The following is a 57,671-nucleotide window of genomic DNA, read 5'->3' as shown; positions in this document are numbered from 1 at the left end:
AATGAGTAATATTGAATACATAGCAAAGCTATTTAAAGAACGTAATAACGTTAGCAAAATAGGTACAATTATAGGGGAAATAGTTGAAGTTATAGAAGAAAAGGACTATGTGAAAATTAGTATATTAAATGGTGCTATACAAAAAGACAAGTTTTACTCTTTAATTGAAAAATATAAAAAAGAAGATGTAGGAAAACAAGTAATAATTACTATGACAGAGAATAATCAAGAACTTATTGTGCTAGGTTATTTTAAAGAATTTTTACCACTAAAGGAGTGATTTGTATGTTTCCTAAAATAAATAATACTATTACAAACATAGAAAACAATAGTACTGTAACATTAGGTAAATGTTTTAAATTTGACTTTAAAAAAGGACAACATATCGTTATAGATGGTAAATTTGTAGAGTGTGATTTTAAAGAAAATATAAAACATTTTATACAAGTTATTTTAAGGACAAAAAAAGATACATTTAAAGTATATATGATAGATGAAGAAGAAGATTTTGGCTTATCAATACATAGTCATATAGGTAATAAAGTTTATCATAAAGGCTTTATACTATCGGAATGTAAAAGAGAAATAACAGAGCAACTTTTAAACCACCCTTTTATAAAAGATGTAGATAATTTTACATTTGATTTTGAAAATACACTTTTAACTATAAATTTTAATTGCTATTTGCAAAATAATGAAACTTTAAATATTAGTGAGGTGTTGGACATTGAACTTTGATAAAACCCCGAATGAAATATTAAATGAATTTTTACAAGAAATACCCGATAATTACGAAAAAAGAAAAGGGTATTTTCTTTGGGATATAATAAAAGCTATATCTATTAGAATGTGTAGTACACTTAAAAAACTTACATTTGTAGCTAGTAAACTAGATGTAAACAACCTAAAAGGAGTAGAACTTGAAAGATTTATAAAGCAAAGAACAGGTATAGAAAGGAAAAATGCTACATATTCTCAAGGTGTCATTACTGTAAAAGGTAATGGTACTGTTAATATTGGAGATTTATTTGAAACAGATGGACTTGTTCGTTTTGAGGCAATAGAACAAAAAAATATAATAGGCACAGGTACAGTTAATATAGAGTGTGTTACTGCTGGTAAAATAGGCAATGTGCCTATTAATAGTATAAAGAAAATGCCTGTTACTATAACTGGTATTAATAGTTGTAACAATGAATTACAAACTAATGGGGGTTATGATGAAGAAACTGATACAGATTTAAGGAATAGGTATTTTGAAAGACTTAGAGAACCTGCTACAAGTGGGAACATATATCACTATAAAAGGTGGTCTAAAGAAGTTGATGGCGTGGGAGATGCTAGAATAATACCCCTTTGGCAAGGTCATACTACCGTTAAAGTAATCATTATAGATAATGATAGGTTGCCAGCTGATGAAAGCCTTGTAGAAAATGTACAAGAATACATTGACCCCAACATTACAGGAGAAGGACGAGGGCAAGCACCTATTGGAGCATTTTGTACAGTAATTAGTGCTACCCCTAAAGGTATAAATATATCTGTTAAGGCTATTTTTAGCAAAAACTATGATAAAGAACAGTTAAAGAAAAAAGTTACTGAAAATATAGGCCTTTATTTAAAAGAAATAGCATTTAAAAAAGATTTTTTAAGCTATGCTATTGTTGGCTCAAAAATATTAGATATAGAAGGTGTGCTTGACTATTCTAATTTAACTGTAAATAACCAAACATCTAATATAGAATGCCAACAAGAAGAAGTTTTTGTATTAGAAGGGATAGAATTTATTGAATGATAAAGTTATTAATTTTATAAATAAAATATTTAGAAATGATGATATTGCAAACCATATTGCTAGAATAAGCCAAACAAAGCTTGAAAATATTGAAATAAACATAACTGATATACAAAGTAATATATTTTTAGACACATCTACTTGGGGTGTGGATATATTTGAAAAAGAGCTTGATATTGAATACACAGAAGATAAAACAATAGATGAGAGAAAGTCAATAATAAGTGCTAAATGGAGAGGAGCAGGTAAGCTAACATTAGAGCTTATACAAGATACTGTTAAGGCTTATACAGATAATGTTGTTAGTGTACGTTTTAATGGCACTATTATAATTGACTTTAGTGATAAAATAGGTGTACCTAATGATGTTGATAGTTTAATGAAAAGCATTGAAGACATTAAGCCTGCCCACTTGGGTGTTGATTACATTTTTAGGTATAGAACTTGGGGCGATTTAAAGCCTTTTATTTGGAAAACTATAAATAAATATAGTTGGAAAGACGCAAAGGAGAAAGAAACACTTAAGTAGAACAAAAAAAGAAATAAAGATTTATTTTGAATTATGGGAAGATAGCAAAAAAAGAAGAAGAAGGATATTTAGAAATTAAACAAGTATTAATGTAGTTTACTATATTAGTGCTTGTTTTTGTAAAGGAGTGATTTTTTTTAAATATTTTTGAAAGCAAAATAAAATATTTTATATCTTGCATAACAGGTATTTTATCGGCTATTTTGGGTGATTTTTGGTTTTTGTTTGTGTTTTTACTAGGACTTAACATAATAGATTATACAACAGGAATATTAAAAGCTAGATATTTAAAGATAGAAAGCTCAAGAAGAGCTATGAAAGGTTTTATTAAAAAGTTTTTAATATGGTGTTTGGTAGCTATGGGTTTTGGCCTTGGGATAGCCTTTGAAATGATAGGTGAGGTTATAGGAATTAATTTACATATAATGTTAGCAATAGGTTGGTTTATACTTGCCCATTGTATAATAAATGAATTTAGAAGTATTTTAGAAAATATAGTAGAGCTTGATAAAGGATATCTTGTGCCTAAATGGTTAATAAAAGGACTTGAGGTAACTAACAAAATAATGGATAAAAGGGTTAGTGATGTAGTTGATAATATAGACAATAATGATGATAAAGAAAAATAGTATGTATTTGAGTACTTTATTTTTTTGTTATTCTATGCTAGAATTATAAAAATAGAATGATTATTATATTTATACCCTATAACAATATGGTGGTCCTAATGGAGAATTAGGTGCAGCACTTCGTTACCTTAGCCAAAAATTTACTATGATAACACCTGAGGCTAAAGCTATATTAAATGATATAGGGACAGAAGAACTAGCACATTTAGAAATGATAGGTTCTATTGTACACCAACTTACAGATGATATATCGGAAGAAGAAATAAAAAAAGCTGGCTTAGGACCATACTATGTTGACCACGGTGTAGGTGTATATCCAGCAAATGCAGGAGGTATTCCATTTTCTGCTGATAGTATCCAATCAACAGGAAATCCTATAACAGATTTGTATGAAAACTTAGCAGCAGAGCAAAAAGCTAAGGCAACATATGAATATATATTAAATATGACAGACGACCCAGATGTAATTACACCTATTAAATTTTTAAGAGAAAGAGAAGTAGTGCATTTTCAACGTTTTGGTGAGGCTCTAAGGCTTGTGCAAGACTACTTAGATAGTAAAAGACAGTTTATAATAGAAAAGCCTAATTGTATGAAGCCGGGTTGTAATGGAAATAACAATTTAAGACCACAACCAAGAATGTAGTGTAAATAATAAAAAGACTTATTAGCTTTAAATGCGGGCTGATAAGTCTTTTATTGTACATAGGATGCTATGAATTATAGTTAATATAGAAATAAATGATAAAAAATGAAAACTAAATATATCCCAATATATATAAGTTAGTAATATATAGAAAAGTCAAATAATATATATTAAAACATTAAGGAAGTTATATATGTAAAGAGTGTCAAGATGATATTAACTTTTAATGTTATATAGATTTTTACTAAATATCTTATAGAAATTAAGAATTTTAGTATATTAAAAAATATTTCGGCAATTAGAATTAATTGACCTAAAAACTAATTTATGTTAGTATTAATGTATGCTAGTAAGTAAACAACTAAAAAGAACTTAATTAATTTAAGAAAAAATGTAAAAATAGTAGGAAAAAATCATCTTATACTTAAGAGAATTTATAAAAATGTAAAACATTGAGTTATATACTAATTATTTGAATAATAAAGTTAAATAAAATATAAAAGTTATAAAAATAATTAGAAATTTTTGTGATAAACATTATATAGTTTATTTTCAAATACAATAAGATTAGATATGGAATTTAGAAAATAAAAATTATTATGTGGAGGTATAAATGAAAATAAATGATTTACTAACAATCAAAGAAATAAAAAAGCTTGGTAAAGATAAATCCGATGAAAATATTAAAATATTATTAAAATATTTTAATCAAGAAATTTCAATAGAATTAAAAAGAGAAATAGTATCATCTATAGGAAGACAAATAAATAATGATATGATATATAGTTTTTTAAGAGAAAATGCTTTTAAAAATCATCCAATGGAAGTAGTATATCAGATGTATAGAACTTGTTTATATAAAGAGAAAATAGATGAACGTTTTAAAAAACTTGGTGTTGAAATTAAAGATTTTTATAAAAATGAAAATATATATAAAATGTATAAATATTATCAATACAAACAACTAAGGATAAAGCGAAATGTTAATAAGGAAAAGATAAATAGACCAACTATATTAATTGGTGATACAGAAAAAACTTTGACTAATCTTCCAGAAGAATCAATACAAATGATATTTACATCTCCACCATATTACAATGCAAGAGAGTATAGTGATTATCATTCATACAATGAGTATTTATTAAAAATTAAAAATGTATTTAAAGCTTGTAGTAGAGTTTTAGAAGATGGTAGATTTATGATTGTTAATATATCGCCAGTTATTACAAAAAGACCAGGTAGAGAATTTGAAAGCATAAGGTATCCTATTCATTATGATTATCATAAAATTCTTGAAGAAGCGGGTTTTTACTTTATAGATGAAATAATATGGATAAAGCCAGAGCCTAGTGTACCAAATAGAATTGGAGGTTACATGCAAACTAGAAAACCTTTGTCATATAAACCTAATTGCATAACTGAGAGTTTAATGGTTTATAGAAAAAATTGTGATTTTCTTTTAGATAAAAATATAAATGACTATGGCGATGATTATGATAAGTTTGAAGAAGATGAAATAGATACAACAAATTGTTGGTATATATCTCCGCGATCTGACAAAAATCATCCAGCAGTTTTTCCAGAAGAACTATGTCGTAGAGTACTTAAATATTATTCATATGAAAAAGATGTGATTATGGATCCTTTTGCTGGATCTGGAACATTAGGTAAAGTAGCAAAAGAAATGGGAAGAATCCCTGTTATGTGTGAAATAAATGAAAAATATATAGATTTAATTAAAAATGAGGAGAAAAATTATTATGATTACATTTCAGAATGAAGTTGTAGAAAAAACAGTTGATAGACTATTGAAAGGTGATGATTATAGAGAAGAAGTTGTTAATTCTATAAATGCCGTATTTTTTGATTTTACATTAGATTTCTTTAAAAAAATAGTTGAAGCTAAAATGAGTGATGAAACAATAACTTTAGAATGGTATAAAAAATATTTTATTAATGGTGATAGTTTTTCGCCTGAAGAAGCTGCAATATATGCTGGAATTAATAAGAAAACAATTAATAATATGTATGGGACAACAGCGAGAGAGGTGGTATTAAGTGTTGCTAATGATAATTTTGAATATTTAAGAAGTATAGTTGGACAACTTGAGAAAGATGCTTTAAATGAAATTGCAATTAATATAAAAATTTCTTATAAAAATATTACTGTTGACTTGACTTTAACTGAAAGTTTGTTGGTAATTAATGCATTAGCTACTAAAAAAATTCAGTTACGAGGTGGTGCTTGGAGTTCTATTGGTAAAAAAGTTGAAAAACCGTTATTGGATAGGTTATGTAATATTCTTGAGGTGCCAACTAATAATATTGATAACTCTAATTTTATACAAGATAAATCTAAAAAATTTGATAGAGAGGTTGATTATAGACTAATTAGTTCTTCAGGTAAAATTTATAGAATAGAAGTTAAGTTAATGGGCAAAGGAAATCCAGAAAGTGCAGATGCAACAATTGCAAGAGATAGTGATATATTTATTGCAGATACACTTAGTGAACAAAATTGTAACCAACTAGAATTCAGAGGTATAGAGTACTTAATATTAAAAGGAAATAAAAATATAATCGAGGATTTTAGAAATATTTTAGATAAATTAGATATACCGCATAAAAAATAAAAGTTTCATATAAAACACAATAAATATAATTTAAAAAAATATTTTACAAATGAGGTTTAAAATGAGCTGGAGTTATTATGAATTTAAAGCATTTTTTGAAATGTACATAAAATATCCTGATATAAGTGAGTATATTAAACAGTATTTAAATTTAAAAAACTATTATAAAGTATCAGAATTACCAGAGTTACTACAGAAATTTGAAGATTTTATTACTAATGAGGTTAAAAAATTTAATAAAGATGAATTATTTTATTTAAGCTGTATTATTAAAGAAATATGTTACTATGGAAGTTATACTCCTGAATACTATAAATATTATAATAAAGAAATAGAATATCGAATATATAGTTTAATAGATGTATGTACTAGCTTACAAAATATATTGATTAATTTAAAATATGAAAATTATGGATATTTATATATTGAATCTTTTATTAAAATTTTAGTTTATTTTGAAAAATATACAATTCTTTATAGTAATATCGAACTTTTTTTAAAACTAGAACAAGATATTAGTGTTAGTATTAATATTAATGATTTATTCAGTCCAGTAGATGATACTAAAATTTCTGGATTTGATAAATATTTGGATGAATATTATGATTATAGTGGAAAAATTAAATTAGAAGAAGAAACTATAAATGACGTTGAAACAAATATATTTTTAAAAAAAGTAAAAAATAAATGTCATATTTCCACAGAAGATATACTTGCACAAATTAACAATTACTTGTTACAAAATATAGGTTTCAATATTGATGATTTAGAGTTAATAAGTGCATATTTATTAGCAATATTTAAGTTAAATAATAAACCAGGAGAAGAGAAATTCAATTTATTTAGAATAGAAGTGCTTGATTATCAAGATATAAATAATTTTTTTAAAGATAAAAGTAAATATTTATCTGAAGATAAAATAACAAAAATAATTAATTTTTTTATGATGGATGATAAGGCTAATAATGGTAGTTATAAGAATATAAGAAATAATGAGCTTAATTGTATTATAGAGATTAAAAATAAAAGGTTTTTCGGAATATATAATTTTTTAAATAATGTATTAGTTTTTAAAGGTTTAGCATTCCATATTATCAATTATATAGAGGAAAATAGTAAATTAAGAATATATAAATTTGACAAATTTTTTGATAAAAAAGATGATAGGAAATTTTTTTCTGATATTCAAAAAAAATTAGCTACATTTATGAGTTACAAAATAGCGGATATTCTTAATGACAATGGATATATAGTTCCTAGGGTTATTTATAAGGAAGAAAATATTAATAAAGAAAAAGAATTTTGGGTTGAAATTGAAAAGATTGAGATACCAAAAGAGTATAGAACAAATAAAAAATCATTTATAGAATTTTCAGATATAGATGTTATTGCTTTAGATAAAGAAAATAAGGTATTGTTACATATAGAGGCCAAAGACTTAAAACCTACTATAGAATACAGTGAAATAGGCAAAAAAAACTATGAAAAGCAAAAAAATTTTATTGAAGTGAGGTATAAAACATTAAAAGATAATAAAGCAGCTATTTTAAAAGCCTTATTCAATATTGATGAAGATGACTACGATATAAAGAATATTTATATTACGAATAAAAGTAATAAGAAAAAGGTTAAAGATGAGTATAGTAATATGACAGTTATTAATTATGAACAATTTAAGCAAAATATAAAAAAATTAAGTAATTTATAATAATCATATAATATACTATAGCTTTTATAAAAATTTGAGTAAAATTTAAAAAATTTTAAGTCCTATATTGACAGAAGCCGACCACGGTGTAGGTGTATATCCAGCAAATGCAGGGGGTATTCCATTTTCTGCTGATAGTATCCAATCAACAGGAAATCCTATAACAGATTTGTATGAAAACTTAGCAGCAGAGCAAAAAGCTAAGGCAACATATGAATATATATTAAATATGACAGACGACCCAGATGTAATTACACCTATTAAATTTTTAAGAGAAAGAGAAGTAGTGCATTTTCAACGTTTTGGTGAGGCTCTAAGGCTTGTGCAAGACTACTTAGATAGTAAAAGACAGTTTATAATAGAAAAGCCTAATTGTATGAAACCACAACCAAGAAATTAAAAATAAAAAAATAAAAGCTATAAAATAGCTTTTATTTTTTTATTTTTAATTTAACTTCAGCAATAAATATTTTATTTTTATAATCTATTTTAAAGTTAAATTTCCCTTTATTTTTAGATAATACTTGAACTACATAACCAATACCAAGACCTTCTATTTCTGTATATCTTTTAGAAGATTCTAAGTAACCATTGTCTACTTTAGGTTTTTTGTTATATGTATTAGATATTTTAAGTATAAAGTTTTCATCTTTTTGTTCTGTAGATAAAGATATAGTCTTTTTACTATTTTCTGGGAGCTTTAAGCTAGCTTCTAAAGCATTTGTTAATAAAATAGACAATATTTGGTGTAAATCTTTTTCTTCAATGTCAATATTGTTGCCAAAATAATAATTTCCTTCAAAGTTAATTTGTTTAAAGTTACATATGTTATTAAATTCATAAAATAAAGAGTTTATTGTTTTAGAAGATGACACAGTATTGTTATCTTCATTAATTATAGTTTTTAACTTGTTATCTAGTTTTTTAATTTCTTCTAAAGAGTCTATCTTATTATCACTATTTATAAGCTCTTTTAAAGAAACAGATGATGTAGAATACAAGCTTAAAAATTCATTACTTTTTTCAGCAGCTACAAAATTTGAAACTTGCTGTAATATAGTAAAGTCTTGTTTTTTATTTCTTATTTCATTTTGTAACAGAGAAGACATTCTAACACCAAAGCGAAGAACTAAGAAGTATACAGCATATAAAACTAAACAAGTGTATACCTGCTCTACAGAAAACCATATAAGGTCTAAGTTAAAGTAGAAATTATAGCAGTTAAATAGTAGATATAAAGCTAACATAATATGTATAATCATAACATAATATACCTGACCTTTACATAAGAAAAAGGCAGATATTCTTTTAGAATTAAATGCTAGATAATATATACAAAATAAAGTAGCTAATATACCGTGTGCAAAACAGGTAATAAGCTGAGTATATTGGTCAACTTGAAAAAGCTGAAACATATTTTTCTCATAAAAAAGGGATAGCAAACCAGCAGCTAAACTTTTTGAAAAAACTATATGGAATGTTTGAAAAATACTTAAAAAAATGGCTTCTTCTAAGCGTATTTTTACAAGAAATATAAGAAGAACCATACTAACAATAAATAAAACTATATAAGAAGCAGGTTCATTAGCAACTGTTAAACTTTTAGCAGTAAATATAACAGAAGCCGTACAAGTTACAGGATATATTACTGGTAATAATATATTAAGTATTCTCCCTTTCCAACGTTTTAGTACAATTAATGAAAAAAATAAGTTGCCTATTAAAAGTAAAAAGAACCCTATTGGGTCTAAAAATGACGAAGCTTCTCGCATTTTTTATCACCATTCCTTATTATTTTTATTTTATACTAAATATGAAGTATAGTCGACATATAAATTATACACTATAATGTAATATTTTAAAAGGGAAAAATAAAAAAATTTTGTTTTTTGGAAATTAATGTGTATATTAATAATATATATAACAAAATTAAAAATTATAATAAATAATTGCAAATAATACTTATATATGTTAAAATTATGTTTAGAAAGAGGTGTTTTTATTGTATACATTAATAAGAAAAATATTTTTTAGTTTAATTGCATTTATAGTTACAGCAGGGTGTGTTAAGTTATTTCCAGTTGTTGCAAAAAATCCTACAACATTTGCTCAGCTAGAACAAAATAAAGAAAAAACATTAGAAAAATATAAAGACGTGTGGAATGATACTAACATAGTAGAGGTAGACACTATGTCGCCAGAGTATGCTTTAGGAGAAAAAATAGGAACACTTACTATACCTAAAATGGAAATATATGAGATGCCTATTTATTATGGTGCAGATGATATAAACAATAATTGGCAAATAACAGCTCCAGGGCGTTTTGGTAACTGGGGTATATTTGGAGAGAAAGCTATAACAGCTCTAGGTGGACATAACTATCAATTATTTTATGATTTACCTAAAATGGAAAAAGGAGATAAATTTATAGTAGATACCCCTTTTGATATATTTATATATGAGGTAACAGGAAAAGCTATATACGAATCTGGTGTACACGACTGGAGCGATTTAGCTTTTAATGGTAAAGAGCCATATTCTGTAGATTTATTAACTTGTTATCCTATAGAAAAGGTTGTTACAAATGATATGTACATAGTATATACAAAAATGGTTAGTGGTACTAAGTTTTTACAAGAAAGACCACCTCTTAAAAAGGGAGAAACGAGCGAACCAAGACCTATGACAGACCAGTGGCAAAAATAATCTAATTTAATATTTTAACTACTTAAAAATTTTTTATAAATACAATAATATATTAGAAATATAATTTATAAAAGATAATATTAAAGGAGATAACGCTATGGGATATCTATATATAATATTTCATATAGTAATATTAAATATTATAATATTTTTGTGTAGTTATCAATGCTTGGAATTTTCTAAAATATCAAAAAATATTATTTTTGGTGTAACAATACCAACAGAAAATTTATATGATGACTACATAAAAAATTTAATTATAGCATATAAAAATCTAGTAAAAAGATTTAGGAATATAATGCTTATAATAAATATAATTTGTATCGGGTATAATATATTAACTTTAAAAAATTTTAATATGATTAATATATTATTATTTATATTTACTATATATATTATTATAATATTATTTAATTATGTAATTATAAAATACAATAGACTTATTGCATTATATAAACAAAGTAATAATTTACAAATCTTAGATGATAGTATTATAGATGAAGATAAATACTGGAAATATGGTATAATGTATTATAACCCTAGCGATAAGCGTTTTTTTGTACCAAATAGAATAGGGTATAACTATGTTTTTAATCTTCCATATAAATTACAATATATTATTTATGGTATCATATTTATTATAATAATGGTACAACTGTTTTTACCATTTTTATTAAATTAAAAGTTGTAGACTTATGCTACAACTTTTTTACTATTCAAATTAATTTATTATTTATATTTTAACTAAAATTAGCTATCACATTATTTTATATATATCAAAAAGTTGGCTAACAACAAGCCAGTTTTGAGGGAAATATCTCATAATGTTCCAATAACTAATACCAGGAAAACCGTATTTAAAGGCAGTTGTAACTTTTGTATATATGCTCCTAGCATCTTCAAACCATACAATATGCTCTTTATTATCTTCATCATAATAATAAAAATAAGGGGCTTGTGATGTTTCATCAAACAATATTTCTGAGCCTTTTTCTCTAGCTATATTTATCGCCTCTACATTTCCAATACTCTTAGCTTTACTTATACCTTTTTCATATGGTAGAGTCCAATCGTATCCATAGTTTGGAATACCCATAAATATTTTGTTATTAGGTATAACTGTTATAGCATAGTCTAGCACATCTTTTACTTTATTTATAGGAGCAACAGCCATAGGTGGTCCGTAGGTATAACCCCATTCATATGTCATAAGCAAAACGGCATTAGCAATATTACCAATAGATTTATAGTCGTGAGCTTCATATAGTAGGCCAGGCTGTGTACTAGATGTTTTTGGAGCTAAAGAAACTATTACTGGGTATCCTTCTTTATTTAATTTTGTTGTTATATTGTCTATAAAAGCTACATAGGAATCTTTATCTTCTGGGAAAATATATTCAAAATCTATATCTAGTCCAAAATAACCTTTTTCTTTAATATTTTTTAAAATATTATCTATTAACACATTTTGGGAGTTAATATCATTTAATATCTTATTGGAAAGTTCATTACTAAATTTTCCCTCTTCTGTTAAAGTAGATATTAGCATAATTGGTTTAACGTTATAGCTTTTTATAATTTCTAAAACTTTTTCATCATCTGCATATACTAAATCTCCATTTTCTTTAAAGCCGTAAGTAAATATAGTTGCAAAGGTTAAATAAGGCAATGTATTTTTTAAAATATCTTCATCTATATTTGTGTATAGGTAGCCATTAGTAGCAATTTTTCCAAGTTTTTCAGTATATTGTGGAATAACAAGAGATTGCCCAATAACAAGGGTATCGTTTATACTAAATCCATTTTGGGTTGCTATAAATTCTGGCGTAGTGTTATATAAATTGGCAATAGATGTAAAGGTATCACCTTTTTTAACAACGTATATTATCATAAATAAACTCCTTAAATTAGTTTATTTATTATATGATTATACATAAAAAAAATATCCTAAAGTTTTAATTTTAGGATATTTTTTGTAAAATATTAATATATAGTCATATATCTTTCAAGCTCCCAATGGGAAACATAAGTTTTGTAAGCATTCCATTCAGCTTTTTTACAAGCTCTATAAGATTTATAACAGTGTTCACCTAAAACTTCTTTAACCATTGGGTCGTGTTTCATATAATATAAAGCTTCGTTTAAAGTTTCAGGTAAATTGTCTATACCTCTAGCTTCTCTTTCTTCTTTAGTCATTTCAAAAAGATTTTCATCTACACTATCAGGGCATTTTAAACCTCTTTTTATACCATCAAGGCCAGCAGCTAAGCAAAGTGCTAAGCAAAGGTAAGGGTTAGTAGTAGGGTCTGGGCTTCTAAGCTCTATTCTTGTTCCTACACCTCTACTAGCAGGTATTCTAATAATATCTGTTCTATTAGATGCACTCCAAGCTATATAGCAAGGGGCTTCATACCCTGGCACAAGTCTTTTATAAGAATTTACAAGAGGGTTTGTAATAGCTGTTATACCTTTAATATGCTCTAAAACACCAGCCATAAAGCTATAAGCATCTTTGCTAAGGCCTAGTTTATCCTCTGGGTCATAAAAAGCATTTTTACCGTCTTTAAACAAGCTCATATTAGTGTGCATACCAGAGCCTGCTATACCGTATATAGGTTTTGGCATAAATGTTGCGTGTAGGCCATATTTTTGTGCAACTGTTTTAACAACCATTCTAAATGTTGTAACATTGTCTGCAGTAGCTAAAGCATTATCATATTTAAAATCTATTTCGTGTTGCCCTGCTGCTACCTCGTGGTGAGATGCTTCTATTTCAAATCCCATTTCTTCTAAAGTTAAACAAATTTCTCTACGAGCATTAGAGCCACTATCAATAGGAGCTAGGTCAAAATATCCTGCTCTATCGTTTGTTTCTGTTGTAGGGTGGCCATTTTCATCTACTTTAAATAAGAAAAATTCAAGCTCATTACCTACGTTAAAGTCATATCCCATAGACTTAGCTTCTTCTAAAGTTTTTCTTAATATATATCTAGGGCAACCTTCAAAAGGAGTGCCATCTGGTCTATAAACATCACATATAAAGCGAGCAACTTTTCCCGTTTGAGGACGCCAAGGGAATATAACAAAAGTGTCTAAGTCTGGCTTAAGATACATATCAGATTCTTCTATCCTAGCAAAACCCTCTATTGACGAACCATCAAACATCATACCATCATTTAATATTTTATCTAGTTGAGATGCAGTAACAGCAATATTTTTAAATTTGCCTAAAACATCTGTAAATTGTAACCTAATAAACTTAACGTCATTTTCTTCAACAATTCTCTTAATATCCTCTTTGCTATATTTTGCCATAACAAGTCCTCCAAAATTTATAATAACCTATAATAATTACAATTTTTTAATACAAAGTATTAAAAAAAGCAAAAAAGGGCTCAAAACACCAAATGTTTTGAACGCCCTTGTTCTTTTCTAATAACAGTATATGAAATATTACAAAAAATGTCAATACTAAAATTAACAATTATGAAATTATCTTTGTACGCTTACAGATAAAATTTCGTATCCTTTTTGTTTTAGGTCGTTTATAATATCATCAGTTTCAAAAGAATCTAATTTTATAATAATTTCACTACCAAAAGATGTAGCAAAGTTTGAAATATTTTTAACATTAACATTATGATTAGCAATAATTTGGCTAATTTCTGCAAGCTCACCAACCTTGTCAGAAGCCTTTAAAGATAAACGAGTACCAGGAACTTTAACACCAAGTATGTCTATAAATGCTTTAAATATATCTACCCTTGTAACAATACCAACAAGATTATTATCATCATCTACAACAGGTAAAGAACCTATATGGTTTTCTTTCATAATAAGGGCAGCATCTTCTATAAGAGCATTTTGATTAACTTTAAAAACGCCAGTACGCATAATATCACATACTTTTGTTTTGCTAAGAAGATAGTTTATTTCATAAACGCTAAGAGATGTTGCTTTAGAGGGGTTTACCTCTGCTAAAAGTTTTTCTGTAAGAAGTCCTGTAAGTTTATTATTATCATCTACAACAGGTAGCTGAGAATGTCTAGATTCTGTTAATATTTGAAAGGCCTTAGAAACAGAATAATCAGGTTTAACAGATACTACATTTTTTGTCATTTTTTCGTATATAAACATATAGATACCTCCTATAATAAAATATTGTAAATTATTATACCATAATAACATACATTTTGAAATATAATAATAAAAAATATTTATAAATATTTGTAGGCTTTTCATATATGTATTAAAATAATTGGCATAAAAAATATTTTTGTGCATATATATTATAATAATATATTAATTATAGGGGGAACTTTATGATTTATTCAAGAAAATATAGTAGAAATTTTATACCATTAAAACAAGACGGCTCAAAGCATAATTTAGACTTTAGACCTGCCCTTGGTAGATGTGTAATAGAAATAAAAGATGGCAAAGGCAAGGTAAATATTTATGCACAAGGTATAAACCCAAAATACGACTACTATTTAGAATTTATAGGATTTGAAAAAGGTAATATAAAAAATGTATGTCTAGGCAAATTTAATGTAGATTCATATGGTAAAGGAGAGTTTTCTGCACAATTTGACCCAGATAATATGGAAAACAATAAAAGCAAGATAGAAGATTTTAATGTTGTATCTGTTATGGTTAAAGATAATAAAGATATTTCTTCAGCATTAGTTGGATATATTGGAAATGAGATAGACTGGAAAGAACAATATAAAGTAAATGCTATAATAAATATAGGTAAGGGTAATAGCTGTGTAGAAATGCCAGAAGATAATAATAGCAATAATAACCTTGGTAACAATAATAATCCTAACAACAATAATACTAGCAACACTAACAACAATAATATATCAGATATTGAACAAGGATTAATAGATAAAGAAGAAGGCCTTTTAGAGAGAGAACAAGGGCTTATTGATAGAGAAAAAGAGTTGATAGAAAGAGAAGAAAGCAAAACAAAAATACCTTTAGATGACTATGAAAAAAATCTTAAAGAAAAATTAGATGGTTTAGCAGAAAAGGAAAAAGGTTTAGCAGAAAAAGAACAAGGACTTTTAGAAAAAGAGAGAGCATTAAAACAAGGATTTTTACCAACAGATGATAAGGAGATAAGAGAAAAAGAGATAGCTCTTATAAAAAAAGAAATAGAGCTTATAAAAATAGAGCAAGAGCTTATTAATAGAGAAAGAATGCTTATAAGACAAAACCCTACATCAGAGAGAGAAAAAGGACTTATAGAAAAAGAAAAAGGCATATTAGAGAGAGAGCAAGGCCTTTTAGAGAGAGAAAAAGGTCTTATAGAAAAAGAAAAAGGTCTTTTAGATATAGAAAAGGGTATAAGAGAAAAAAATAAATATACTAAAAAAGAAATGGTAGATAATAGCACAAGTAAAAATCACGAAAATTTTAAAGATATGCTAGACAACCTTAGAAAAAGTATGATGAATATTCAAAATATGGACACAAAAATGAAAATTACTAATAGCCATATAGACTATATAAAAGATAGAAACATTACAATGAATCCTTTTTTAAAAAATGAAGATAATATAAGTTGGTATAGAATATCTCCATATGATTTAACAAGTATATCAAACAATAGTTGGAAATATGCTAACAACCCATTTGTATTTACATCGTATAAAAAATACAAACACCTTATGTTAGGTATTAATAATAAATCAGATAAAGAAACATATACTTTAGCAGTACCTTGTAGATACGAGCAAGACTTTTCTTTAAAAGATTTTAAAGAGTTTTTACCAGTAGATAATAATGTATCTTCCCAAAGCATAGATAATGGAGAGTATGGTTATAGAATAATGGAATTATAGTAAATACCACCTGTTTAGGCAGGTGGTATTTACTATACAATAATTACTGTTAAATGTTGAAATTTTTAATAAATATGCTATAATTTAATAAATGATAAAATATAATTTAAGGAGTAAAAATATGCGTTTAAGAAAAAAGCCTTGGGGCGATAACGAGCTAAATACAAATGATAGGTTTATTCATAAGCCAGAAGAAAACAAAGGTAAATGGAGAGAAGTTTTTGGTAATGACAACCCTATACATATAGAGATAGGAACAGGTAAAGGGCAGTTTTTAACTACTATGAGCCTTTTAAACCCTAATATAAACTATATAGCAATAGAAAGACAAACAAATGTTATAGTAAGTGCATTAAAAAAGGGGAGAGAAAAAGGTGTAGGAAAAAACATAGTGTTTTTTGTAGCAGATGTTAAGGAGCTACTTAACTATTTTGAGCCAGAAGAAATAGATAGAATATATATAAATTTTTGCGACCCTTGGCCAAACAAGAAAAAATGGGCTAAAAGAAGGCTTACTCATAAAAATTTCTTAAATTTATATGAAGCATTGTTTACAAATGGTGGAGAAGTATTTTTTAAAACAGATAACAGGCTTTTGTTTGAATTTTCTTTAAATGAATTTGCAGACAAGGGTTGGCGTTTACACAATATATCTTTAGATTTACATAATTCAGACTTTGAAGGTAATGTAAAAACAGAGTACGAAGAAAAATTTTCTGGTATAGGAATGCCTATATATAGATTAGAAGGATATTATAAAAAATAAATATTTAAAAACTATAAAAATACCCCTTGTTGTTAAATTATTATAACAATAAGAGGTATTTTGATTTATACCAATTAAGATATGACTTATATTTTTAAAGGAAAAATTATATACGGTTGTTTGTATTAATTTTTACGAATAAAAATATATAGGAATATCTGTTTTTGAATACAAAGTATTAAAAAAATTGATTTATACCAATTAAGATATGACTTATATTTTTAAAGGAAAAATTATATACGGTTGTTTGTATTAATTTTTACGAATAAAAATATATAGGAATATCTGTTTTTGAATACGAAGTATTAAAAAAATTGATTTATACCAATTAAGATATGACTTATATTTTTAAAGCTATTCAAACAATGCTTTAGAAAATTCTTTAGCATCAAAAGGCCTTAAATCATCTATGCCTTCGCCTACACCAATAAAACGAACAGGTATTTTAAGCTCATTTTTTATAGCTATAACCACGCCACCTTTAGCAGTACCGTCTAATTTTGTAAGGACAATACCTGTAATATCTGATACTTGGCTAAAAAGTTTTGCTTGTTGTAGAGCATTTTGACCTGTTGTAGCATCTAGCACAAGGAGTGTTTCTATTTGTGCATCTGGATTTTCTCTAGTTACAATTCTTGCTATTTTTTTAAGCTCTTCCATAAGATTTTTTTTGTTATGAAGCCTACCTGCCGTATCACATATTAAAAGGTCTGTTCCTCTTGCCTTTCCTGCTTGTATAGCATCAAAAACAACGGCTGCTGGGTCTGAGCCTTCTTGATGTTTTATTACGTCTATATTGCTTCTTTCACCCCATACTTGTAGTTGGTCTATAGCAGCTGCTCTAAAGGTATCAGCTGCTGCTAGTAAAACTTTTTTACCTTCTTTTTTATAGTTATTGGCAAGTTTACCTATTGTAGTTGTTTTTCCTACACCATTTACACCTATAACAAGTATAACACTAGGAGATTTTAAGCTAAATTCTTTTGTTTCTTCTTCTAAAATATCCGATATAACTCTTATTATGACATCTTTTATTTCTTTAACATCTTTTATTCTTTCAGTTTTTACTATTTCTCTAACTTTTTCTATTATATAAACAGAAGTTTCTACACCTATGTCGGACATAATAAGAGATTCTTCTAATTCTTCAAAAAGCTCTTCATCTATTTTTGTAAAGCTACTTAAAACCTGCTCTACACCATTTAATATGCTATCTCTTGTTTTAGATAGCCCCATTTTTATTTTTGTAAAAAAGCCTTTCTTTTTAGGTTCTTGTACGTCTTGTAATTGTTTATTATCATCAGTATTTTGTGGTGTTTCTTGTAAGTCTTGTAGGTGTTTATTATCATCAGTATTTTGTGAAATTTCTTGTAAGTCTTGTAGGTGTTTACTATCATCAGTATTTTGTGAAATTTCTTGTACTTCTTGTAGGTGTTTATTATCATCAGTATTTTGTGAAATTTCTTGTACTTCTTGTAGGTGTTTATTATCAGTATTTTGTGAAATTTCTTGTACTTCTTGTAGGTGTTTACTATCATCAGTATTTTGTGATATTTCTTGTAAGTCTTGTAGGTGTTTACTACCATCTATGTTTTGTTCTATTTCTTGTACTTCTTCATTTACATTTTCTTTAATTTGTTGTGTATCATTTTGTAATGTGTTAATATTTTCTTCTTGTTTTTCTTTTTTAAACCATTTAAAAAATCCCATTTTTACTCCCCTTTAAAAATTTTCATATTCTTTAGCATTTTTTAATTCTACGGATATAACTTTAGATACTCCCTGTTCTTCCATAGTTACACCATATAATATATCGGCTATTTCCATAGTACCTGTTTTATGTGTTATTAGTATAAACTGATTATCTAAAGAAAATTTTCTTAAAAAATTAGCATATTTTAAAACGTTAGCATCATCTAAGGCAGCTTCTGTTTCATCTAACACACAAAAAGGAGAAGGCTTCATTATAAGTATGGCAAATAATAATGACATAGCCGTAAGAGTTCTTTCTCCACCAGATAAAAGATTTAAGTTTTGTAGGTTTTTACCTGGTGGTTGTGCTACAATGTCTATGCCAGATGTTAATATACTATCTTCATCTGCAAGGACAAGCTCTGCTTTTCCACCACCAAATATGTCAGAAAAAACTTGGTTAAAATTTTTATTTATTAAAGAAAATTGTTTTTTAAATTGCTCTTCCATTTCTGTAATTAATGTAGCTATTATATCTTTTAAGTCATCATCTGCTTTTATTATATCTTCTCGTTGCTTAATATTAAGGTCGTAACGTTCTTTTATTATTTTATATTCTTCTATTGCACCAACATTTACATTTCCTAAGCTAGATATTTTTGCTTTAAATTTATTTTCTTCTTTTTTTAGCTCATCAAATGATAAATTTATATTTTCATAGTCATTACAGGCACTAGCATATGTTATTTCATATTCTTGCCACATATTATCGCATAATAGCTGTATTTTTTCTTCAATATTTTCTTTTTTAGCTTCTGCTTTTACCTTTTTATTTTCTATATCTAATATATTTTTGTTTATACTAGATATATCATTTGTTATGGTAGTTATACTGTTATTTATGTTAGTTTTTTCTTGTTGTAGAATATTTATACTATTTTTTAAATTATTAGTTTTTTCTTTTAAGTCATTAATATTTTTTTGGACATAAATAATATTTTTGTTTAAAATATCTTGTTTATCATTATTATGTTTAATTTTTGTATTTAATGTAGTATTTGTCTCTTTTAAAATATCTATATCATTATTAAGCCTATGTATATCTTTGTTGTTATTTTCTATTTGATATTCTATTTCTTTTATATCTATCTGTAATTTATTTATATAATTAAAGTTTGTGTCTTTATTAAGCCTTTCTTCTTCTAATTTGCTTTCAAATATTAAAATATTTTCTTTTAATATTTTTATTTCTTCGTTTATAGTATTAAGCTGTTCTTCTAGTTTATTGTTATTGGAGTAGCTTTCTTTTAGCTTATTATTTATATTTTTTACATCGTCATTTGAATTTTGTATGTTATTTTCTAAATATTTTATATTTTCTTCAGTTTGTTTTACTTCGCTTTCTATCCTTATTTTTTCTAAGGATATTTTATTAAGATTATCTCTGTTTTTTTCTATATTTTTTTGAATTTCAATTTGTTCTTCTTCTTTTTGGTGTATAGTATTATTAGTTTTGTTAATTTTTTCTTCTAATATGCAAATATTTTCAAATATATCTTTTATTTCTCTACCTCTAGAAAATATACCACCAGATTTTTTAGATATACTACCACCAGTTAAAGCACCACCAGTGTTTATAAGCTCTCCATCTAAAGTTACAACTTTATACATATATTTATATTTTTTAGATAGAGCTATTGCATTGTCTATACTATCAATAATAATAGTTCTACCTAATATGTTAGACATAACATTGCTATATTTAGAATCAAATTTTATAAGGCTATCTGCAATACCTATCACGCCAGTTTCCTTTAATATGGTATATTTATCTTGTTCTAGTGGCTTTGATTTAATAGATGATATAGGTAAAAAAGTAGCTCTTCCTTTTTTAGTACTTTTTAAATAATCTATTGCTATTTTAGCATCTTCTTCTGTATTAGTAACTATATTTTGTATAGTACCACCTAATGCTATTTCTATTGCTGTTTCGTATTGTTTAGGTACAGATATAAGCTCTCCTATGGCACTACATATACCAGAAAACTTATTATTTTTTTCTTTTTCTTTTAATATAGCCTTTACAGAGCCAAAATATCCTTCATAATCTTTTTCTAGTTCTTTTAATATTTTGTGTTTATTTTTTAATTCTATATATTTTTTATTATCCTCATTATTTATTTGTTTTATGTTAATAAGCTCTGTTTTATTTTTTTCAAAATCTACATTATAAAAATTTATATTTTGGCTTATTGTTTCTTCTTCCAATTTTATGTTGGCAAGATTTTTTTCTAATACCATTTTTCTAGTTATTTTTTCGTTAATTTTACTTTTATATAACCCTATCTCTTTTTCTAATTGGGTTAATTTTTCATTTAGGCTATCTTTTGAGCTTTTATAAATAGTAAGCTTGTTAGATATTTCTGAGGATAAATGTATTTTTTCAACTATTTTATTATTTATACTTTTAAATTCTTCTTCATTTTTATCCATTTTAGCAGACATTTTTTCAAATTTAATGTAAAGCTTATCTAGTTCTTCTTTTTTTATGTTATATTCTAAAATTTTTGCTTCTAAGCTAACTTTTGTAAACTTTATTTCATCACTTTTTCTTAGTATAAGGTCATTGTTTTTAGATTGCTCATCTTTTATACGGGTTATATCCTCTTTTATAAAATTTATATTTTGGTTATCAAGGTTAATGCTATTTTGGTTTTGCTCTATATTTATATTTAAGTTTATTATTGTATTGTTTATATCGTCTATTTCTTTTTCTTTTGTTAAAAGGCTATTTTTAAGGTTTTCTTCTTTTTGTAGGTATATTTTTGCTTGTTGCTCTAATGACAGTATTGTATTATTTAATGTATCTATGTTGTTTAATATATCTGTTATATTATTTTCTGCTATTTTATATTCTGTTGCAAATAAGTTTATTTTTATAATTTTTAACTGCTCTGATAGTTTTAAAAATTCTTTTGCCTTTTCTTGTTGCTCAAAAAGAGGCTTTACCTGTCTTTCAAGCTCGCTTATTATATCATTTGTTCTAACAAGGTTTTTCCTAACTTCTTCTAGTCTATTTTCTGCTTGTATTCTTCTATTTTTAAATTTTATAATACCAACGGCTTCTTCAAAAAGAGCTCGCCTATCTTCCGACTTATTGCTTAATATAGCATCTATTTTGCCTTGACCTATAATGGAATATCCTTCTTTACCAATGCCTGTATCCATAAAAAGCTCGTGTATATCTTTAAGCCTACAATTTGTACCATTTATATAATATCCACTTTCTCCAGAGCGATAAACTTTTCTTGTAATAGCCACCTCGCTATATTCTAATGGGAGCTTTTTATCTGTATTATCAAGGTATATAGTAACCTCTGCAAATCCAAGAGGTTTTCTATTTTTAGTACCTGAAAAAATAATATCTTCCATTTTATCTCCACGTAGGGTTCTGGCATTTTGTTCTCCTAAAACCCACCTTATAGCATCTGATATATTGCTTTTGCCACTTCCGTTAGGCCCTACAACACCTGTTATACCTTTTTTAAAATCTAAACGTATTTTTTCAGGAAATGATTTAAACCCTTGTATTTCTAGTCTTTTTAAAAACATAATACTCCTCTTTCTTTAAGATTTATGCTTTGTCTTCTTTTTTTATTATTTCAATAAAATTTTCAATAGATTCTTTTAAGGTATTAGATAAATCTCTTTTTACGGCCAATTTACCAAGAGTTTTTCTTGTTTCATCTTTATTACCTGTTTTGTATGCCAAATAAGCCAAATTATATAAAAATTGATTTTCTTCCATATCCATCATAGGAAAATCTTCATTTATGTAAGCGTGGTTGTACCAATTATAAGCGTGTTTATTATATTCTAGCTCTCGTTCTTTATCATCTATATCACCATATATAGAAGCAATTTTTTGTGCAATATAAGCTTTTTCTGACATAGCACTTTCTTTTATATGTGCAAAATATAAAGCTATTTTATATCTATCTATTGCAGTGTTTGCATCGTAAACAGGTGGATATTTTTTTGGTCTGTAATTTTTATTTATATTTTCTTTTATATTTTTTATATTTATATTAGTAATTTTGTTAAATGTTTTTGTTACGCCTGCATACCCACATTTATCACAGATAAGAACATAGTAATAATCTGGTAAAATTGGATTAAACTTTGCTCTAAGCCCCAAATCCATTCCTTCAAAAACTGTTTTTCCTTTTTTTATCTCTTTAGACTTAAATTTTTCACTACATACAGGACAAGTATAACTTTTATCATATAGTCTGTCTTGTAAATCATCACTAGCTTTTTCCATATTTTCCCCATTCTTTTAAAATATAAGTTAATAAATTTTTAATTTTGTGTTATTTTATATTATATCACTATACTATTTAAAAAATCAATATTTTACCTTTAAAATTTAGGTTATAAATTATTTTAATATAAAACGTTGTATTTATTGAAAAATTGGTGTACTATTATAACAAATACTTAATTATTAAGGAGGGTTTTATGTCTTATATAGTTTTAGACTTAGAATTTAACCAAGCTTATGATTTTGAAAAAAATAAAACTATCCTGCTTATACCTTCTTGTAGATTTGAAATAATACAAATAGGAGCAGTAAAATTAGATAATAATTTTAATATAATAGATAAAATAAATCTTTATATAAAGCCAAATCTTTATAAAGAAATTCACCCTTATGTAGAGAAAATAACTGGACTTTCACAAGAAATTTTAAAGGACAAGCAATCTTTTAAAGAGGCTTATACAGATTTTGAAATGTTTTTAGGTGATGAGGAGCATATTTTTTGTACTTGGGGTAGTGGAGATTTAAAGGCTTTATACAGAAATTTATCTTATTACAATATGTTATCATCAGATTTAATATTAAAATATATTGATATACAAAATTTAGCAACAAAACATATAAAATATAGCAAAGGTGGTTGTGTAGGGTTAAAAACTGCCATAGAGATTTTAAATATACCTATACAAGAAAACTTCCACGATGCTTTAAACGATGCTTTATATACAGCAGAAATATTTAAAAAAATTTCTCCAAACAAATTAAATCTTAAAGTGTTTAATTCTAAAAATGTAAAGAAAAAATAAGGAGTATATTATGGATAAAATAGATAAATCTTTTAAGGTTGTGTCAAAGTTTAAACCAACAGGAGACCAGCCAGATGCAATAGAAAATTTATCAACTGGTTTTATAAATGGCAAAAAGTTTCAAACACTTCTTGGTGTTACAGGTTCTGGTAAAACTTTTACAATGGCAAATATAATAGAAAAGCTAAACCGTCCTACTCTTATTTTAGCACACAATAAAACATTAGCAGCCCAGTTATATAATGAGTTTAAGGAGTTTTTTCCAGAAAATGCAGTAGAATATTTTGTAAGCTATTATGACTATTACCAACCAGAAGCATACGTACCATCTTCCGACACATTTATAGAAAAAGATTCTTCTGTAAATGATGAAATAGACAAACTTAGGCACTCGGCAACAGCAGCTCTTTTTGAAAGACGTGATGTTATAATAGTTGCTAGTGTATCTTGTATATATGGCTTAGGCGACCCTATCGACTACAATGAAATGGTGGTATCCCTTAGAACTGGTATGGAAAAAGATAGGGATAGTATACTAAAAAAACTTATAGAAATACAATATAACAGAAATGATATAAATTTTATAAGGGGGACATTTCGTGTTAGAGGAGATGTTTTAGAGGTATTTCCTGCTGGTGCATCTAATGTAGCTTATAGAGTAGAATTTTTTGGAGATGAAATAGATAGAATATCAGAAATAGACTCTCTTACAGGGGAGATATTAGGCTTTAGAAACCACATAACAATATTTCCAGCATCACATTATGTAACAAGTAAAGAAAAATTGTTGCTTGCTGTAAAAGGTATACAAGATGAGCTTAACGACCAACTACAAAAGTTTAGGGGAGAAGAAAAACTACTAGAGGCTCAAAGGATAGAGCAAAGGACAAATTATGATATAGAAATGATGTTAGAAATGGGATTTTGCTCTGGGATAGAAAACTATTCTAGGCATTTATCCGGTAGAGAGGCAGGCTCTACACCTCACACGCTTATAGACTACTTCCCAGATGATTTTCTTATGATTGTAGATGAATCTCACGTTACAATACCACAAGTTAGAGGTATGTATGAAGGGGATAAGTCTAGAAAAACAACTCTTGTAGAGTATGGCTTTAGGCTACCTTCTGCCCTTGATAATAGGCCTCTTAAATTTGAAGAATTTGAAAGTAAAATAAATCAAATGTTATTTGTTTCTGCAACGCCTAACAAATATGAAAAAGAACATACTCAAAATACAGTAGAACAAATTATTAGACCAACAGGACTTTTAGATCCAGAAATTTATGTTCGCCCAGTTAAAAACCAAATAGACAATCTTATAGGTGAAATAAATAAGGTTGTAGAAAAAAATGAAAAAGTTTTAGTTACTACCTTAACTAAAAAAATGGCAGAAGATTTAACAATATATTTAAAAGAAACAGGTATAAGGGTACGTTATTTACATTCGGATATTGACACATTAGAACGTTTAGAAATAATTAGAGATTTAAGGCTTGATGTTTTTGATGTATTAGTTGGTATAAATCTTTTAAGAGAAGGGCTTGACATACCAGAAGTATCATTAGTAGCAATTATAGATGCCGATAAAGAGGGGTTTTTACGCTCAGAAACATCTCTTATACAAACAATAGGACGTGCTGCTAGAAATGCAAATGGTAGAGTTATTATGTATGCCGATAAAATAACAGATTCTATGGAAAAAGCTATATCAGAAACAAATAGAAGAAGAAATATACAAGAAGAATACAACCAAATTCACGGTATAATACCTAAGACTATTACAAAAAAAGTACACGAAATAATAAAAGCAACAGAAAGCGTTGCCCCTAGCAAAAAATCTAAAAAATTAGACAAAGACCCAGAATCTATGACGCAAAAAGAACTTTTAGAGCTTATAGCAAAAAAAGAAAAAGAAATGAAAAAATATGCTGCAGATTTAATGTTTGAGGAGGCTTCTGTTTTAAGAGATGAGATAATAGAGCTAAAAAAGATAAGCTTAAGATAATTTTTTAAACACTAAAAATAAAATATAAGAAAGGGTTAATTATGAATAAATTAAAAAATATATTTTTAAAAATTATAATTTTATATACTATATTCGCTACATTGCTAAGCTTGTTTTGTTCTATAACTCCAGATAAGGATTTTGAAATATTAGTTATATTTGTCGCATATCCTATGGTAATTAGTATACCTATATTATACTGGCTTTATAAATATTTTAGCCTAAAAGATATTATTATAAAAGATACAAGCAATATAGTAAACCCGTCTTTTAAAGATAGATTTTCTTTAAAAGACGTATGTTCTATAACCCTTATACATAATTGTACTTTCTTATTTAATTTAGGATATTCATTTAAGCTTTTTATTATTGAAATATTATTTATATTGTTGTACTTTTACCTTAAAAAAATAAAAATGCCTAATAAATTTTATACATTGTTTAATTATATAAAATTTATTTTTAATTATGTGTTTTTTTGTATTATTTTTATATCAAGTATATATCTAACAGTTATATCATTTGATATGTATATTTATGATAAAACATCTCCAGGTGGTATAGGTATGGGTGGGTTTATTCTTATCCCATTAATTGTGTGTCCTATGTTAATTAGCACTCCTATACTATATTTAATATATATTTTTTTTAAAAAAAGAGCTAATAAATCTACAAATAAAAAATTTTATATTTTAAATACTGTTTTTAAAAATTTATGTTTTATAAATCTTATACATAATTTCATCTTTCCACACAATTTATTTTATATTAAATTTTTTATGATTTTAGAGATAATTTTAATTAGTATATACTGTTTAATAATTATTTTTAAGCTTAAATTTAATTTTATTAGTGTAATAATAAAATTTATCTTGTCTATTATATTTTGTATAATGATATTTATATCTTTACATTTATTATCTAAATTAATAGTATTTTGGGTTTTAGTTAGAATATACGGGCTATAACTCATTTTATGCTTAACGTATAATTATAACATTTTAAAAACTTTCTTATTAAAATTAAAAAACACTTAATAAAGGAGATAAAGATGCATAAAGAACAAATAACAATAAAAGGTGCTAGAGAAAATAACCTAAAAAATATAGATTTAACTATACCAAGAGATAAATTAGTTGTTTTTACAGGGCTTAGTGGCTCTGGTAAATCTAGCCTTGCTTTTGATACAATATATGCCGAAGGGCAAAGAAGATATGTAGAGAGCTTATCATCTTATGCAAGACAGTTTTTAGGACAAATGGAAAAGCCAGATGTAGATTATATAGAGGGGCTATCACCTGCAATATCAATAGACCAAAAAACAACAAACAATAACCCTCGCTCAACAGTAGGTACTGTTACAGAAATATACGATTATCTTAGGCTATTATATGCAAGGATAGGTATACCTCATTGCCCAAAATGTGGAAAAGAAATAAAAAAACAAACTATTGACCAAATTGTAGACCAAATATGTACTTTAGAAGAAAAAACTAAAATACAAATTTTAGCTCCTATCGTAAGAGCTAGAAAAGGAGAACATATAAAAATATTAGAAGATGCTAAAAAAAGTGGTTATGTACGTGTTAGGATAGATGGTAATATATATGACCTATCAGAAAAAATATCTTTAGAAAAAAATAAAAAACATAATATAGAAATAATAATAGATAGGCTTATTATTAAAGATAACATTAAAAAACGTTTGACAGACTCCATAGAAACTGCTATGAGCCTTACAGATGGCATAATAATTGTAGACGTAGAGGGTGATGATTTAAAGTTTAGCCAAAACTTCGCTTGTGAAGATTGTCATATAAATATTGAAGAGATAGAGCCTCGTTCATTTTCTTTTAACAACCCTAACGGTGCTTGTGAAGAATGTACAGGTCTTGGAGTAAAGCTTATTTTTGACCCTGATATAATAGTCCCAAACCAAGATTTATCCTTATCACAAGGAGCTATAAACGCATCTGGTTGGAACTCTATAAACAACTCAAACTCTATGTCTAATAGCATATTTTATGCTCTATCTGAAAAATATAATTTTTCTTTAGATACTCCTTATAAAGATTTACCAGATAAAATTAAAGATATTTTAATGTATGGCACAAAAGGTGAAAAAATAGATGTTAGTTGGGAAGGGCAAAATGGTTATAAAGAATATTCTTATTCTTTTGAAGGGATAGTAAATAACCTAGAACGTAGGTATAAAGAGGCCTCTGATACAATGAGACAAGAGCTAGAGCAATATATGGTAAATGTTACTTGTAAAAGTTGTAAAGGGGAAAGGTTAAAGCCAGAAATTTTAGCTGTTACTATAAATGATAAAAATATATCACAAATAACTAACCTATCTATAAAAGATGCTAAAACTTTTTTTGATAATATTATTTTAAATGAACGTGAAAAATTTATAGGCGAGCAAATATTAAAAGAAATAAACGCAAGAATTGGCTTTTTAGTAGATGTAGGGCTTGACTATCTTTCATTATCTAGAACAGCTGGCACATTATCTGGTGGAGAATCTCAAAGGATAAGGCTTGCAACACAGATAGGCTCTGGTCTTGTTGGGTGTTTATATATTTTAGATGAGCCTAGTATAGGGCTACACCAAAGAGATAATGATAAACTTTTAAATACTTTAAACCATTTAAGAAATATAGGAAATACTCTTATTGTTGTAGAGCACGATGAAGATACTATGAAACAGGCTGATTTTATAGTGGATATAGGGCCAAAAGCAGGAGAACACGGCGGCGAAGTTGTGTTTTCTGGCACTTATGATGAAATATTAAAATGTGAAAAATCTTTAACAGGTGGTTACCTTAGTGGTAGATTAGCTATACCTATACCAACAAATCGTCTAAAACCAACTAAAAATAAAATAACTATAAAAGGGGCTTTTGAAAATAACCTTAAAAAAGTAAATGTAGATATACCTCTTGGACTTTTTGTTTGTGTTACAGGTGTATCTGGCTCTGGTAAAAGCTCCCTTGTAAATCACGTTTTATATAAAACATTAGCTAGAGAGCTTAACAAAGCAAAATGTAAATCTGGCAAAGTAAAATCTATTACAGGTCTTGAAAATTTGGACAAGGTTATAGACATAGACCAATCTCCTATTGGTAGAACACCACGTTCTAACCCTGCAACTTATACAGGTGTTTTTGACCTTATTAGAGATTTGTTTGCAAACACCCCAGAAGCAAAGGTGCGTGGCTTTCAAAAGGGACGCTTTAGCTTTAATGTAAAAGGTGGTAGATGTGAGGCTTGCTCTGGTGATGGAATTATAAAAATAGAGATGCATTTTTTACCTGATGTTTATGTACCTTGTGAAGTATGTAATGGTAAAAGATATAATAGAGAAACTCTAGAGGTAACATATAAAGGTAAAACTATATCTGATGTTTTAAATATGACTGTTGAAGAAGCCTTGACATTTTTTGAAAATATACCTAAAATAAAAGAAAAGCTACAAGCTATATCAGATGTCGGTTTATCTTATATTAGGCTTGGCCAATCTTCTACAACTTTATCTGGTGGAGAGGCACAAAGGGTAAAGCTTGCAACAGAGCTTAGCAAGCGTGCAACAGGCAAAACTATATATGTTTTGGACGAACCAACAACAGGTCTTCATACTTATGATGTACACAGACTTATAAAAATTATTAAACGTCTTGTAGAAACAGGAAACTCTGTTGTTGTTATAGAGCATAACCTTGATGTTATAAAAACTGCCGACTATATTATAGATTTAGGCCCAGAAGGTGGAGATGGTGGTGGTACAATAGTTGCTACTGGCACACCAGAAGATGTTGCTATGTGTGAAAAGTCTTACACAGGTAAATATTTAAAACCAATTTTATTTAAAAATAATTAGGAGAAGAAAATGAAAGATATAGTAGATAATTTTATAAATACAAAAAAAATACTTAATACAAAGTTTAATTGTAATGAAGATTTTTTTATAAAACCTTTAGTTGATAAAAAATGGACTATAAAAGACAATGATGGAATCTTCTTTTTAACTTATTTAGACGATAAAAATATACCTAAAGAATGTGTTATTGTTAAAAAAAATAATGAACCGATGATTTTTAAAAAAGACAACTATACAATGGTTATAGGTATAGAGTGTGTTAAGCTAGCATTTATATTAGATAATAATAATAGTATATAAAATATAAAATGGCCCTTAAAATTAGACAAAATAGTTTAATAAAAGGGGTTCATTTTTTATAAGTAAATATTATACTATAACAACCTTGACAAATAAGTATTTAAATATTTTATATTTTATATATTGTAATGTTACAACAAAAAAGTATATAAAAAATTGTTAAACTTGACAAAAAAATATATTATAGATATAATAATAAATAATTTTTAACTAGACTTATATTGTTAATAAAAATAGATTTATATGCAATATTTAATGGGGTGAAAAAATGGTTTTAATAGAAAATCTTGTTAAAACATATGGTAATGGAGAAAACGCAGTAAATGCTTTAAAGGGAATAGATTTACATATAGAAAAAGGGGAGATTTTTGGCATAATAGGGCTTAGTGGAGCAGGTAAAAGCTCTCTTGTAAGATGTATCAACTTATTAGAAACTCCTACAAGTGGTAGCATAAAGATAGACGGGCAAGAAATAATAAAGCTATCTAAAAAGGAGCTTAGACAAGCAAGAAAAAAAATAGGTATGGTTTTTCAACACTTTAACCTTTTAATGAACTCTACTATATACGAAAATGTAGCTTTCCCTATGAGAATAGATAATAAACCTAAAGATTACATAGATAAAAGAGTAAATGAGCTTTTAGATTTGGTAGGGCTTTTAGATAAAAAGGATATGTATCCAGCAATGCTATCTGGTGGGCAAAAGCAAAGAGTTGGTATAGCTAGAGCAATAGCTAACAACCCTAGCATTATTGTATGTGATGAGGCAACAAGTGCATTAGACCCAGAAACAACAAAGTCTATACTATCTCTTTTAAAAGATATAAACCAAAAATTAGGTATTACTATTATTATTATAACTCACGAGATGGACGTTATAAAACATATTTGTAATAAGGTTGCTATATTAGAAGAAGGGAAAATAGCAGAATGTGGGCTAGTTTCAGATGTATTTATAAAGCCTAAAACAAAAATAGCACGGAGCTTTTTTGACTCTGTTGATGTTAAGCTAGAAAACGATGTTTACCAAAAGGCTTTAGACGGAAATGGTGTAGTTATAAAAGGTATATTTATAGGAGAAACATCTACAAAGCCTTATATATCTAAAATGGTAAATAAATATAATGTAGAGGCATCTATTCTTCTTGGTAATATACAACATATGGACGATACCTTAATAGGTACTCTTGTTATAAAAATAACTGGTGAAGATAAAAATATACAAAATGCTATACATTATTTAAAAGAAAATAATGTTTTGGTAGAGGAGGTACACTATGAATAATCCCGAATATTTAGAACAATTAAAAAAGATAGTTTTACCTGCCTTTAATGAAACTTTATATATGGTGTTTTTTTCTAGCTTGTTTTCTGTTATACTAGGTATATTTTTTGGGATTGTACTATACGTTACAGAAAAAGACGGAATATTAGAAAATAAAGTTTTAAATAGAATATTAGGTATAATTATAAATATTGGTAGGAGTGTGCCTTTTGTAATATTAATGATAGCAGTTTTTCCGTTATCTAAATTTATTGTAGGTACAACATTAGGCTCTAAAGCAGCCATAGTGCCACTTACTGTTGCAGCTATTCCTTTTGTTGCTAGAATGATAGAGGCTTGTTTAAAAGAAATAGATAAAGGTGTTATAGAAGCATCTATATCTATGGGAGCAACAGAATGGCAAATAATATATAAAGTATTAATACCAGAGAGCATATCATCTATTATATCTACTATTACAACAACCATTATAAGCATTATAGGATATTCTGCTATGGCAGGTACTATTGGTGGTGGTGGGCTTGGTAGCATAGCTATTACTTATGGATACCAAAGGTATAGAGATGACATATTAATAATAAGTGTTGTATTAATGGTTATATTGGTTCAAATAGTTCAAACTATTGGTAATATTTTAGGTAAAAAATTAAATAAAAAATAAAATAAAAAATAAAAAGGAGCAATATATTATGAAAAAATTTTTAAAAACATCTTTATTAGCAGTAGTACTTTGCTTTGGGCTTACAGCTTGTGGAGGTAGCTCAGATTCTAATAAAACATCAGATAGTAATGGAGGGGACACAGGCAATAAAACAATAACAGTAGGTGCAACAAGTGTACCCCACGCAGAAATATTAAATGAAGTGGTAGACAATTTAGCAGAAGAAGGTATTACCTTAAATGTAAAAGAATTTTCAGAATATACAGTGTTAAATCCAAGCCTAACATCAGATGAAATAGATGCTAACTTTTTTCAACATACATCTTATTTAAATAACTATATGGAAGAAACTGAAGAAAAACTTGTTTCTGTTGGTCCAGTGCATACAGAGCCAATGGGTATATATTCTAAATCTATTAAATCTTTAGATGAGATTGCAGATAAAGATAAATTGGCAGTACCTAACGATGCTACAAATGGTGCAAGAGCATTACTTCTTTTAGAAAGCAATGGTATTATAAAATTAAAAGAGGGTGTGGGCGATAAAGCTACTATATTTGATATAGAAGAAAACCCTAAAAATATTGAAATAATAGAAATGGACGCAGCTGCACTGCCAAGAGCATTAGATGATGTTAAAATGGCTGTAATAAATACAAATTATGCTTTAGAAGCAGGTTTTAACCCTATGGAAGATGCTATATCTATAGAGGGAAGTGACTCGCCTTTTGCAAATATCTTAGTTGTTAAAGAGGGTAACGAAACAAAACCAGAAATACAATCTTTATATAAAGCTTTAACAAGTGATGAAATAAAAACTTTTATAGAAGAAAAATATAAAGGTGCAGTTGTACCAGCTTTTTAGGTAAAATTTAACAAAAAAATACATAAATATTTGAGTTAAATTATTTAAAAATTATATTGACTAATATGTAATAATGTAGTACAATAAGTATGTAATCAATAAAGGTTACATACTTATTGTAGTTTTAAAATTGAAAAAGGCAAACTTATTGAAAAATAAGGACGCAAAGCCACAGGTCTAAATGTTTTACATATGACGGCTGGGTTACCAAAATTAGCTATAGTTATTCTAATTATATTTTATTTTAATATTAGATATTTATAAGTTCTATTTGGTAGTCCAAAGTAGAGCTTTTTTTATATAAATTGGAAACTACTTTGTGGGGGATAATTTAAATTAATACTTTTGGGGAGGTATTAATTGTTGGTATTTTATCATTGGGGAGATAATTTATCAATTTATTATGTGATTATTTAAGGGAATATGTGAACGGAGAAAAAAAGCTAGGTTTAACCTAGCTTTTTTTGTGTGTATTAGAATAATAGAGGTAGATACTTTATTTCAACGTATAGAAATTATAAATAATATATATAAGTATTTTTAAAAATATTACAATTGTTTACATATTATTAATATTTTATTCAAAATATATGTATATAATTATAGTATAGATTAACTAATCAACCGGAGGTAATAATTATGAGTACAGATAATAAAGATATGGATAATAATATAGAGAATAATATTGTAGATATGGATAATAATATAGAGAATAATATTGTAGATATGGATAATGATGATAGCCATACGTCTGAAGAAAATACACTCTACTATAATGAAATAAAAAAAGAACAAATAAAATCTTTAATAGCTAGAGAAAAAGAACAAAAGAAACAAGAAAATAAAAAAAGAAGAAGAAAAGCTGCAAAAGTTATATTAAAGTCTGGAGCAGTTGCATCTTGTTGTTTATTTTTAGGAGTAGGTATAGGGACAGGTGCTATTGTATCTAAAAATTTTATTTCTAAAAGAGAGCAAACTAATTTTAAATTTAATGTATCAGATTTATCACAAGCTAGCTTAAAGGACAATGTAATACTTACATCTAACAGTGCATCTTCTATATTTAAAGAAGTTGGAGATTCTGTTGTAAATATTTCTACAAAATCATCTGGAGGGTTTTTTTATAGTGAACTAAAAGACTTAGGCTCTGGCTCTGGCATTATTTATAAAATAGATGGGGATAAGGTGTATATATTAACAAATAACCACGTTATACAAGGAGCATCTTATGTAACTATATCTGTTACAGGAGAGGAACAAGTGGAGGCTAACCTTGTAGGAACAGACCCAAGCTCAGACTTAGCTGTGCTTAGTGTTAGTAAAAAAGATATGCACAATGCTGGCATAAAAGAGGTAAGGTTAGCAAAATTTGCAGATTCTGATTCAGTTGAAGTGGGCGATTTTGTGTTCCCTATAGGTAACGCATTAGGTAGGGGAAAAACAATGACACAAGGTATGATAAGTGCTCAAAATAAGCAAATAAATATAGATGGTAAAAACCTTACTGTTATACAAACAGATGCTGCTATAAACCCAGGTAATAGTGGTGGTGCTTTAATGAATTCTGATGGAGAAGTTGTAGGGATAAATACAGCTAAGCTTTCTAGCTCTGCCATAGAGGGTATAGGATATGCAATACCATCTAATATAGCAATAGATATAGCAGACCAAATTATAAATAATGGATATGTAGCAAGACCATATTTTGGTATAATGGGAAAAACTATAACAGAAAAGGCAAAACTTATTTATAACTTAAATGTAAATGGAGTTATAGTTGTAGAAGTAGAAAAAGGTAGTAATGCAGAAAAATCTGGTATTAAAGAAGGCGATATTATAACAAGCTTTAACGGTGAAAAAATAGAAACAGTAGATGATTTATCTATTGCATTAAATAAATGTAAACCTAACGATACTGTATCTTTTGAAGTTGTTAGAGAAGGAAATAAACCTATGTCTTTAAAAGTTGTATTAATACCATCTAAAACTTCATTTTAGACAAAAATAGGTAATATTTGGTTAAAAAATTATAAAAATATCTATATGTTAAAAAAATATTTTAAATTGTTTACATTTAATTCATAATTTATTCATTTATTTGATTTAATATATATTCATAGGGAGGAAACATTATGGATAATCATAATAACCAACAGGATAACAATAATGAACCTTATAAATTTTATAAAGAAGAAATAAAAGAACAAAATAATATTTCAAAATTTTTAAAAAAGTTTTTTATATATGTAGGTTCTGTTGCTTGCTCTTTACTATTAGGCTTAGCTATTAGCTTTGTTTATACATATTGTAAAGATGTAATTATCCCTAAATATGCTAATGATAGCATAATAGATGCTTCTTTAGATGAACCTAACATTATAAAAACATCTAACGATTTAGTTAAGACTGTTATAGAAAGTGCTAGACCATCTGTTGTAAGCATAACAACATTAAATAACGGTGTGGACTGGTTTAACGGTAGCACACAATATCAAGGCTCTGGCTCTGGTATTATCTTCCATAAAACATCTACCGATGTTTTTATAGTAACTAATTATCACGTTATACAAAACGCATCTGTAATAGGAGTAGTTATAGAGGGTAATAAGCCTATACAAGCTAGCATTGTGGGTAAAGACGAAAACAATGATTTGGCAGTATTATCTATTAGTAGTGATAATTTGACAGAGGAAGATATGGATAATATTTATGTAGCAAGGTTTGCAGATTCTTCAGATGTTATAGTTGGAGATTATGCTATTGCTATAGGTAATGCTGTAGGTGAGGGCATAACATCTACCTTTGGTATAGTAAGCTCAATATCTACAGACATAATTGCAGAAAATAAAAAATTAAATGTTTTACAAACTACTGCTGCTATAAATCCAGGTAATAGTGGTGGTGCATTAATTAACTTAAATGGTGAAGTTATAGGTATAAATATTGCAAAAGTTGCTAATAATACAGTTGAAAGTGTTGGATACACTATAAGTTCTGCCACAGCAATGCCTATTATAGAAGATATAATGAGTAATTTAAACCCTACATCTCTAGGGGTAATGGTTACAGATTTAAAAAGTTCTAATATAGAATATGATGGTATAGCTGGTGGAGCTATAATAGTAGAAATTTTAGAAGGTGGTTCTGCAGATAAAGCAGGTCTTAAACAAAACGATATTATTGCTAGTATAAATAATGTACCTATACTTAGTACTACTCAATTAGTAGAAGAAATTAAAAAGTATGAAGTTTGGGACACCATTAAGTTAAAAATTATTAGAGAAGGGAAGTTAGCAAATATTAAAGTTAAGCTTCTTCCTACAACAAAATAGCTTACAAGTTTTTAATTGATATAGATACTCCTCTCCTAGCCCAAAAGGGCTAACCTCAAAATTCTCTCTTTTCTGAAAGGCACCGTTAGGGTGCCTTTCCTTTTTGGTTATTAGCATATATATTTTTAAAGGAAAAATTACACAATAAATTATGTACAACTTAATAAATATATTGTAAAATGAAAGTATTAATTAAATTAAAAAAAGGTGGGTTTATATGAAAAAGCAGTATGCAAAAGATATGATACATTTTATACAAAGCAGTCCTTGTTCTTTTTTAGTGATAGAAAATACAAAAAATAAACTAGAAGAAAATGGATTTGTATGTTTGGATAATATAGATAAATGGGAAGTTAAAGAGGGTGGTAAATACTATATAACTAGAAATGGCTCTACATTAATATCATTTATAATAGGAAAAGACGCCGACAAAACAGGATTTAGAATGATAGGTTCTCATACAGACTCTCCTAGTTTTGTTATAAAACCAAACTGTGAAATAAAAGCAAATGATAGTTATTTAAAGCTTAACACAGAAGGGTATGGTGGTATGATAGTAAGCACTTGGCTTGATAGACCTTTATCTATAGCAGGACGTGTTATATTAAAAGGAGAAAATATTTTTAATCCACAAGTTAAAACAATAGATTTTAAGCGCCCCGTTGCTATTATACCTAATCTTGCCATACACTTAAATAGGGAAGTAAATAACGGGCATAAATATTCCAAACAAAAAGAAATGTTACCACTGTTATCTTTAATAGGTGAAGATTTTAATGAAAAAGGTTACATTTACGAGCTTATATCAAAAGAGATAAATGTAAATAAAGATGATATATTAGATTATGAATTATTTTTATATGAGGCAGAAAAAGGTAGCTTAATAGGTGTAAACGAAGAATTTATATCTTGTTCCCGTTTAGATGATTTAATGATGGTATATAATTCTTTACAAGGATTTTTAACATATGCTAATAATAATGATTACAATGGGATAAAAGTATTATATCTTGCAGATAATGAGGAAGTTGGTAGCCACACAGGGCAGGGTGCAGATGGAGCATTTCTTAGAGATACTTTAAAAAGATTATGTTTAAGCTTATTTGGTAATGAAGAAAGCTTTTATTCTATGGCAGAAAAATCGGTAATTATATCAGCAGATTTAGCTCACGGTCTACACCCAAATTATGCAGATAAACATGATATAACTAACAAACCTGTTTTAAACAAAGGTGTTTGTATTAAATATTCTTCTAACCAAAAATATAGCACAACAGGTGTTGGTGTTGGAATATTTGATGGTCTTTGCAAAGAGACTGGAATAGCTTATCAAAAATTTGTTAATCATTCAGATTCACCAGGAGGTAGTACAATAGGGTCTATGTTAGCAAGCCAATTTAACACAACTGTTATAGATTTTGGTGTTTGTATTTTTAGTATGCACTCTATAAGAGAGCTTGGCTCTGTAAATGATACCTATGATTGTTATAAACTTTTTGCTAAATTTTACTGTATATAATTGTAAAAAGGTTAAGACATATGTCTTAACCTTTTTACAATTATATACATTGTTTTATACAGCACTTACAGATTTTAATCTTAAAAATACCAAGAAGAACATAAGAGCTACTTGAAAAGCTGTACATCCTATAAATGCCCCTATAACAGCTCCAAATTTTTTTTCAAGAGCTAACCTAAAATACACTTGAATCATAAAAACTGCAACTAAAACAGATATTACACCAGACATAATTGCTCCACCAAATACACTTATTATGCATAAAATATTAACCCAAGCAGGAACTTTATCAAAAGGTTTATAAGGCTCATTTGTATCTAGGTATATACCGTTAACGGCAAGGCGTGTATCTTTACCTAATAATGTTAAATTACATACAGTACCTTCAATGTTAAATTCGTAGTCAATTAAATTAACAAACTTATTTCTAGATTTTAACATAGTTTCATTTCCATCGATACTTATAAAATATTTAAATTTACGTATGTAAAATTCAACATTATGAACTTTACCATTTACGTTTACTTCCCAACTTTTCTTCATATATAATCCTCCTAGATAAAAAATATCTTGCACATAATACACTATACTGTCAGTATTTGTCAAGTGAAATGTAATATTTATCAACTATAATGTAAAAATTGTCATACAAAGGTTAAATTTTAAATTAATAAAAAGAACTATTTTTAATATATATAATACATAATAGAAAGGAGGATATTATGAAAAAATTTTATGAGATATTATTTATTTTAAGTATTATAGTTGCTATATTTATTTTTTGGTATTATAAAAGTAACATTACACTAGCTAAAGATATACATAGTATACAACAAAAAATAATTCCATCGCCTGTTATTGCAACTATAAGTAAAGACTGTAATGTATATTTAGATAAAGAGCTTAAAAATGTAATAACAACTATAAAAAAGGATACTAATGTAGAAATATTACAAGATAAAACTAAAAAAATCTATTGTGTAAAAAATGAACAATTAAATATACAAGGTTGGGTAAAAAGAGAAGATTTATACATACCAGAAACACCTTTAGCTAGCAAAGAATATTTAAAAGATATAGAGCTAGAGGCATATGTCAACTATTTAGGTTTAGATAGCAAAACAGAATACCTTATATTTACAGATATATACAGGCAACTTACATACATATTTAAAGGTAAATGTGAAAATTGGAAGATTATAAAAACTATACCTTGTGCCACTGGATTAAATGAATCTCCTACTACACGAGGGATATTTAAAATAAGTGATAAAGGAAATTGGTTTTATAGTGAAAGGCTAGGTAGTGGAGCTATGTATTGGCTTAGGTTTAATGGTTCTTATCTTTATCATTCTGTTGCTATGGATAAAAACAAAAATATTATAGACAATACAATAGGGCAAAGATGCTCTAGTGGTTGTGTACGTATGAGTATAGATGATATAAAATGGGTGTATGACAATATAGAACAAGGGACTACTGTGTATATAAATTAGTGTCAAATAAAAATATTTTTAATATAATATAGGAGAAATATTTAGGGGGTATACTATGGCTTTATTTTTTAATAATAGAAGTAATATGCAAAATAGGTATGCTAATAATAGAAATAACAATTTTATGTTTGGTAATTTTCAAAACAATAATATGGGTAGGTTTAATAACCAGTATATGCAAAATAACCAACAAAATAGCATACCACCAGATGTAACATTAAAGCCTTTAACAGAAGAAGAACTAAAAAAAATAAATGAAGAAATAAAGGAAAATATAGAAAAAAATAAAAATACTTTATTTAATATAGAAAAAAATAAAAATAATGATGTTGTGTGTAAATATATAAAAGACTTTATACAAGACGAAACAAATGCAAATAGATTTTATGATGGAATGTATAAAAAGTGTGAAAATACATTATATAGGGATAGGTTAAAAAATATATGTGATGAATGTGTAACAATATGTAACAGCTTAAAATCTTATTATAAAGAGATAAATAACGAAAGTTTTGAGCCAAATAATATAGATATAAATGTTAATATACCTTTAAAAACAGGATTATTTATAGCTATGGAAGAAGAAATAAAAGGATATGATAAGCTATGCAAAATAATAGATGATTTACCACCACAAGATACACGTGTATTTTATAAAATGGCACTTAAAAAGCTAAGCAGAATAAATAGTATACAATATATGACACTTAATGAAAGGTATTAAAAAGGTTAAAGGTTTTTCTTTAGCCTTTTTAGTATATAATATATTATATTTAAAATAGATAATTTATATTTGTTAAATGTTGACATAGTATATAATTTATAATACTATAAAATAGACATATTATAGGAGGTATAAATATGATTAAAAAAATAACAAGAATTTTGTTTTCATTATTAATAATATCTTCATTAATGGGTTGCTTTGGCAAGATAGAGGCTATACCTATGGAAGCTATTAATATTGATTTTGATGTTACAACTGTTGACAATGGTACAGTAGCATTTAGCTATCCATCTAAAGATTGGGAGCAAAAAGATAGTTTTAATCCAGAGGTGATAAAAATATTATTAGCCCCTAAAAATGAAAATTTTCAAGAAGGAACAAATATTACAGTAGGTATAACAGCACAATCTACTAATGTAAGCTTAAATGACTATGTTGCACTAATGCCACGACAGTTAGAAAAAAGTTCACCCGGAACAAGAGTTAACGTTGCAGAGATTAGAAAAATAAATGATACAGAAATAAGCTATTTAGAAATTAATACAAAAATGACAGAAGAAGATATGAAATACGGACTAGAAAATGGCATATTTTCTCAAGAAAATATAGAGGAGCTGGGTGGTAAAGAGGCCTTTTTAAACCAGCCAGAAACAAAGCAAATACAAATGAGTGTTTCTTTTGAAGGTAGAATTACAAACATAACAGGGACATATATGAAAGATGAAGAAAAAGAAGCTGTTTTAAAAGTTATGACTACTATGGTACAAACAGCAACTTTAAAATAAAAATTATAAATTATATACAATGGAGGACTAATAATGAGTAAAGAAAAATTTTATATAACAACACCTATTTATTATACAAATAATTATTTACACATAGGACATTCCTATACAACTATTGCAACAGATACAATGGCTAGGTATAAAAAGATGAGAGGCTATGATGTAAAATTTTTAACAGGTTCTGATGAACACGGGCAAAAGATAGAAGAGTCTGCAAAACAAAAAGGTATATCACCTAAAGAATATGTAGATCATATAACGGCTCATATAAAAGAGCTATGGAGCCTTTTAAACATAGATTATGACTATTATATTAGAACAACAGATGAAAATCATATACAAACAGTACAAAAAATATTTAAAGCATTATATGACAAGGGAGATATATATAAAGGCGACTATGAAGGGTTATATTGCACTCCTTGTGAAACATTTTTTACAGAAAGTCAGCTAAATAACGGTAAATGTCCAGACTGTGGAAGAGATGTGCATAATGTAAAAGAAGAAAGCTATTTCTTTAGGCTTAGTAAATATCAAGATAGACTTATTAAACATATAGAAGAAAATGACGATTTTATAAGTCCAGCATCTAGAAAAAATGAAATGTTAAATAACTTTTTAAGACCAGGACTTGAAGACTTATGTGTTTCCAGAACATCTTTTAAATGGGGCATACCAGTAGAATTTGATAAAGACCACGTTGTATATGTATGGATAGATGCATTATCAAACTATATTTCTGCTCTTGGATATAGCTCAGATAATGATAATGACTTTAAAAAATATTGGCCTGCCGATATACACGTAGTAGGTAAAGAAATAGTTAGGTTCCATACTATAATATGGCCTGCTATGCTTATGGCTTTAGATTTGGAACTGCCTAAACAAATATTTGGCCACGGTTGGTTGCTTATAGACGGTGGTAAAATGAGTAAATCTAAAGGAAATGTAGTAGACCCTAAAGTTTTAGTAGATAGATATGGTGTAGATGCTATTAGATACTTTTTACTTAGAGAAGTTGCATTTGGACAAGATGGCAACTTTACAAATAAATCTCTTATAGAAAGAATAAATTTTGACTTAGCTAATGATTTAGGTAATTTATTATCTCGTACAGTAGGTATGATAGATAAATATTTTGGCGGTAGCCTACCAGTATTTAGTGATAGCAATGATGAAAGTGAAAAAGATATAAAAGATTTTGCTAATGATACTATTATAAAAGTAGAGCAATATATGGATAAAATGCAATTTAGCAGTGCATTATCAGAAATATGGAACTTAGTAAGACGTGTTAATAAATATATAGATGAAACTACACCTTGGGTATTAGCTAAAGATGAGGCTAACAAAAATAAACTTGCCAATGTAATGTATACTTTAGCAGAGGCACTTAGAATAATAGGTATACTTATTACACCTGCTATGCCTAGTACATCTAAAATGATATTTGAACAATTATCTATAAAAGATAACAACTTATTAACTTGGGATAGTGCTAAAACATTTGGATTACTACCTAAAGATTTATCTATTACAAAAGGAAATGTTATTTTCCCAAGAATTGATATAGAAAAAGAACTTGAAGAGCTAGATGCTATGCTAGAGGCTACAAAAGCTAAAGCCAACTTATCTAATAAAGAAGAAAGTAAAAAAGAAGAAAAAGAACAAATAGGATTTGAAGACTTTTTAAAAATGGATTTTAAAATAGGTGAAGTTTTAGAATGTGAAAAAATTAAAAAAGCTAATAAACTTTTAAAATCTAAAGTAAAAATAGGAGATAAAATTATACAAATTGTATCTGGTATAGCTAATTATTATACACCAGAAGAAATGGTAGGAAAAAGAGTGGTAGTTCTTACCAACTTAAAACCTGCTAAGCTTTGTGGGGAAATATCTGAAGGTATGATTTTAGCTGCTAGTGATAATGATAACAACTTAAAAATAATAACTGTTGAAGATAGTGATAACATTATTAAAAGTGGTGCGGAGGTAAAATAAATGTATTTTGAATCACACGCCCATTATGACGACAAAAAATTTGACGAAGATAGAGATGAACTATTATTAGACTTAAAAAATCATAATGTAGGATATGTTGTAAACGTAGGTGCAGATATGCAATCTTCTCATAGAAGTATAAAAATGGCAGAAAAGTATGATTTTGTATATGCTAGTGTGGGCATACACCCCCACGAAGCTATAAATGTTAAAGAAGACGATTATAAAACATTAGAAAAATGGCTACAACACAAAAAGGTGGTAGCCTTAGGGGAAATAGGGTTAGATTTTTATTATGACTTTTCTCCTAGAGATATACAACGACAAGTTTTTAAAAAACAATTAAAAATTTGCGAAAATGTTACAAAACCTGTAATAATTCATTCTAGAGAGGCTAGCCAAGAAGTTTTTGATATAATAAAAGATAGTAAGGTTAGAAAAGGTGTAATACACGCATACTCTGGAAGTTTGGAAATGGCATTAGAATATATAAAATTGGGATTTTATATAGGAGTAGGTGGAGTTTTAACATTTAAAAATGCTAATAAGTTATTAAATGTAGTGGAAAATATACCTTTAGAGGCAATTTTGATAGAAACAGACTCTCCATATTTATCTCCTGTTCCTGTTAGAGGGACTAGAAATAATTCACAAAATTTGAAATATGTGGTACAGAAAATTAGCGAAATTAAACAGATTAAAGAAGAAATAATAGAAAAAATAACATTAGAAACATCTAAAAAGTTTTTTTGTATAAAATAAGTGGTAAAAAATTGTTGCATAAATATTACGAATATGTTAAGATATTACATAAGGTGTTATACCAAGTATTACACTTGTATTAATAAATCTTAATAAACAGGTTTAAAATTTTAATAAATGTTAATATTATAAAAAATACCATTTAAACCTGCACAGGAGGAAATATTAATGTATAAAAATTTATGTAACAATTTTTTTAAGATTACTAGAGCTAAAATAAAAAGAATTCATATATTTGTAAGCCTTGTGTTATCCTTATCTACTTTTTGTGGAACACTTACTGCTTTTGCAGAGGGGTTTTACCAAGTGAGAGTAGTTATAGATGGTAAATGGCATTTTTATAACACTATGGGTATGAAACTTTCCGAATTTTTTGAAAAAGAAAACATACAATTATTTAAAAAAGATATTATAGATACTAATCTTAGTACAGTGATAGACAAAGATATAACTGTAAATATTAACCGAGCTGAAACGGTAAAAATAGTTATAGATAATAAAAAAGAAGTACCATTTATTACAAATAATAGAGTAATTGGTATAGTTTTAAAAGAGTTTGAAAAAGAAACAGGTAATAAAGTTTATTTAGAAGAAGGGCAAAGCTCTGCTGCTAAAATTGAAAATAATATGGTTATAAAAGTTTCTTCTTTTAAAGAAGAAATAAAAACTATAAAAGAAGAAATACCTTTTCAAACAAAAACAGTAGAAAATCCTAATTTACCAGAAGGTAAAGTTAATATAAAAGTAAAAGGGCAAAACGGAATAAAAGAAATAACAATAAAAGAAGTATATAAAAAAGACAAACTAGAATCTAAAGAAACTACAAAAGAAAAAATTACAAAAGAGCCCATTACAGAAATTATAGAAAAAGGTACTAAAAAGAACACTATAAAAACAGAAAAAGGTACTTTTGTATACAATAAAAAAATAAATATGAAATCTACTGCATATACAGCAGGACCAGAATCTACTGGTAAAAGACCAGGGGATAAAGGGTACGGTATAACAGCATCTGGTATGAAAGCTAGAAGAGGCGTTGTAGCAGTAGATACTAGCGTAATACCTTTTGGTACAGAGCTATATATAGAAGGCTACGGATATGCTATAGCAGGGGATACAGGCGGAGCTATAAAAGGAAATAAAATAGATGTATTTATTGATGACTATAAGGACGCTATAAATTATGGTGTAAGAAATGTAAATGTATATATATTAGGAGAAAAATTGCCTAAATAATATATTTATAAAAATTAATAATACACAAAAATAAGGATATATTATTAAATATATCCTTATTTTTGTGTATTATTAAACATAAAATATTAAAACATATAAAAAAATGTTAATACTTTATAAATATATTAACTAAAATTGACAAGAATACCTATTTTGTTGTATAATATGTTAGTAATATATGTTTATAAATATTTACTAAGGAGGTATATTGGTTTGAAAATAAAAATTGCAACCAAAACTTCTGTAATAGCATTGGCATTGTTATTTAATAATGCTACTGTTTATGCTACAAATGTTGTTACAGCTACTAGTACAAATACTGTGAAACAAAGTGACATATCAGTTATATCTTCTAACAATGGAGAGGCTATATCTAAAATGAAAAGCTTAGAATCTGTTTTTACAATAGCTCTTAAAGATGAAGATTACATTACAACGAAATTCGCAAAAATTAATAATACAAAATCAGATGTTGTGCCTGTATATGAGGGGGCATCGGTTACAAGCAAGATTATAGGTTTTATACCTACAGGTTCTACTGTAGTTCTTGGCAAGCAAGAAGGAAACTTTTATCAAGTATTTTTTAATGAAAAGATAAGCTATATAGAAAGTATATATCTTATAGACTCTAAACCACAAGAAAACGAAATAAAAAATAATACCGAAAAAGAGGACAAGCCAACAGGTAAATATGTTAAAATAACGGCAGAAACGGGGGTTAACCTTAGAACAGAAGCTTCTACATCATCGGAAGTTTTAGGTACTATACCAAGAAATGCATATGCAGATTTATTACAAGATGATGGAAGTTGGCTAAAAGTTAAATACAATGGTAAATTGGGATATATAAGTTCTCAGTTTGGTACTATAACAGATAAAAAAGAACAACAACCAACAGTTGGTAAAAATGCTACTGCAGAAAATGTTATAAATTTTGCTAAAGCACATTTAGGTAAACCTTATATATACGGTAGTACAAACCTTAATGTTGGCACAGATTGCTCTGGCTTTACATATGCCGTATTTAAAAATTTTGGTATAAATCTTAATCGTGTATCTAGGGACCAATATTTAAATGGTACTCCAGTTGAAAAGAGCAAACTTTTACCAGGTGATTTAGTATTTTTTAACACAGGTGGTAACACACAAATATCTCACGTTGGTATATACATAGGTAATAATCAATACATACATTGTACAGATAGTAAAAACCAAGGAGTTATAATATCTAATTTAAATAGTGCTTATGGTTTAAAAACTTATTATGGAGCAAGAAGAGTTTTGACACAATAAGATAAATATAAAAAGTAGTGTGATAATTCACACTACTTTTTATATTTATCTATAATAAGTTTAGCTATATCTATATTTTTTCTACCAGTGTGCATACTTTTTTTCTGGATATATTTATGTGCTTCTGTTTCTGTAAAATGATTATATAGCATAAGTAAACTTTTTGCTTTTTCTATAATTTTATAATTTTTATTTTTTATATTTTCGTAGCTTTTATAATATGCCATATCTATCCCACTAATAATATCTTCTTGTTTGATAGGTGTAGAAATTTTATACACTTTTTCATCATTGTGCATATTTATTTTATCTGCACTACCTAATAATAAAAAGATAAAATCTTCATAAAAATCTTCTATTATGTTGTGTGTAGGCTCGTCTACAAAACTTGCTCCACATAATATAATACCGTTTTCGTAATAGGAGCAACACTTTCTAAGATTAGCACCTGTTTTACATATATGGTCGTATGATATACCATTTTTTGTAAGAATACAACTAATTTTATTACATATTTTATCTGAAGAAAAAGCAATTATAATATTTTTTTTTGACATAAAAACTCCAATTATTTTTTATATAAATGATGCTACTACAAAAGAAATACTAAAAAACATTTAAATGAACTTAAGTTTTTTATAAAAAATGAAAAAAGTTACTTTAATAATATCTTGTAGATAGTCTGTTTTATATTATCCCTTTTAAACAAATTTTAGCAGATAACATATTAAATGTAAAGAATGAAAAAAATTTTTAGTATTTTATCAAAATATAAGTAATTTATATTGACTTTAAGTATTTAATATGATAGATTAATTTTATTAAAATATTTGGAGGTGTAAATTATGAAAAAATTTATGGCTATATTATTATCAGCTACAACTGTATTTACTTGTAGTACAAGTACATTTGCTAACCAGACAGAGACAATAGAAATTTCACAATCTATGGAAATTAAAAATTCTAAAAAGAATAGAATAAAATCTCCAACAGAAGTATTACCAGACAAAAACAAAAAAGTTTTTGTAGATGATGAGCAAATAGAACTTAAAGAAGGTATTATAGTTTACCAAGATAGGATATTTTTACCTGTTAGAGAGTTAAGTGATGCTTTAGATTTAGATGTATTCTATAAAAAAGAAGAAAAAATAGTTGCTATACATAGCTTAAAAGGTAGTAAAATTCAATTACCAGTAAATGAAAATAAAGCTGTTGTAAATGGTAAAATTGTACCTATTGATAAAGAAAATGATAAAGTTGGTACAATAGTTATTAAAGATAAGACATATTTACCTGTACGTTTTATATCTGAAAGCCTTGGATATAATATAGAATACAACTCTTCAAATGGACAAATACATATTAAAACAGAGGGTGGCTCTAACGGACAAGAGCAAACAGAAGAAGGATTAGTTAAGTTAGATAAAGACAAAACTATAGAAGCATATAATCAAGTTAATAAAGCACTAGAAAATATTAAAAATTATACGGCTACTACAAGTGGTAAGGTTGATTTATTAATGTCTTATAATGATACAAGCTTAAAAACTAAAATGGATTTAACAGGCACAACAAAATTTGATTTAAAAGAAAATCTTAATATGTATTTAGAACAAAAATTTAATATGGAAATAATGGGTGAAAAAGAAACTATAAATCAAAAGATATTCTATAAAGATGGCAAAATGTATGTAGACCAAGATGGTATTAAGTATAAAATTGGTTTAGGATTACAAGATGCTATGGAAATGTATAATCCTTTAAATCCAAATGATATTTTAGTAAAGCATATTGTTTTAGGTGGTAGCTATAAAGATTTAGGAAATGGAAACAAAAGATATATATTTGATTTAGATATGTCTAAAGTTATGGATATTTTTAAACAATTCTCAAAAGAATTAGATTTTGATGAAGAAGATTTGGAAATTTTAAAAAGTTTAGAAGTTAAAAATACTAATATTACTATTGATTTAGATAGTAAAAATCAACCTATATCATATAAAGTTATTATGGATATGAAATTAGATGCAGAAGGTATCAATTTAGAATTTAATATAGATATTGATATGAAATATAGTAATATTGGTACTACAGTTGTTGATACTAGTGATGAAGATTTGAGTAAATATGAAGATTTTGATAAAGTATTACAAGAAGTTAGTGCAGAAGTTACTACATAAATCAATTTTTTGAATACCTTGTATTCAAAAACAGATATTCCTACATATTTTTATTTGTAAAAATTAATACAAAACCCCGTATATAATTTTTCTTTAAAAATATAAGTAATATCTTAATTGATATAAATAATAAAAATAAAAAAGGCAAGGTTATCTTGCCTTTTTTTGTAAAATAATATATTATTCTGCCATAGATAAAGCTATTTCCATCATTTTTGTAAATGTTTTTTCACGTTTTTCTGCAGAAATTTCCTCTCCAGTCATTATATGGTCGCTAACTGTTAGTATACAAAGAGCATTAGCACCAAGTCTTGCAGCATTCATATATAAGGCAGCGGCTTCCATTTCTACTGCTAATACTCCCATTTTAGCCCATAGATTATTAGCATCTTTAAATTCTGAATAAAAAATATCACTAGATAAAATATTTCCAATATGTACGGGAATATTTTTGCTATCTGCTATATTTTTTGCTTTTTCTAAAAGTGGATAGCTACAAGTAGGGGCAAATGTACCTGGTAGTTGGTATTGGTTTGCAAAGTTTGAATCAGTTGATGCAGACATACCAAAAACTATATCATATAAAGATAAATCTTTACTAAGAGCACCACAAGAGCCTATTCTTATAAGATTTTTAACACCAAATGTTTTTATAAGCTCATAAGAATATATGCCAATGCTAGGCATACCCATACCAGTACCCATAACAGATATTTTTTTACCATTATATGTGCCAGTATATCCTAAAGCACCTCTTACTGCATTAAATTGTACAGGGTTTTCTAAAAAATTTTCTGCTATAAATTTTGCTCTTAAAGGGTCTCCTGGTAATAAAATAGTTTCTGCAATTTCAGCAGTTTGGTTTATATGAGGGGTATTTTTCATAAAATCATCTCCTTATAAAATTATAAATAAAAATGTATTGATAAAATTATTATATAATAAAAAAAGCATTTTTTCAATTAGGTTATAATAAAATAAATATCTTAGATAAAAATTTCAAAATATTAAAGATAACTATCGACATATTTATTAATTTTATGTATAATTAATATAATGACTATAAATAAAAGAGAATTGGGTGATATTAATTGAAAGAAATGACTGATAATGAGTTTTCGATTATTAGTAATTATATGAGGGATAATTACGGTATTAATTTAACAGGAGACAAAAAGTCACTAGTATATTCTAGATTGAAAAGTATATTAGACAAACGGGGGATAAAAACATTTACAGATTATTACGACTACTTAGTTAACGATAAAACAGGTACAGCATCTATTACATTTATAGATAAGATGACAACTAACCATACATTTTTTATGAGAGAGATAGACCATTTTGAATATCTAAAAACAACTGTTTTACCATATATAGAATCTACCACTATAAATAAAGATGTTAGAATATGGTGTGCTGGTTGTTCTTCTGGAGAAGAGTCTTATACATTAGAAATGATACTTACAGATTATTTTAAGGGTAAAGGTAACTGGGATACAGAGCTTCTGGCTACAGATATATCTACATCAATTTTAACAAAGGCTATAAAGGGAGTATATACAAAAGAGCAAATAAAACCTTTAAGTGAAGACTGGAAAAATAACTATTTTAAATCTATAACTAATACTCAAGTACAAGTTGTAGACAGTATAAAAGATAAAATAACTTATAGGAAATTTAACCTAATGGAACCTAAATTTCCTTTTAAGAAAAAATTTCAGGTAATATTTTGTAGAAATGTTATGATATATTTTGATGATGATGTAAGAACAAAACTTATTAAAAAGTTTTATGATGCATCTGAAAAGGGGGCTTATCTTTTTATAGGGCATTCTGAAACATTAAATAATATAGAAACAGATTACGAATATATTATGCCTGCAGTGTATAGAAAAAAATAAACATATAATTTGATTTTTTGTAGAAATTTGATATAATTATAAAATAGGGGAGTTTAATTATTTTAAATTTTTATAGTATCAAATATTATTAAAAATAAAAACTTACTTTAAGAATAGAAGGGATTGATAAAACATGGCAGATTTTTCTAGAGAATCTATGCTAGATATGTTTATATTTGAAATGAACCAACTTTTAGACCAGTTGGAGCAATTAATAATAGAATGTGAAGATGGATATTCTATGGACAATATTAATGAAATATTTAGAATAATGCATACAGTTAAAGGCTCTGCAGCTATGATGCTTTATGACAATGTTTCTAAAACAGCACACGCCATAGAAGATTTATTCTTCTTTTTAAGAGAAGAAAACCCATCTGAAGTAGACTATTCTACTCTTACAGATTTAGTGCTTGAAGGTATGGATTTTATAAAAAATGAACTTGCCAAAATAGCAGAAGGTGGAGAGGCAGATTCTGACCCAACAGAAGTTATTAAAAGAATAAAAGAATTTTTAAGGGTATTAAAAGGGGAAGAAGTAGCAGAGGATAATAATAAACAAGGAAATACAAAAGTAGATAAAGAAAAGGTAGAGAGTAAAAATAGTAATAATACTGTAAGTGAATCAAATTTTGCAAATAAATTTGAATGCCACTTATATTTTGAAGATGAAAGTGGTATGGAAAATATTAGGTCTTTTAATGTTATAAACAATTTAAAAGATTTTGGAGAAATAATACACACTATCCCTAAAGATGTTACAGACGAAAAATCTGAAGAAATAATTAAAAAAGACGGATTTAAATTTGTTATAGATACAGATATAGATTATGAGCAAATACACGAAGCTATAAATTCTACAATATATTTAAAAAGCTTTGAGCTTAAACCATATGTATTAAAAACATATAAAGCAACTATATACTTTGCCGAAGGTTGTGAAATGGAAAATGTACGTTCTTATACAATTGTACATAATCTTGAGGCTATTGCAGATAATATTACTTACGAACCAGAAAATGTTGTATCTGAAGATTCTATAGATATAATAAGAGATAAAGGTTTTAAAATTAATTTCTCTATAAATAAAGATTATGAAGAAGTATATGAAATGCTTAACCAAACAGTATTTTTAAAGGTTTTATATCTTGAAGAAGTAGAAGAAATTAAAGAAGAAGTTAAAGAAGAACCTAAAGAAGAAGTTAAAGAAGAACCTAAAGAAAAACCTAAAGAAAGTCCTAAAAAAGATAATGATAAAGCTAAAGAGGCTAACAAAAAACAAGGCTCTTCACAACAAATGATAAGTGTTAGTATTGGTAAATTAGACCAATTATTAAACCTTATGGGAGAGCTTGTTATATCAGAAGCTATGACAACACAAAATCCAGACCTTGATGGGTTAGAACTTGAAAACTTTAACAAGTCTGCCAGACAGCTTAGAAAAATTATAAAAGATGTACAAGATAGCGTTATGAGTATGCGTATGGTAACTTTAGATGCTACATTCTTTAAAATGCAAAGAATTGTTAGAGATATGTGTAAAGCTCTTGGTAAAAATATTGAGCTTATTATAGAAGGTAGAGATACAGAAGTAGATAAAAACATTATTGAAAAAATAGCAGACCCTCTTATGCACATTATAAGAAACTCTGTAGACCACGGTGTAGAAACTCCAGAAGAAAGGGTTAAATCTGGTAAAGATGAAAAAGGTGTAATTAAACTAGAAGCTAGAAACTCTGGTGGAGAAATACTTATAAGCGTTAAAGACGATGGTGCTGGTATTAACAAAGAAAAGGTTATGGCTAAAGCAAAATCGGCAGGTATTCTTAAAAAACCAGAAGAAGAATATACAGATAGAGAAATATATCAACTTATATTCCACGCAGGTTTATCTACAAAAGAGGCTGTTACAAGCTATTCTGGACGTGGAGTTGGTATGGACGTTGTTACTGCTAACATAGAGGCAGTTGGAGGAAGCATTATTGTAGAAAGCGAACAAGGATATGGTACAACAACTATACTTAAAATACCTTTAACTCTTGCTATTATTGAAGGTATGCTCATTAGTATGGGTGGTGCTAAATATACTATACCTATAGCAGCTATACAAGAAACATTTAAAATTAAAAAAGAAAACATCTTTTTAGACCCAGATGGAAATGAAATGATAACACTTAGAGATGATGTATTTAATTTAGTAAGATTATACGACTTCTTTAATGCACCAACAGAGGTTAAAGATATTGAAGAAGGTGTTGTTATTAGGCTAGAAATGGAAGGTAGAACAGTATGTTTATTTGTTGATGAGCTTATAGGAGAGCAACAAGTTGTTGTAAAAAGTATACCTAAATATATTAAAAAAGTAAAAGGCATAAGTGGCTGTACTCTTCTTGGAAATGGAGATATTTCCTTAATAGTAGATGTAGCAGGATTTTATGACAACTAAAATATAGGGGGGATAAAAAATGGAAAATGAAATGTATCAAAATGAAGCAGAAAATGATACTACTAAAAATAAGTATTTGACTTTTATTATAGAAGATGAAATTTTTGGTATTGATATAAGCCACGTTATAGAAATAATACCAGTACCTGCTATAACTTGGATGCCAGAAAATCCAGAAGCAATTAAAGGTATTATAAATCTTAGAGGTTCTATTATACCAGTTATAGATGTTAGGATAAGATTTAATAAAGAAGAAAGACCTTATGACGAATTTACTTGCATTATAATTATAGAATATGATGACAACCAAATAGGGATTATTGTAGATACTGTAAATGAGGTATTATACATTCCTAGAAGATTTATATCTTCTCCACCAAATGCAAAATTAAAATATCAGAATCAGTTTATAAAAGCTATTGGTAAAATGAACGATGAGGTACAACTTTTATTAGACATTGACAAATTTTTATACTGTTAGACAAAATATAAGTTCTGATAAAGTGGGTATATTTTACGCTTTGTCAGAGCTTATTATATTTATAATTACTTAATGAGGTGATATTTTTGGAAGAACTTAGTATAGTTTTATTTTCAGAATCAGCCCAATTTTTAAGTGTTACAAAAAAAAGTTTGGAATCTTATAATGTAAAAGTCCAAAAATGTATAAGCAACTTAAATGAAATTAGAGGATATAAAAGCAAAAAGGGAGAGATTTTTGTTGTTCAGATACCTTTAAAAAACAAGGAACATTCTAACGATATAATTGAATTTTTTTATAAATCTAAGTTAAACTGGGTTTGTGTTGGAGAGAATAGCAATGTAAATTTTTTTGCTATGACAAAAGGTGCTATAGAGAATGTTATATTAAAGCAAATACCTACAAGTACAGAATATAAAGTATTTATAAAAAGTTTAATAACTAAAATAAACCATATAACAGAAATTTCTAATTTAATAAATTGTAAAAAAGAAAACGGAAAAAGAGAGAGAGAATTTAATAAAATAATAGCTATAGGTGCATCAACAGGGGGAACAGAAGCAGTACAATCTATATTAACAAATTTAGATGAAAATACACCCCCAATAGTTATAGTTATACATATGCCACCTGGCTTTACTAGAATGTATGCAAATAGGCTAAATGAAATTTGTAAAATGCATGTTAAAGAAGCAGAAGATGGAGATATCTTAAAATATGGTATTGTTTATATAGCACCTGGTGGTTACCATATGAGAATTTTGAAAAATAAAAACGAGTTTTATATATCTTGTAAAGAGGAAGTAAAGGTAAATGGACATATGCCGTCTGTTGATGTAATGTTTGAAAGTATTGCAAAAAATGTTGCACCTAGGGTTGTATCTGTTATATTAACAGGTATGGGAAGTGACGGAGCTTTAGGTATATTAAAAATAAAAAATAAAGGTGGATTTACTATAGGGCAAGATAAAGATAGCTGTGTAGTTTATGGTATGCCAAAGGCTGCCAAAGAGCTAGAGGCAATAGATGTTGAAGCACCTTTATTAGATATACCTAAAATAATAATGGATAATATTTAAAAATTTTTAAAATTTATATTGTATGTATAAGTAAAAATGATTATAATATATTTGAAGGAAAATATATCATATAAGTAGAGTATAAACTTTACATTTTCTTGAGAAGGAGGATAAAAATGAACTTTTTAGAAGAATTAAAAAAAGCTGCTAAAGCAGATAAAAAAACTATTGTTTTACCTGAATCTTTAGAAATGAGGACTTTAGAAGCCACTCAAGAGATTATAAAAGAAGGGTTGGCTAATATTATATTAGTAGGTAACAAAGAAGAAATATTAGCTAAAGCTGGTAGCTTAGACATCTCTGGTGCTACTATTATTGACCCAAATAATTATGAAAAAATTGATGTTTTGATAGATAAATTTGTAGAACTTAGAAAATCTAAAGGTGTTGACGAAAATAAAGCAAAAGAAATTTTATTAAAAGACCCACTTTATTTTGGTGTTTTATTAGTAAAATGTGATATAGCAGACGGTATGGTAGCTGGTGCTATAAATTCTACTGCAAATGTTTTAAGACCATCACTTCAAATTATAAAAACAGCACCTAGAGTTAAAACAGTATCAGCATTCTTTTTAATGATAGTGCCTAACTGTGAATATGGTGAAGACGGTGTGTTTGTATTTGGTGACTGTGGATTATGCCAAAACCCTACAAGTGAAGAGCTTTCTGCTATTGCTAAAAGCTCAGCAGAATCTTTTAAAAGTTTTACAGGTAAAGAGCCAAGAGTTGCTCTCCTTTCACATTCAACAAAAGGTAGTGCAAGCCACCCTGATGTAGATAAAGTGTTAAAAGCGTTAGAAATTATAAAAGAAGAACACCCAGACCTTATTGTAGATGGAGAGTTCCAATTAGACGCAGCAATAGTTCCAGAAATTGCAAAAACTAAAGCACCAGATAGCAAAGTTGCAGGTACTGCTAATGTACTTATATTCCCAGATTTAGATGCAGGTAATATAGGATATAAATTAGTTCAAAGATTTGCAAAAGCAGATGCTTATGGGCCTATTACTCAAGGGCTTGCAAAACCTGTAAATGATTTATCAAGAGGGTGTAGTGCTAAAGACATAATAGGGGTAGTTGCCCTTACAGCTGTTCAAGCACAAAAACAACAATAACATAGTATATAAAAATTTGGAGGTATAAAAATGAAAGTTTTAGTATTAAATTGTGGTAGCTCTTCTTTAAAATACCAATTAATAGATATGTCTACAGAAAATCCTTTAGCTTCTGGCTTATGTGAAAGAATAGGTATTGATGGTAGACTTAAACATAAAGGTAAAGAAGTTTATGAAGTGGAACAAGAAATGAAAAACCACGAAGATGCTATAAAAATGGTTATAGATGCTTTATTAAATGAAAAATATGGTGTTATATCAGATATAAAAGAAATAAATGCTGTTGGACATCGTGTTGTACACGGTGGAGAGCATTTTGCAAAATCTGTTATTATAACAGACGAAGTTATAAAAGCTATTGAAGACTGTATAGACTTAGCGCCTCTTCATAATCCAGCTAACCTTATGGGTATTAGGGCTTGTGAAAGTTTAATTCCTGGTGTAGCTCAAGTTGCTGTATTTGATACAGCTTTCCATCAAACAATGCCAGAAAAAGCTTACCTTTATGGTATTCCTTATGAATTATATGAAAAATATAAAATACGTAGATACGGTTTTCACGGTACAAGCCATAAATATGTTTCTGAAAGAGCAGCAAGTGTTTTAGGAAAAGATATAAAAGACCTTAAAATAATTACTTGTCACTTAGGTAATGGTGGTAGTGTTGCAGCTATTAATGGTGGTAAATGTATGGATACAAGTATGGGATTTACACCTTTAGAAGGTCTTGTTATGGGTACTAGATGTGGAGATATAGACCCTGCTGTTGTATCTTTTATTATGGAAAAAGAAAATTTAAATAACAAACAAGTAGATGACCTTATGAACAAAAAATCTGGTGTTCTTGGTTTATCTGGTGTATCTAGTGACTTTAGAGATATTGAAGGAGCAGCACAAGAAGGTAATAAAAGAGCACAAATAGCTTTAGATACATTCCATTATAAAGTAGCTAAATATATAGGTGAATATACATCTACATTAAATGGAGTAGATGCAATAGTATTTACTGCTGGTCTTGGTGAAAATAGTAAAAACAGTAGAAAAGAAATTTGTAGCTATTTATCTTGGCTTGGTATAGAGCTTGACGAAGAGCAAAACTCTAAAAGAGGCGAAGAGGTAGTTATATCTGTACCTAGCTCAAAAATTAAAGTATTAGTTATACCAACAAATGAAGAACTTGTTATTGCAAGAGATACAAAAGAACTTCTTGACAAATAGTTAAGAAAGCTTTATAATATAGGTTGTGTTTTATGAATATTTTTAAGGGGTTTATGCTTAAAAATTAATAATTTGTTCGTACGGAACAGGAGTGTTTTTATGAATATTAATGTTGATAGCCTTAACAGTGGGTTTAGTAAAGAGATTAAATTTGATGGTAATATTACTTTGCCTAAGTCTTTAGTCTATCACCAAGATGCACATATAAAAGGTAGAGGTACTATTACTAATTCTTATGGTAAGTATACATTTGAGGGTAACATTATAGCAAAGGTTGGCTTTGATTGTAATTCTTGTCTTAAAGAATTTAATAAAGAAATAGCTTTTGATATGGTGGAGGTTTTTTCTAAAGAGGTAACAGACGATGAAGAAATTTGGTTGTTTTCTAGTAAAGATAACATTATAAATTTAGAAGAACCTATAAAAACAAATCTTTTGCTTAATTTACCTATGAAAGCTCTATGTTCTGAGAACTGTAAAGGGCTATGTCATATATGTGGGCATAACCTTAATGATGGCGACTGTGGTTGCGATAGGGACTATATTGACCCTAGATTTGAAAAAATTCTACATCTTTTTAAAAATAAGGAGGTATAAACTATGTCTATTTGTCCTAAAGGGAAAATGTCTAAATCTAAAAGAGATAAAAGAAGAGCTCAAAGCTGGAAAATTTCTAGCCCTACATTAGTTAAATGTGATAAATGTGGAGAGTTAATGTTACGTCATAGAGTATGTAAATCTTGTGGCTCTTATAATAAAAGAACTATTATTGAAGCTTAATATTAATAAAAATGTCTACTAAGTATTTTAGTAGGCATTTTTTATTAAAACAATTAAGATATGACTTATATTTTTAGAGTAAAAATTATATACGGGTGTTTGTATTAATTTTTGGGAATAAAAATATATAGGAATATCTGTTTTTGAATACAAAGAATTCAAAAAATTGATTAAAACAATTAAGATATGACTTATATTTTTAAAGTAAAAATTATATACGGGTGTTTGTAT

48 protein-coding genes, 2 pseudogenes and 1 riboswitch are annotated in these 57,671 nt (G+C 27.3%); of the genes and pseudogenes, 40 read left to right on the top strand and 10 right to left on the bottom strand.

Annotation, left to right across the window (positions count from 1 at the left end; all coding sequences use genetic code 11):
• Position 1: 1 nt before the first annotated feature.
• The 10 genes and pseudogenes from R5Z65_RS00345 to R5Z65_RS00300 all read left to right on the top strand — a co-directional run.
• Complete coding sequence (locus tag R5Z65_RS00345; protein WP_317366333.1) at positions 2 to 280, top strand: hypothetical protein; 279 nt, start codon at positions 2 to 4, stop codon at positions 278 to 280.
• Positions 281 to 285: 5 nt separating this feature from the next.
• The gene (locus R5Z65_RS00340) at positions 286 to 738 is read left to right on the top strand and encodes a DUF2634 domain-containing protein (protein WP_317366332.1); all 453 of its coding nucleotides are present in this window, start codon (positions 286 to 288) and stop codon (positions 736 to 738) included.
• Positions 728 to 1,795, top strand: coding sequence for a baseplate J/gp47 family protein (locus R5Z65_RS00335; protein WP_317366331.1), 1,068 nt, complete (start codon positions 728 to 730; stop codon positions 1,793 to 1,795). Before R5Z65_RS00340 ends, R5Z65_RS00335 begins: the two co-directional genes overlap by 11 nt.
• On the top strand, positions 1,788 to 2,324 hold the full coding sequence (locus R5Z65_RS00330) for a putative phage tail protein (RefSeq protein ID WP_317366330.1): 537 nt from the start codon (positions 1,788 to 1,790) through the stop codon (positions 2,322 to 2,324). Before R5Z65_RS00335 ends, R5Z65_RS00330 begins: the two co-directional genes overlap by 8 nt.
• A gap of 143 nt (positions 2,325 to 2,467) precedes the next feature.
• Positions 2,468 to 2,953 carry a phage holin family protein gene (locus R5Z65_RS00325; protein ID WP_317366441.1) on the top strand — a complete coding sequence of 162 codons (486 nt, stop codon included), beginning with the start codon at positions 2,468 to 2,470 and terminating at the stop codon, positions 2,951 to 2,953.
• A gap of 82 nt (positions 2,954 to 3,035) precedes the next feature.
• A pseudogene (locus R5Z65_RS00320) lies at positions 3,036 to 3,599 on the top strand (manganese catalase family protein); the annotation flags it as partial.
• Positions 3,600 to 4,212: 613 nt separating this feature from the next.
• On the top strand, positions 4,213 to 5,379 hold the full coding sequence (locus R5Z65_RS00315) for a site-specific DNA-methyltransferase (protein ID WP_317366329.1): 1,167 nt from the start codon (positions 4,213 to 4,215) through the stop codon (positions 5,377 to 5,379).
• Positions 5,360 to 6,232: a CfrBI family restriction endonuclease gene (locus R5Z65_RS00310; RefSeq protein ID WP_317366328.1), complete on the top strand. Its 873-nt coding sequence runs from the start codon at positions 5,360 to 5,362 to the stop codon at positions 6,230 to 6,232. Before R5Z65_RS00315 ends, R5Z65_RS00310 begins: the two co-directional genes overlap by 20 nt.
• Before the next feature lie 61 nt (positions 6,233 to 6,293).
• Complete coding sequence (locus R5Z65_RS00305; RefSeq protein ID WP_317366326.1) at positions 6,294 to 7,940, top strand: hypothetical protein; 1,647 nt, start codon at positions 6,294 to 6,296, stop codon at positions 7,938 to 7,940.
• Between the two features lie 79 nt (positions 7,941 to 8,019).
• Positions 8,020 to 8,340: pseudogene (locus R5Z65_RS00300) on the top strand (manganese catalase family protein); the annotation flags it as partial.
• A 31-nt stretch (positions 8,341 to 8,371) separates the two neighbouring features.
• On the opposite strand, the gene R5Z65_RS00295 reads toward R5Z65_RS00300, so the two are convergent.
• A complete protein-coding gene (locus R5Z65_RS00295) occupies positions 8,372 to 9,712 on the bottom strand; it encodes a GHKL domain-containing protein (RefSeq protein ID WP_317366325.1) in 1,341 nt (446 codons plus the stop codon).
• A gap of 230 nt (positions 9,713 to 9,942) precedes the next feature.
• Here R5Z65_RS00295 and R5Z65_RS00290 point away from each other — a divergent pair, with 230 nt between their 5' ends.
• Together R5Z65_RS00290 and R5Z65_RS00285 are read left to right on the top strand one after the other, a co-directional pair.
• A complete protein-coding gene (locus R5Z65_RS00290; RefSeq protein ID WP_317366324.1) occupies positions 9,943 to 10,647 on the top strand; it encodes a sortase in 705 nt (234 codons plus the stop codon).
• Positions 10,648 to 10,744: 97 nt separating this feature from the next.
• On the top strand, positions 10,745 to 11,329 hold the full coding sequence (locus R5Z65_RS00285) for a hypothetical protein (RefSeq protein ID WP_317366323.1): 585 nt from the start codon (positions 10,745 to 10,747) through the stop codon (positions 11,327 to 11,329).
• A gap of 75 nt (positions 11,330 to 11,404) precedes the next feature.
• Here the strand turns inward: R5Z65_RS00285 and R5Z65_RS00280 are convergent, their stop codons facing one another.
• The 3 genes from R5Z65_RS00280 to R5Z65_RS00270 form a co-directional block, all read right to left on the bottom strand.
• Positions 11,405 to 12,538, bottom strand: coding sequence for a glycosyl hydrolase family 18 protein (locus R5Z65_RS00280; protein WP_317366322.1), 1,134 nt, complete (start codon positions 12,536 to 12,538; stop codon positions 11,405 to 11,407).
• 92 nt (positions 12,539 to 12,630) lie between these two features.
• Positions 12,631 to 13,962, bottom strand: a complete 1,332-nt coding sequence (gene glnA, locus R5Z65_RS00275) for a type I glutamate--ammonia ligase (protein ID WP_317366321.1) — start codon at positions 13,960 to 13,962, stop codon at positions 12,631 to 12,633.
• Between the two features lie 177 nt (positions 13,963 to 14,139).
• Positions 14,140 to 14,784: a CBS and ACT domain-containing protein gene (locus tag R5Z65_RS00270; RefSeq protein ID WP_317366319.1), complete on the bottom strand. Its 645-nt coding sequence runs from the start codon at positions 14,782 to 14,784 to the stop codon at positions 14,140 to 14,142.
• Positions 14,785 to 14,969: 185 nt separating this feature from the next.
• Between R5Z65_RS00270 and R5Z65_RS00265 the strand changes: the two genes are divergently transcribed.
• Together R5Z65_RS00265 and trmB are read left to right on the top strand one after the other, a co-directional pair.
• On the top strand, positions 14,970 to 16,499 hold the full coding sequence (locus R5Z65_RS00265) for a hypothetical protein (RefSeq protein ID WP_317366318.1): 1,530 nt from the start codon (positions 14,970 to 14,972) through the stop codon (positions 16,497 to 16,499).
• 121 nt (positions 16,500 to 16,620) lie between these two features.
• On the top strand, positions 16,621 to 17,265 hold the full coding sequence (gene trmB / locus R5Z65_RS00260) for a tRNA (guanosine(46)-N7)-methyltransferase TrmB (RefSeq protein ID WP_317366316.1): 645 nt from the start codon (positions 16,621 to 16,623) through the stop codon (positions 17,263 to 17,265).
• A 354-nt stretch (positions 17,266 to 17,619) separates the two neighbouring features.
• On the opposite strand, the gene ftsY is transcribed toward trmB, so the two are convergent.
• Genes ftsY through R5Z65_RS00245 form a run of 3 tightly spaced genes read right to left on the bottom strand, consistent with a single transcriptional unit; the run spans position 17,620 to position 23,281 of the window.
• Entirely contained in the window at positions 17,620 to 18,975 is a 1,356-nt protein-coding gene (gene ftsY / locus R5Z65_RS00255; protein WP_317366314.1) for a signal recognition particle-docking protein FtsY, read from the bottom strand.
• Positions 18,976 to 18,987: 12 nt separating this feature from the next.
• The gene (gene smc / locus R5Z65_RS00250) at positions 18,988 to 22,569 is read right to left on the bottom strand and encodes a chromosome segregation protein SMC (RefSeq protein WP_317366313.1); all 3,582 of its coding nucleotides are present in this window, start codon (positions 22,567 to 22,569) and stop codon (positions 18,988 to 18,990) included.
• Between the two features lie 22 nt (positions 22,570 to 22,591).
• Entirely contained in the window at positions 22,592 to 23,281 is a 690-nt protein-coding gene (locus R5Z65_RS00245; protein WP_317366312.1) for a DUF2225 domain-containing protein, read from the bottom strand.
• A gap of 197 nt (positions 23,282 to 23,478) precedes the next feature.
• On the opposite strand from R5Z65_RS00245, the gene R5Z65_RS00240 reads away from it, so the two are divergent.
• The 10 genes from R5Z65_RS00240 to R5Z65_RS00195 all read left to right on the top strand — a co-directional run bounded on the left by R5Z65_RS00240 (position 23,479) and on the right by R5Z65_RS00195 (position 37,937).
• A complete protein-coding gene (locus R5Z65_RS00240) occupies positions 23,479 to 24,084 on the top strand; it encodes a 3'-5' exonuclease (protein ID WP_317366311.1) in 606 nt (201 codons plus the stop codon).
• A 10-nt stretch (positions 24,085 to 24,094) separates the two neighbouring features.
• Positions 24,095 to 26,092 (top strand): excinuclease ABC subunit UvrB, encoded by a 1,998-nt coding sequence (gene uvrB, locus R5Z65_RS00235; RefSeq protein WP_317366310.1) that lies wholly within the window; start codon positions 24,095 to 24,097, stop codon positions 26,090 to 26,092.
• A gap of 1,051 nt (positions 26,093 to 27,143) precedes the next feature.
• Entirely contained in the window at positions 27,144 to 29,975 is a 2,832-nt protein-coding gene (gene uvrA / locus R5Z65_RS00230; protein WP_317366309.1) for an excinuclease ABC subunit UvrA, read from the top strand.
• A 9-nt stretch (positions 29,976 to 29,984) separates the two neighbouring features.
• The gene (locus tag R5Z65_RS00225) at positions 29,985 to 30,275 is read left to right on the top strand and encodes a hypothetical protein (RefSeq protein ID WP_317366308.1); all 291 of its coding nucleotides are present in this window, start codon (positions 29,985 to 29,987) and stop codon (positions 30,273 to 30,275) included.
• A 268-nt stretch (positions 30,276 to 30,543) separates the two neighbouring features.
• Positions 30,544 to 31,560 (top strand): ATP-binding cassette domain-containing protein, encoded by a 1,017-nt coding sequence (locus R5Z65_RS00220; RefSeq protein WP_317366306.1) that lies wholly within the window; start codon positions 30,544 to 30,546, stop codon positions 31,558 to 31,560.
• Entirely contained in the window at positions 31,553 to 32,221 is a 669-nt protein-coding gene (locus tag R5Z65_RS00215) for a methionine ABC transporter permease (protein WP_317366305.1), read from the top strand. The genes R5Z65_RS00220 and R5Z65_RS00215 overlap by 8 nt, the downstream gene beginning before the upstream one ends.
• A gap of 28 nt (positions 32,222 to 32,249) precedes the next feature.
• Positions 32,250 to 33,086: a MetQ/NlpA family ABC transporter substrate-binding protein gene (locus tag R5Z65_RS00210; RefSeq protein WP_317366304.1), complete on the top strand. Its 837-nt coding sequence runs from the start codon at positions 32,250 to 32,252 to the stop codon at positions 33,084 to 33,086.
• A 128-nt stretch (positions 33,087 to 33,214) separates the two neighbouring features.
• A riboswitch (cyclic di-GMP riboswitch) is annotated at positions 33,215 to 33,298 on the top strand.
• A 427-nt stretch (positions 33,299 to 33,725) separates the two neighbouring features.
• A complete protein-coding gene (locus tag R5Z65_RS00205; RefSeq protein ID WP_317366302.1) occupies positions 33,726 to 35,084 on the top strand; it encodes a trypsin-like peptidase domain-containing protein in 1,359 nt (452 codons plus the stop codon).
• A 134-nt stretch (positions 35,085 to 35,218) separates the two neighbouring features.
• Complete coding sequence (locus R5Z65_RS00200) at positions 35,219 to 36,418, top strand: trypsin-like peptidase domain-containing protein (protein ID WP_317366301.1); 1,200 nt, start codon at positions 35,219 to 35,221, stop codon at positions 36,416 to 36,418.
• Positions 36,419 to 36,635: 217 nt separating this feature from the next.
• Positions 36,636 to 37,937 carry a M18 family aminopeptidase gene (locus R5Z65_RS00195; protein ID WP_317366300.1) on the top strand — a complete coding sequence of 434 codons (1,302 nt, stop codon included), beginning with the start codon at positions 36,636 to 36,638 and terminating at the stop codon, positions 37,935 to 37,937.
• Between the two features lie 54 nt (positions 37,938 to 37,991).
• Here the strand turns inward: R5Z65_RS00195 and R5Z65_RS00190 are convergent, their stop codons facing one another.
• Entirely contained in the window at positions 37,992 to 38,480 is a 489-nt protein-coding gene (locus R5Z65_RS00190) for a hypothetical protein (protein ID WP_317366299.1), read from the bottom strand.
• Positions 38,481 to 38,659: 179 nt separating this feature from the next.
• Here R5Z65_RS00190 and R5Z65_RS00185 point away from each other — a divergent pair, with 179 nt between their 5' ends.
• The 7 genes from R5Z65_RS00185 to R5Z65_RS00155 all read left to right on the top strand — a co-directional run bounded on the left by R5Z65_RS00185 (position 38,660) and on the right by R5Z65_RS00155 (position 46,237).
• Positions 38,660 to 39,433 (top strand): L,D-transpeptidase, encoded by a 774-nt coding sequence (locus R5Z65_RS00185; protein WP_317366297.1) that lies wholly within the window; start codon positions 38,660 to 38,662, stop codon positions 39,431 to 39,433.
• Positions 39,434 to 39,488: 55 nt separating this feature from the next.
• Positions 39,489 to 40,157: a hypothetical protein gene (locus R5Z65_RS00180; protein WP_317366296.1), complete on the top strand. Its 669-nt coding sequence runs from the start codon at positions 39,489 to 39,491 to the stop codon at positions 40,155 to 40,157.
• 137 nt (positions 40,158 to 40,294) lie between these two features.
• Complete coding sequence (locus tag R5Z65_RS00175; RefSeq protein ID WP_317366295.1) at positions 40,295 to 40,945, top strand: hypothetical protein; 651 nt, start codon at positions 40,295 to 40,297, stop codon at positions 40,943 to 40,945.
• Positions 40,946 to 40,978: 33 nt separating this feature from the next.
• Positions 40,979 to 42,946: a methionine--tRNA ligase gene (gene metG / locus R5Z65_RS00170; RefSeq protein WP_317366293.1), complete on the top strand. Its 1,968-nt coding sequence runs from the start codon at positions 40,979 to 40,981 to the stop codon at positions 42,944 to 42,946.
• Positions 42,947 to 43,708 carry a TatD family hydrolase gene (locus R5Z65_RS00165; protein WP_317366291.1) on the top strand — a complete coding sequence of 254 codons (762 nt, stop codon included), beginning with the start codon at positions 42,947 to 42,949 and terminating at the stop codon, positions 43,706 to 43,708.
• 168 nt (positions 43,709 to 43,876) lie between these two features.
• A complete protein-coding gene (locus R5Z65_RS00160; RefSeq protein ID WP_317366289.1) occupies positions 43,877 to 44,944 on the top strand; it encodes a 3D domain-containing protein in 1,068 nt (355 codons plus the stop codon).
• A gap of 213 nt (positions 44,945 to 45,157) precedes the next feature.
• Positions 45,158 to 46,237 carry an SH3 domain-containing C40 family peptidase gene (locus R5Z65_RS00155; RefSeq protein ID WP_317366288.1) on the top strand — a complete coding sequence of 360 codons (1,080 nt, stop codon included), beginning with the start codon at positions 45,158 to 45,160 and terminating at the stop codon, positions 46,235 to 46,237.
• A gap of 32 nt (positions 46,238 to 46,269) precedes the next feature.
• Here the strand turns inward: R5Z65_RS00155 and R5Z65_RS00150 are convergent, their stop codons facing one another.
• The gene (locus tag R5Z65_RS00150; RefSeq protein ID WP_317366287.1) at positions 46,270 to 46,794 is read right to left on the bottom strand and encodes an ANTAR domain-containing protein; all 525 of its coding nucleotides are present in this window, start codon (positions 46,792 to 46,794) and stop codon (positions 46,270 to 46,272) included.
• A 288-nt stretch (positions 46,795 to 47,082) separates the two neighbouring features.
• Between R5Z65_RS00150 and R5Z65_RS00145 the strand changes: the two genes are divergently transcribed.
• Positions 47,083 to 48,417: a copper amine oxidase N-terminal domain-containing protein gene (locus R5Z65_RS00145; protein WP_317366285.1), complete on the top strand. Its 1,335-nt coding sequence runs from the start codon at positions 47,083 to 47,085 to the stop codon at positions 48,415 to 48,417.
• 180 nt (positions 48,418 to 48,597) lie between these two features.
• Here R5Z65_RS00145 and deoD read toward each other — a convergent pair whose 3' ends face one another.
• On the bottom strand, positions 48,598 to 49,302 hold the full coding sequence (deoD, locus tag R5Z65_RS00140; RefSeq protein ID WP_317366284.1) for a purine-nucleoside phosphorylase: 705 nt from the start codon (positions 49,300 to 49,302) through the stop codon (positions 48,598 to 48,600).
• 215 nt (positions 49,303 to 49,517) lie between these two features.
• Between deoD and R5Z65_RS00135 the strand changes: the two genes are divergently transcribed.
• The 8 genes from R5Z65_RS00135 to rpmF all read left to right on the top strand — a co-directional run bounded on the left by R5Z65_RS00135 (position 49,518) and on the right by rpmF (position 57,440).
• On the top strand, positions 49,518 to 50,321 hold the full coding sequence (locus tag R5Z65_RS00135) for a protein-glutamate O-methyltransferase CheR (protein ID WP_331677985.1): 804 nt from the start codon (positions 49,518 to 49,520) through the stop codon (positions 50,319 to 50,321).
• Positions 50,322 to 50,454: 133 nt separating this feature from the next.
• Positions 50,455 to 52,767, top strand: coding sequence for a chemotaxis protein CheA (locus tag R5Z65_RS00130; RefSeq protein ID WP_317366281.1), 2,313 nt, complete (start codon positions 50,455 to 50,457; stop codon positions 52,765 to 52,767).
• Between the two features lie 19 nt (positions 52,768 to 52,786).
• Positions 52,787 to 53,248: a chemotaxis protein CheW gene (locus tag R5Z65_RS00125; RefSeq protein ID WP_317366279.1), complete on the top strand. Its 462-nt coding sequence runs from the start codon at positions 52,787 to 52,789 to the stop codon at positions 53,246 to 53,248.
• Positions 53,249 to 53,334: 86 nt separating this feature from the next.
• Positions 53,335 to 54,327: a CheB methylesterase domain-containing protein gene (locus tag R5Z65_RS00120; protein ID WP_317366278.1), complete on the top strand. Its 993-nt coding sequence runs from the start codon at positions 53,335 to 53,337 to the stop codon at positions 54,325 to 54,327.
• 116 nt (positions 54,328 to 54,443) lie between these two features.
• The gene (gene pta, locus R5Z65_RS00115; protein WP_317366277.1) at positions 54,444 to 55,442 is read left to right on the top strand and encodes a phosphate acetyltransferase; all 999 of its coding nucleotides are present in this window, start codon (positions 54,444 to 54,446) and stop codon (positions 55,440 to 55,442) included.
• 30 nt (positions 55,443 to 55,472) lie between these two features.
• The gene (locus R5Z65_RS00110) at positions 55,473 to 56,660 is read left to right on the top strand and encodes an acetate kinase (RefSeq protein ID WP_317366276.1); all 1,188 of its coding nucleotides are present in this window, start codon (positions 55,473 to 55,475) and stop codon (positions 56,658 to 56,660) included.
• 99 nt (positions 56,661 to 56,759) lie between these two features.
• On the top strand, positions 56,760 to 57,257 hold the full coding sequence (locus R5Z65_RS00105; protein ID WP_317366275.1) for a DUF177 domain-containing protein: 498 nt from the start codon (positions 56,760 to 56,762) through the stop codon (positions 57,255 to 57,257).
• Between the two features lie 3 nt (positions 57,258 to 57,260).
• Positions 57,261 to 57,440 (top strand): 50S ribosomal protein L32, encoded by a 180-nt coding sequence (rpmF, locus tag R5Z65_RS00100; protein ID WP_317366274.1) that lies wholly within the window; start codon positions 57,261 to 57,263, stop codon positions 57,438 to 57,440.
• Positions 57,441 to 57,671 lie beyond the last annotated feature (231 nt).

The organism is uncultured Tyzzerella sp., assembly GCF_963558545.1.
Taxonomy (GTDB): Bacteria; Bacillota; Clostridia; order Lachnospirales; family CAG-274; genus Tyzzerella.
Note: the sequence above shows the minus strand (reverse complement) of the source record. Positions and strands in the feature narration are given on the sequence as shown.

Coding starts and splice junctions, on each gene's coding strand:
- R5Z65_RS00345 (WP_317366333.1), top strand. CDS start 2: ATGAGTAATATTGAATACATAGCAAAGCTATTTAAAGAACGTAATAAC.
- R5Z65_RS00340 (WP_317366332.1), top strand. CDS start 286: ATGTTTCCTAAAATAAATAATACTATTACAAACATAGAAAACAATAGT.
- R5Z65_RS00315 (WP_317366329.1), top strand. CDS start 4,213: ATGAAAATAAATGATTTACTAACAATCAAAGAAATAAAAAAGCTTGGT.
- R5Z65_RS00310 (WP_317366328.1), top strand. CDS start 5,360: ATGATTACATTTCAGAATGAAGTTGTAGAAAAAACAGTTGATAGACTA.
- R5Z65_RS00305 (WP_317366326.1), top strand. CDS start 6,294: ATGAGCTGGAGTTATTATGAATTTAAAGCATTTTTTGAAATGTACATA.
- R5Z65_RS00295 (WP_317366325.1), bottom strand. CDS start 9,712: ATGCGAGAAGCTTCGTCATTTTTAGACCCAATAGGGTTCTTTTTACTT.
- R5Z65_RS00285 (WP_317366323.1), top strand. CDS start 10,745: ATGGGATATCTATATATAATATTTCATATAGTAATATTAAATATTATA.
- R5Z65_RS00280 (WP_317366322.1), bottom strand. CDS start 12,538: ATGATAATATACGTTGTTAAAAAAGGTGATACCTTTACATCTATTGCC.
- glnA (WP_317366321.1), bottom strand. CDS start 13,962: ATGGCAAAATATAGCAAAGAGGATATTAAGAGAATTGTTGAAGAAAAT.
- R5Z65_RS00270 (WP_317366319.1), bottom strand. CDS start 14,784: ATGTTTATATACGAAAAAATGACAAAAAATGTAGTATCTGTTAAACCT.
- R5Z65_RS00265 (WP_317366318.1), top strand. CDS start 14,970: ATGATTTATTCAAGAAAATATAGTAGAAATTTTATACCATTAAAACAA.
- trmB (WP_317366316.1), top strand. CDS start 16,621: ATGCGTTTAAGAAAAAAGCCTTGGGGCGATAACGAGCTAAATACAAAT.
- ftsY (WP_317366314.1), bottom strand. CDS start 18,975: ATGGGATTTTTTAAATGGTTTAAAAAAGAAAAACAAGAAGAAAATATT.
- smc (WP_317366313.1), bottom strand. CDS start 22,569: ATGTTTTTAAAAAGACTAGAAATACAAGGGTTTAAATCATTTCCTGAA.
- R5Z65_RS00245 (WP_317366312.1), bottom strand. CDS start 23,281: ATGGAAAAAGCTAGTGATGATTTACAAGACAGACTATATGATAAAAGT.
- R5Z65_RS00240 (WP_317366311.1), top strand. CDS start 23,479: ATGTCTTATATAGTTTTAGACTTAGAATTTAACCAAGCTTATGATTTT.
- uvrB (WP_317366310.1), top strand. CDS start 24,095: ATGGATAAAATAGATAAATCTTTTAAGGTTGTGTCAAAGTTTAAACCA.
- uvrA (WP_317366309.1), top strand. CDS start 27,144: ATGCATAAAGAACAAATAACAATAAAAGGTGCTAGAGAAAATAACCTA.
- R5Z65_RS00225 (WP_317366308.1), top strand. CDS start 29,985: ATGAAAGATATAGTAGATAATTTTATAAATACAAAAAAAATACTTAAT.
- R5Z65_RS00220 (WP_317366306.1), top strand. CDS start 30,544: ATGGTTTTAATAGAAAATCTTGTTAAAACATATGGTAATGGAGAAAAC.
- R5Z65_RS00215 (WP_317366305.1), top strand. CDS start 31,553: ATGAATAATCCCGAATATTTAGAACAATTAAAAAAGATAGTTTTACCT.
- R5Z65_RS00210 (WP_317366304.1), top strand. CDS start 32,250: ATGAAAAAATTTTTAAAAACATCTTTATTAGCAGTAGTACTTTGCTTT.
- R5Z65_RS00205 (WP_317366302.1), top strand. CDS start 33,726: ATGAGTACAGATAATAAAGATATGGATAATAATATAGAGAATAATATT.
- R5Z65_RS00200 (WP_317366301.1), top strand. CDS start 35,219: ATGGATAATCATAATAACCAACAGGATAACAATAATGAACCTTATAAA.
- R5Z65_RS00195 (WP_317366300.1), top strand. CDS start 36,636: ATGAAAAAGCAGTATGCAAAAGATATGATACATTTTATACAAAGCAGT.
- R5Z65_RS00190 (WP_317366299.1), bottom strand. CDS start 38,480: ATGAAGAAAAGTTGGGAAGTAAACGTAAATGGTAAAGTTCATAATGTT.
- R5Z65_RS00185 (WP_317366297.1), top strand. CDS start 38,660: ATGAAAAAATTTTATGAGATATTATTTATTTTAAGTATTATAGTTGCT.
- R5Z65_RS00180 (WP_317366296.1), top strand. CDS start 39,489: ATGGCTTTATTTTTTAATAATAGAAGTAATATGCAAAATAGGTATGCT.
- R5Z65_RS00175 (WP_317366295.1), top strand. CDS start 40,295: ATGATTAAAAAAATAACAAGAATTTTGTTTTCATTATTAATAATATCT.
- metG (WP_317366293.1), top strand. CDS start 40,979: ATGAGTAAAGAAAAATTTTATATAACAACACCTATTTATTATACAAAT.
- R5Z65_RS00165 (WP_317366291.1), top strand. CDS start 42,947: ATGTATTTTGAATCACACGCCCATTATGACGACAAAAAATTTGACGAA.
- R5Z65_RS00160 (WP_317366289.1), top strand. CDS start 43,877: ATGTATAAAAATTTATGTAACAATTTTTTTAAGATTACTAGAGCTAAA.
- R5Z65_RS00150 (WP_317366287.1), bottom strand. CDS start 46,794: ATGTCAAAAAAAAATATTATAATTGCTTTTTCTTCAGATAAAATATGT.
- R5Z65_RS00145 (WP_317366285.1), top strand. CDS start 47,083: ATGAAAAAATTTATGGCTATATTATTATCAGCTACAACTGTATTTACT.
- deoD (WP_317366284.1), bottom strand. CDS start 49,302: ATGAAAAATACCCCTCATATAAACCAAACTGCTGAAATTGCAGAAACT.
- R5Z65_RS00135 (WP_331677985.1), top strand. CDS start 49,518: ATGACTGATAATGAGTTTTCGATTATTAGTAATTATATGAGGGATAAT.
- R5Z65_RS00130 (WP_317366281.1), top strand. CDS start 50,455: ATGGCAGATTTTTCTAGAGAATCTATGCTAGATATGTTTATATTTGAA.
- R5Z65_RS00125 (WP_317366279.1), top strand. CDS start 52,787: ATGGAAAATGAAATGTATCAAAATGAAGCAGAAAATGATACTACTAAA.
- pta (WP_317366277.1), top strand. CDS start 54,444: ATGAACTTTTTAGAAGAATTAAAAAAAGCTGCTAAAGCAGATAAAAAA.
- R5Z65_RS00110 (WP_317366276.1), top strand. CDS start 55,473: ATGAAAGTTTTAGTATTAAATTGTGGTAGCTCTTCTTTAAAATACCAA.
- R5Z65_RS00105 (WP_317366275.1), top strand. CDS start 56,760: ATGAATATTAATGTTGATAGCCTTAACAGTGGGTTTAGTAAAGAGATT.
- rpmF (WP_317366274.1), top strand. CDS start 57,261: ATGTCTATTTGTCCTAAAGGGAAAATGTCTAAATCTAAAAGAGATAAA.